Source organism: Methylobacterium sp. E-005 (genome assembly GCF_022829725.1).
Taxonomy (GTDB): Bacteria; Pseudomonadota; Alphaproteobacteria; order Rhizobiales; family Beijerinckiaceae; genus Methylobacterium.
The window spans coordinates 1-56,739 of record NZ_JAKSYG010000190.1; the positions used below are offsets into that span (position 1 = coordinate 1).

The window sequence follows — 56,739 nt, forward strand, 5'->3', positions numbered from 1 at the left end:
TCTGGAAGGCGCGGGCGAAGGCGGCACGGATGATGTCTCCGCATGTGACCTTGATGGTGGGCTTGATGCGCTCCATGGCGCGCTCCTCTGATGACGGGGTTGCTGGGGATGATGGGCGCCACTGCCGCCTGGCGCGCGACGCAGGCGTCAGGGTCGGGTCGCCCCGATGGGTCGCATCGGCCCCCGGAACTCGTCATCGGGCGCCTCGTAGAAGTCGTCCCACCAAGCGCCGGGCGGCACCTTCGCCACCTTCGTCGCCTCGGCCAGCTCCGCGATGGCGTCCCGGGCAGCCCGCCGCAGGATGGCTTGGGCCTCCGCGACGTGAACCTTCGCCCGGGTCTTGCTCTGTCCCCGGGCAGCCTCGGCGGCGACGCTGGCGGCCTCGAATGCCTCTGCCAGCAGCAGGCGAAGGTCGCCCGTCGTCAGGGTCCGCAGTTCGGATTCAGAGGGCACGCGTAGGGCGGCAGGCGAACCGCCGGCGTGCTCGGCGAGGAGGCGCCCGAACTTGCTCATCGCGCGATCCACCGGCGGATCGCGTCCCGCAGGCCGGGCAGGCAGGCCGCGAGGAGACGGGCATCCCCCAGGGCCGTGTGCCGGACGTCCCGGCCCCCGCGGTCGACACCGAGGCGCGTCGCGAGGGCGTCGAGAGAACCGCTCTCGCCCGGCCAGAGGAGCTTCGAGACGATGCGCGTGTCGACCACGTCGCTGGGCACGCCCGTGAAATACAGACCCTCGCGCTCGAACTCGGCGTCCAGGAATCCGACGTCGAAGGCGGCGTTGTGGGCGACGAGGGTGGCCTGCCGGCACACGTCTATGATCGCGCACGCGTGCGAGTAGCTGAACAGCGCGCGGTCGCGCAGGTCGGCCTCCGTCAGCCCCTGGACCGCCAGGGCGGTCGCGTCGGACGCCCGGCCCGGGTTCACGGTGATCTCCAGGGGCGTCTCGCTGACGGCGTCGGGATGGACGCGCAGGAACGCTGCGCTGATCAGGCGGTCGCCTTCCAGCACGTGGAGGCCGGTCGTCTCCGTGTCCGCCACCACGACCGGTCCCTGCAGCAGCAGCAGGACGCGCTGCAGGTCGGGGAGGCGCTCTACGTCGACGACATCCCGGCCACGCACACGAGTGACGACGGCGTGATGCAGCGCGCCGACCCGGGCCTCGCGATCCGCCACGAGGGCGGTCGTCAGGGCTTCCTCGCGCAGGGTCAGCAGCCGCTGGCGGGAGACGCAGGATGCCAGCTCATGGCGGACGTAGCCGAGCTCGTCGGCCGGGTGGAGGGCAGCATCAGCCATGGGCCTGCACCTCCGAGTACGTCGTCACGTCCTTCTGCAGGCCGAGGGACTTCAGGATACCCGGGCCCGGGGGGCGCCGCCGCGCAACGACGTCCCGCGTGTACTGCTCGGACACCGCATGGCGGCGCGCCCAAGCCGCGATGCCGCCCTCCTTGGTGATCCGCTCGCCAAGCAGGGCGAGCACCTCTTCCTTGTCCACTGCGACACCTCCGAATCGGCTAAGCTTGGAAGCTTCCCCGGTTCAATGTCGACCGATCTCACGCCACCGGAAGATGCCGTCCGCAGATTTCATACGTACAGATTGTCGCAGTTTTCTGACAATCCGTTACAGGAGCAAGCATGCACGCCGGTCGATGCTTGCTGCCCCGAGGCTGTCAGGGCTCAAAATGGCAGCTTGTGTGCGAAACACTTTCGGAAGGCCCCTTGTGGCGTGCATTCCCTGGGCGCAGTCTTTCCCTGGGCGCAAACGGGAGGGACCAATGCGCAAGTTCATGCTGATGGTGATGGCCGCGCTGGCGATGATGCCCGCATTGATTTGGGACGGCGTCCGGTGGACGTGGCGCGTCGCCAGGGCGGTCCTCGGCGCGCCGGCGCCGGACGTCTCGGAGGCCTTCGTGGAAGCCGACGCCGTGGAAATCCCGGCCGCCGAGCTCTCGGATGACGAGGAGACCGGGCTGGCTGCCCTCGCGCTGGTCGCCCCGTTCGCCGGCGAGGAGAGCACGAAGGCGCTGCCGGCGCACCAGGAGCACTACGTGCGGTCGCTGACGGTCGCGGAGCGCATGAAGATGGCCTCAAAGACCCCCGACCGCATCGGGCGCCACTTGCGCGGCGTCGACGCGATTGCGGGGCTGCCGGTCGTCCCGACAGCGGCCCAGCACAGCGCCCGGATACTGGACACCTATCTCGACATCCGGGACGGCGTCCGCCCCGAGGACATCGAGGAGAGCAACCGGAAATTCTCGCTCAACGTCATCCAAGAGCTGCTCGACGACCTCGACCAGAAGCTTGCCGCCTGACGCCGCCGACGGAACGACTAAGCCCGCCGCGGGGTGACCCGGGCGGGCTTTTTCATGTCTGGGGTCGACCCACGATTATTTTGGGGATGACTGCATTTTGGGGATTGTGGCTTTCCCTGTGCACATCTCTGCACACATGTGAGCATCAGTGATGCTCACGGGATGCTACCGCCCTCCGGCCGCGATGATCATCCTGCGGCGACGCTCCCCGTCCGCCCGCTGCCGGGCGATGGTGGCCTTCTGGGCGCGGCGCTGCAGGATGATCCGGGCGGCGAGCTCGTCCGTCATCCGGGCGGCGGTCGCAGCCCGCATGTCGATTGCGCGATCCGCGAGGATGCCAGCGATGCCGTAGCAGATGGCCTCCGCGCTGTTCCCGAAATCCTCTGGCCGCATGACCGCCTCCCCCTGCTGAGTCGCCCAGGGATCGGCATCTCGGGCCCAATGTCGAGAGGAACCAGCGGGGATGGTTGACGGTCCGTTACGGCCCTGTGGATGACCGGTACGAATCTGGGCCCCTGGAGGCGCGCTACAGGGGTCCCGTACGTAACCAGGGTGCCGCCCCGTTACATGCCGGTTATGTAACGAAATGTCAGGGGAACCGTAACGGAAGGTCATCAATACTGGATGATGGTCAGGTAGCCGTAGATGTCCGCCAAGGCGGTGTCCTGGGTGGTGGGCGCGAACACCTCCAGAAGGTCCCCTGGCGAAACGTTGACCGGCTGGGCGTTGACGGTCGCGAACCCGGCGAGGCTCGACCCTGCCGCGAAGGCGATGTACCCGACGGCCACCCCGTTGAGCTTCACGGTGAGCTGCGCGGCCGCCGCAGGCGCCGTCTTGGACTTCACGATGCTGTTCGGGCCCAGGCTGATGTTCGCCTGCAGTGCGCCCGTGAAATTCACGCCGATCTGGCAGTAGCGGTCCATCATCTCCCGCTGCACGAGTGCACCCGCCGCCGGCTTGCCGTCCGCCCGCACGCGCAGGGCACGATAGGCCGGGAGGCTCACGGGCCCCCAGGGGAACGTATACGTACCGTCGGCCTGCTGTAGGGGATTGTTCGGCTTCGAGCCGGCTGGCGTGCCTGCCAGGTACATCTGGTAGTACGTACCAGTAGGCGGGAAAAACACGACGTCCCCTGGTACGTACGTGGCCCCGTCGACGTACGTACCACGCTGCGTCTGCGCCGGCTTGCCGTCGTACGCGACAGCCACGAGCTTCCCGGCCGCGATGTCCTTGGCCGGGTCCGCGGCATCGCTGATGAAGTCCGCCGGCGCCAGGGCGGACAGGCCGCGCGGGACGGTCGTGGTTGCCTCGATGCGGACGAGGTCGCCCAGCTTGTACGCGGTCGCCGCCGCCCACCGGCCCGCCAAGCGGATGGGCCTGGGCGGCAGGGGGAAGGTGCCCATGACAGCGTTGTTCGTGTCCAGCAGCGTGACGATGCCGGTGTTGGGGTCGAACTCGGCGGTCGCGAGTGACGCGCCGACGCCGGTCGTGGCCACCTTCTGGATGGCGGCCACGAGAGCCTGGATGTTGCCGTCTTGCTCGTCCGAGGTCAGCGGAGACCCCTTCGTGGCGCGCAAAGTGACGGCGATGTTGAGAGGTGCGCCCATGTTCACACGAATCCGTTCGACCAGCCGTTGAAGGTACCGCTGAAACCGTCGGTCCCGATCTTCTTCGTCACGGTGTCCTCGGTGTAGGAGGACCCGCCGTTCGCGCGCCAGCCGGTCATGTAGCCGGACACGATCTCGATGACGTCGTAGCCCCCGTCGCCGGAAGCGTTGTACTTGTTGGTGTTCACCGACGGCGGCGACGGCGAGTAGCTGATGTTCGCGAAGCTCGCGAGGTCGACGTCCTTCCCGGGAACGCCGCCCGACTGGTCGGCGCTCGTGTCGAACTGCCCACCGGCCGGGCGGTTGGCGGAGTCCTTCGCCTGGGCCCGGTCGCCGCGCGCCACGACGGCCTGCACCGCCGCGTTGAACTCGGCGGCGTTCCGGAAGGTGATGCCCTGGCCCTGTCCGCTCATGGCTCACCGCCCTGCATGTTCACGCCACGGGGGGACACGGTCAGCACGGCGTGGCACTCGTACTGCCGCTCGATCATCGACGTCATCGGCAGGAAACGCATGCCGACCTGCAGGGTCGTCGGGTAGTCACGGACGACAGCGCGGGGGTCGCCACCGGACTGGAGCCGGCCCAGCGCGATGGCCATTTGCACGTCCGCCTGCGAATCGATGAAACAGTCGCCGACAGCGTACCAGGGGTCCTGCAGGCGGGTCGCGTCGACGGGCACGACGAGCGGCCCGGGGCGCAGCACGGCCTCGATGTCCCCGTGCACGCCGAAGCTGATGTCCTCGGCCTGCGCGCTGGCCGCCAGGTACACCGGCTGGGACACAGGGCTGTAGGTCGGGTCGACGTAGTCGGAAGAGCCGTACTCGTCCCCGCCGGCGACCGCGGCGACGTCGTTCCTGCCCGTACCCAGGTAGACGCCGACTTTCAGCCGCACCGTAGCGGGCCCGGCCTCGGGCAGGGACCTGGTGATGCCGATGACCTTGCCGACCATGGGCAACACGCCCGTGTCCCCGTTGCGGATTTCCAGGCGGACACGGTCATGCAGGGCGATGTCGCGGCACCGGTGCCACTCGTACGTCCTGGAGACGTGGACCATTTCCATGCGCCTCAGCGCACACGCCCGCATGCGCATGAGCGCGTGCTGCAGGCATCCCTGACGACGGCATGCGCGGCTCCTGAATGAAGGAGGGCCCCGGCGTGGGTGCGGCCGAGCCCAAGGTTGTTCGAGGATCAACCACCGTTCACCCTAGCACGCGGCCACGATTCGGGGCGTCAGGACCTGGGCGTGGCGGCGTGCGTCAGCCGGGCGATGACGCGGTCCATGGCATCGCGGGTCTCGATGTCGGCGGAGACCTTGAGGATGGCCATGGCGCCGACGACCACGGAATGCAGGTCCACGGACTCGGCCCGCGCCTTCATCCGCCCGTCCGGGGCGATGTACCCGGACACGGCTTCGACGAGACCACGAACGATGGCGTTGTCGGCCTCCGCCTCGGCCTTCCTGGCATCGCGCCACGCCTTCGTCTTCGCGGCGGCGAGAACCCGGGCTCGTGACCGCGAAGGTTCGGAGATGGGGGTCGGGATGTTCATGCCGGTAGGATGCCACCGGCCGCCGCGAGAAACCACGGGTCCGGAAACATCGAACCCCGCCTCCGGTGATAACCGAAAGCGGGGTTCCAAGATGTGCTGCATCCAGGCCAGTCGAGGCGGGGTGAATATACCCCCGCGGTACCGGTTCCTCAAGTGCCGACAGGGAGTTGCGAGGTCCACAGTACCCCGAAGATGTCTGCGAGGAACTCGGGGAGGAGCATGTCCCTGTCGTCCCGAACCGGTCCGGACGAGGGCCCAGGGGAGGCCGCCAGCAGGGTCCACGGAGAGGGCCCGGTATCCTCGCTCATCCCGAAACGGAGTGGCCTCAGCGGGCTTCCCTGGGCATCGGCCATGTCCGGATGGGTGTCTGATGGCGAGGGCGGCAGGTTCGAGGCGGTACGGTCGGGTGTCGATACCCCCGGAATGGCCGGCGTGACGGGGTCGAGACGGGTCGGACGGTCGGATGGGGCCCTAGGCCCCGGCTCCGCCACTATAGATACGGTCGGACCGTGAACGACATCGACGGACCCCTGATCCTGGTGCTCGATGGCGGGCTCGACGGCAACGCTGGTGGCGGTCTCGGCCTCGGCTTCCGCGATGGCCCGGTACAGGCTCGTACGACCACGGAGGCCCTCGAACGCGCGCTCGATCTCGACTATCGACCGACCCGCCTGTCGCATCGCCAACGCCTTGCGACCGTCCGCCAGCCGGGCCGAGACCGTCACGACCTGGGGGGTGCAGCCCGCATCCGTGCGACGTTGGGCCGACCTCTCCCTTTCGGTCTGGCGCACGCCACGGGGCAGCAGCGCCTCGGCACCCGGGATGTGCTCGACCTGTTCCTCGGTTAGGCCGAGGCGGGCGAGCATCGTGACCTTGGCGTAGGAATAGACCACGGTCCGTTCGACGCCGCCACGCTCGGACGTCTCACCGGCCTCGGACCGGCGCAGCGCGCGTTCCAGGGACCCGAGGTTCGCCCGCAGTTCCGTCTCCGGCAGGCCGGACGGTCCGGCGAGGCGCGCGGCCCATGTCTCGGCGGTGCCGCCCTCGGACTGCGCCATGGCACACGCGCTGAGGAACGCCCACCAGTCCCGGCGCCCCTCTGGCGGCTCGCCACCCCACGACAGGCGGATGGCGTCCAGCGCTTCGACGATGCCGGCCCAATGGTTGCCCTTGCGACGGCGCGGCTTCGGCTCGTTCACCGGGATGCCCGCGGCCTCGGCCTCGGCGCGCTTGGCCTGCCGGGCGGCCTCGCGCTGGTCGTACCCGGCCTGGCGCTCGGCGCGGATGGCCTGCATCTGGTCACGGCTGAACGGCAGGAACGCGGTCGCTAGGGTCTCGTAGTCATGGCGGACCACGTCGGTCCAGGATGCCGGCCACACCAACCTAGCGACCTGCTGGCTCTTGGGATTGTACGACCCTGCCAGCCGGAGGACGCGGGGGATGTCGGCGGCGTTGCGGTCGAGGCCGGTGCCGCGCCACAGGTCGGCCATCCGGGTCTCGTGCTCGACGACCTCGGGGTCCTGCAACCTCGTGCCGGACGCGGTCGTGACGGTCGTCTCCGGGCGACCATACTTCGGCCCGTGGAGGAATCGCTGGCACGCCCGCCAGCGCGACAGGAATTCCGCGGTGGCGTTATGCGGCTCGTGCAGCCACACGACGTGGTGTCCCCGGCCGGAGAACAGCACGTACGAGGGCAGCGGCAACCCGGCAATCTCGATGCGCTCGATGAGGACGCCCGCGATGTCCTCGGGTGTCATGCCATCGAAGATCCTCACGGTGTGCGTCTCGACGTCGGCGATGAAGGCCTGAACCTGCGCCACGCCGGTGGTGCGTCGGGAGCCGTGGAACCGCTGCATGCTGACGTGTGTGGCCCACAGCACCGGGTCGCTTTCGGCGAGACCGGCCAGCGGCAGGGCCTTGGTGGTCCAGCCCTCGGCACCGGCGTTCGGGTCGGTCTGGCGCATGAGCGTGACCTTACCTGTGTAGCCGGGCGAGTTCGGGTGCAGCACGCGGATGTGCGCGGCGCGGACGTTGCCGTTGACCCGGGTCCGGTACTCAACGGACAGGCGTGCGAGGTCGGCCTCGGGCATGAGGCGCTCGGCGAACGGGTTCAGGCGGGCTGAGGGGGTGTGGTACACGAGGTCCGTCGACTGGTAGGCATCGACGCGCAGGGCAGCACACCCGCGCGCGAATTCGATATCCTCCCCCTCGCGCGCGAATTCGACAAGCGTACGAACGGCTTACGAGGCGCACCCAACGCCCTGCGCAGTAGGCCTCGGACCTAGGCGGCTTCGTCCCCATGGCGAGGGCGATCTGGCCATCTGAATCACCGCGAGTCCGCGCACGGGATAGTCCCGAGACCCCGGACGCCCGTAAACCGCTACAGGGTGGCTCGCTGGCCGTTTCAGGGGGGCAGCAGTTTTCCGGCAGGGCCGTGTGGATGGCGCCTTCAGCCCCATGGAGCCCATGGGCGTTCCCATGGGGAAACGCATGGCGCCCATGGGACCCCATGGACCTCCCATGGCGCGGCGCATGGCTCGCGGGCGGGAGAAATACGGTCGGGCCGCGAGCGGGCCCGCATGAATAGCCGTTTAGGTCCTTCGGACCGTTCGCTCACCGGTTGAATGGTAATTACTGCGCAATCGTATCGTGCCACATGAATTCCTAGGCTGAGGCCCTTCACGAATCCGGGCGAAGTGGCAGCGTCGATTGCATGGAACTTCCCATGCCCAATTCTATAGGCAAAATTGATAGAAATATAAAATTGACGCTACTTACAATATACAATTGGTCATATGCTGTATTCTAAGTAATATATTTATTGACAGCAAGGCGCAGACGACTTCCATCAACTTCAGCCCATCAGCAAATGTCGGTACGCCGTACTGGGATACGGCGAACGGCGCAAGCGTCATAAATGCCGACGGCATCCGCAAAAAAACTCGCTCGACCATCACTCTCAATTTGCGGTTTGTAGCAGCGTGAGCGCAACTCGCGTTGGACCCATCGTGTCATGAATTGGTACGCAGCATCTTCTTCTGTATTCACCTTAACTATTTAGCCGTTCACTGGATATTTGCTTATCATGATTTCGGGTCTAAAATGAAAAAACCGCTCGTAATAATAGATATCTAATAAAATTCCAATATTTCGTTGCGAGCTGGTGAAAAAATAGCACAGCCATAACTTTGTTATGTCCCATATGTTCGAGCATGGGCTGGCCTGATTCGTGCTTGCAGTTCGCAAAGAAGTCAAATCACATTGAATAATACTGATATGCTACAATCTACGTGAGTTTATAATCTGAAATTGGAATTACGCTGTTGCTATATTGAGTTATTGAGCATTATTAATGATTCTGAGAATAAACGGCGTATTCATGATCGATGACTCAAAATTATGACATGTGATTGAAAACTTTAGTCTGAAATTACCTGAGTTTGGTCTGCGGTGCGATCTCGAGAGGATGTCTTCGCTTACGTTTACAAGTAGGTTTGTCCTCATACCCATCAAGCTGTTAGGCCAAGTTCGCGAACGATTGCGTCCAGTCCATCGATGAGGGCCGCTGGGCCGGGCTGTAGGATCAAGGTCGACTTGATCTCGAAGATCCGCCCCTCCACGACCGCCGGCATCGACGACCAGCCGGGCCGCTACGCGATGCGGGACGGCACCACCTTCTTCCCGCACCAGGAGGCCAGGACGACCTCCGGCCGGGTGGCCAACACCGCTTCCTGCGTGACGATGCGGTCCTTGGCGGCCGCCTGCCGGGCGAGTTCGGGGAACACGTCGTCACCGCCCGCGATGCGCACGAGCTCGGATACCCACCCGATGCCGGAGATCAGCGGCTCGTCCCATTCCTCGACGTACACCCGGGGCCGCGGGCGTCCGTGCGATTGTCCGGCGACCGTCGCCAGCCGTTCCTCGTAGCCGCGGGCCAGCGTCTCCGTGCGATCACCCGCGTCTACGTGGGCTGCCACCGTCCGGATCATGGCGAGGATGCCGGCCACGTCCCGCTGGTTGAAGAGGTGGACCGCGACCCCGGCCCGGGCGAGGTCGGCGACGATGCCGGCCTGCAAGTCCGAGAAGGCCAGGACCAAGTCCGGCGCGAGTGCCAGGACCTTGGGGATGTCGGCGCTGGTGAAGGCCGACACCCGGGGCTTCTCGCGACGGACCTGCGGTGGACGGACGGCGTAGCCGAACACGCCGACGATCCGGTCCTGCTCGCCCAGCAGGTAGAGGTTCGACCGTCTCCTCCGTGAGGCAGACGATCCGTTCAGGCGGGAAGCGACGCATACCCGACCATAGCGCAAGCCACCCTCGGGTGGGTCGGTCAAGAAGCCGTCGAGGGGCGGCGAGCATCATGACGCTGCTGGCTGGACGCCGTGTGCTGCTGGTCGAGGACGAGAGCCTCGTGGCCATGCTCGCGGAGGACATGCTGCTCGACCTTGGCTGCGAGGTGGCCATCGCGATGCGGCTAAACAAAGCGCTCGACCTGGTCCAGTCCGGGTCCTTCGACCTCGCCGTGCTGGACGTGAACCTGGGCGACGCGCACAGCTACCCGGTCGCCGACCTGCTCAACGAGCGCGGCACCCCTTTCCTGTTCGCGACCGGCTACGGCCAGCAAGGACTGGAGGGAAGCTATCGCAACGTGCCGGTTCTGCAGAAGCCCTATCAGGCCGAGCCCCTGGAACACCTGCTCGTCCGCCTGCTGACCAGCGAGGTGGCGCCCCTTCTTGACTGCAGCCGGGACCTGCCGCCGTCATGCCGGTGTCAGGACGCACAGGCCGGCGGCAATCGGTTTCGCGCCGATCAGGTCCGCTAGGCCGCACCATGCGGCAGCGCCCGACAGGTTGACCCCTTCGGACACTGCCGTGGGAGGGGATGACCGAGGTGTCGCGGGCTAGGTGCGGTCTTACCGAAGCGTCGGCGACTCGCTTGGCTGCAGGTGTCGGTCACCGCCGTCCGGACCGCCGGGCGAGACGTGGTCGTTCAGGGGGCCCAGGTGCTCGAAGACGTGCTCGAAGGCTGCGGTGACGGCCTTCTCGAAACTCCCGTTGCCCTTGTCCTGGGCATCCCGCAACGCGCCGAGCAACTCGCGGTGCTTCTCGGTATCCGTGGACATCGCATTCCTTTCCTCCCAGGCCTCTCCCGGGGTGGAGGGAAGCCCCGGCTGGCGGTGGTGGTTCCTGGCATCACGGTCGCCCGGTCGGCAGCGCCGGCGCTGCCGTACCAGGGGCTTTGAGGGTGACCTGAACCACGTCGTGTTGCTCGACGGGTCTTCCGGCTATCGGGGCCTATGCCCCCATGGTCATGACGGAGCCACCGTCGACCCGTAGGAACTCGCCGGTGATGAAGCTGGCGCGCTCGGAGCAGAGGAACGTCACTGCGGCCGCGACCTCCTCAGCCTTGCCGCGACGCTTTGCGACGATGCCGGGGCGCTCGTCGTCCAGCGTCAGCTTGATCGCCTCGTCGAACGAGATACCCTTCTCCTTCGATTTCTTCTCCATCTGTGCGTCGGTCATCGGCGTGGCGATGAAGGCCGGGCCGACCGCGTTCACGAGCACGCCGTCCGGGCCGTATGCCTTCGAAAGACCTTTCGCGAGGTTCAGGACCCCGGCCTTCGCGGCCGCATAGGGAAGTTCCTCGATGTAGGGCTGCACCGCATCCTCGGAGGAGAACAGCACGACCCGGCCCCAACCCGCCTTGCGCATGTGCGGGATGAAAGCTCTTGTCGCGCGGACGCCGGCCATGAGGTCGGTCTGGATCGCCTCGATCCAATCCTCGTCCGTGAGTTCGAGAAAGTCGCCGGACGCCCCGGTGATGCCTGCGGCGCAGACGAGGATAGTGGGCTTGTCGTCGTAGGCCATGTTGGCGAAGGCGGCGAGCACCTCGATGCCCTTGGCCGTGCTCAGGTCCGCCTCCACGGCACGGACCTGACCCAGCGCGGACAACTCCGCGGCGGTGGCCTCCAACTCGGGGCCCTCCTTGTCAGTGAGGACGACGTGGACGCCCTCACGCAGGAGATGTTCGGCGGTCGAGCGTCCCATGCCCGACTTGGCGCCCGTCACGACCGCGACCCGCCCTTTGATTCCGAGATCCATCTATTTCGTTCCATTGGCACCCAGGTCCCGCCAGATATGACGAGGACCCTGGATGCGTAAGTTGACGGGGATCGGCGCAGTCGCTCAGTTCGGGTGGAATACGACCTTTACGCAGCCATCCTTCTTGTCGCGAAACGTCTTGTAGAGGTCCGGACCGTCGGCGAGGTTGGTGGAGCGGTGGGTGATCATCGACGTCATGTCGATCTTGCCCTCCTGGATCAGCTTGGTCAGCGTCTCCAGGTAGCGCTTCACGTGGGTCTGCCCGCTCTTCATGGTCAGACCCTTCTGGACGATCATGCCCATGTTGACCGGGATCGGGCCGCCGTAGACGCCGGGCACCGAGACGATGCCGCAGGGGCGCACCGCCTTGATCGCCTCCATCAGGGCATAGGGACGCTCGGTCGAGGTCAGCTTCTCCTGAATCGTGTTGACGAGGCTAGCGACGCCGTGGCCGGCGCTGGCCTCCATGCCGACGCAGTCGATGACGCCGTCCGCGCCCTCGCCCTTGCTGATCTCCTTGATCCGCTCGAACACGTCCTCCCGGGCGTAGTCGATGATGTCGGTGGCGCCGTAGGTGCGGGCCAGCGCGAGGCGCTCCGGCACCGTGTCGATGGCGATGATGCGCTCGGCCCCCATGATCTTGGCCGACTGGATCGCGAACAGGCCGACCGGGCCCGCGCCCCAGACCGCGATGATTTCGCCGCCCTGGATCTCGCAATGCTCGGCGCCCTGCCACCCGGTGGGCAGGATGTCGGTGAGGAACAGCAGCGACTCGTCGTCGACGCCCTCGGGCGCCAGCATCGGCGCCACGTCGGCCATCGGCACGCGCACGTACTCGGCCTGCCCGCCGCCGTAGCCGCCGGTGAGGTGCGAGTAGCCGAACAGGCCGGCGGTGGTGTAGCCGAACTGGGCGGCGGCCATGGCGGCGTTGCGGTTTGAGCGCTGGCAGACGGAGTAGTTCCCGAGCCGGCACTGGCGGCATTCGCCGCAATTGATGTTGAACGGCACGACCACGCGGTCGCCCTTCCTGAACTTGGTGAAGCCCTGCCCGACCTCAACGACCTCGCCCATGAACTCGTGGCCGAGCACGTCGCCCGCCTCCATGGTCGGCATCTGGCCGTCCATCAGGTGGAGGTCGGAGCCGCAGATGGCGCAGGACGTCACCTTGATGATGATGTCGCGCGCATCCTCGATCCGCGGATCAGGGACCGTGTCGCAGCGGATGTCGCCCTTGCTGTGCCAGCACAGTGCCTTCATCGATGCCTCCTGCGAGGCTCGCGAATGACGGCCCCATGTAAGATTGCGGGTGTTTGCAGCCGGAAAGGCGGTCAACCTTTTTCAAACCCATTTTCGTTTGACCTGTTCCGGCACATCACACGGCTGTGCTTGGACCGTTGCCGGCGGACAGGAACCTGGCCTTGCGAGTTCGGGTTGGGCGTCGGAAACGGAGCGCTACATGCCCAGCGATACATCACGCCCCTTCGCCGTCATCACCGGTGGCTCCAACGGTATCGGCTTCGAACTCGCCCGGCAGTTCGCCGAGAACGGCCATGACGTGCTCATCGCCGCCCAGGACGAGGCGCACCTCGCGGAGGCGGCGCAACGCCTGTCCGGCAGCGGTGCCAAGGTACTGACCCACGCGTCCGACCTCTCGCGCGAGGACGGGGTGGACAGCCTGTTCGAGCAGGTGCGGTCCACCGGCCGACCCGTCGACGCGCTGTGCCTGAACGCCGGAGTGGGCCTGGGCGGCCCGTTCGTCGAGACCGATCTGCAGCGCGAGCTCAAGATGATCGACCTGAACGTCCGCGGGGCCGTCCAGCTGACCAAGCTGGTGCTGAAGGACATGGTCGTGCGCGGCAGTGGCAAGCTGCTGTTCACGTCCTCGGTCGAGGCGTCCATGCCCGACCCGTTCGAGGCCATCTACGGTTCGACGAAGGTGTTCCTGCGCTGGTTCGGCGAGTCACTGCGCAGCGAGCTCAAGGATACCGGCGTCAGCGTGACGATCCTGATGCCGGGGGTGACCGATACGAACTTCTTCAACCGCGCCGAGATGCTCGACACCAAGGCGGGCGCGATGGAAGGCAAGGACGATCCGGCCGTGGTGGCGAAGGCGGCCTTCGAGGCGCTCCAGGCCGGGAAGGACAAAATCGTCCCGACCGTGAAGAACAAGGTCATGAGCGCGGTGGCGGAGGCGCTGCCCGAGCCTCTCGTGGCGGCCGCGCACCGCGCCTTCTCCAAGCCCGGCTCTGCCGGCTGAGCCTCGACATCGAGGTATCCCCAACCCCGACCAACCAAGAAAAACGAAACGAGATTATGAGACTGGCAGCCCCCTTCATCCTCGCCGCCTGCATGGCAACCGCGGCTTCGGCGCAATCCGGCCCGACCAGCCACGGCCCCACGATTCTCCTTCACGGCAACTATTGCGGCCCGGGCAACAATGCCCCCGCCGCGCCCATCGACGCGCTCGACGCTGCCTGCGCCCGTCACGATGCCTGCACGCCGAGCGGCGGACTGTCGTCTCAGGCCTGCAATGCGCGTCTGCAGCGGGACGCCGATGCCGTCGCCCGCGATCCGAGGCAGCCCGAGGATCTACGGACTCTGGCCGGGTTGGTTTCGGTCGGTGCCGCCATCCTGCCGTCCGATCCCAGCCTAAACTCGGCTTCCGTCTCGGGGCCGGCGGTTCAGGGCGGCGAGCGCCACCGCTTCATGGCCCGCCACACGGGCGCCTCGTCGCTTCCGACGACCGACCTGGACGACTGACCGCTGCCTCATGGCAGGGTACCGGTCACCGCTTCCCGTATGGGGGGCACGTGAGGATTCGGGCCGTGCGATCCTTACGTGCCCTGCCTTAGGCTACGCATACTCTCGCTGCCGAGCGGTCCGGTCTGGTGCACCGCTCCTCATGGCGTTCCTCACGACAGCCGACGAGGATACCTGGGTCTATTCCATGGAGCCGAGGATGCCCCTGACGAGACCCTCGGCGTTCTCCTCCGGCACCCAGTGGTTCGCCCGCTCGACCGTCCGGAACGTCACGTCCTTTGCGACCTCACGCATCATCGCCTCGGTGAACGGGGCGAAGGCGCTCTGAACACCGGCCAGGGCGAGAACCGGCATCGTGAGCTTCCCGTCGCGCTTCACCTCGGCCCTGTTGTGCGCATCGTCGGCCGGAAAGGCTCGGTAGAGCTCGAACCCGGCCCGCATGGCTCCTGGCCGCGAGAAGGCCCGCACGTAGCGCTGGATCGCGTCCGGACCGATGGCCTCCGTGTCGTAGGCGAGATCTTGGTAGAAGCGCTCCAGGTAGAGCTGTTCGCGCCCGGCGGTGAGCAACTCGGGCACGTCCGGCGCGCGGTGGAACTGGAAGTGCCAAAGCCTGTCGGTGTCACCCAGCGCCGTCTGGTAGGCATCGGTGCCCGGGAGAGGCGCCTCCATCACGACGAGTCGCTCGGTCAGCTTCGCGTAGCGGCGGGCGAAGGCGTAGGCGACCATCATGCCGATGTCGTGCCCGATCATCGTCACTGGCTGCGTCAGTCCGAGATGGCCGTAGAGCAACGCGTGCAGGTCGCCGGCCATCGTGTGCTTGTCGTAGCCTCCCGGCGGCTTCGAGGAGCCGCCCGCGCCGCGGTAGTCCGGAAACACGACGCGCAGGCCGGCCCGAACCAACAGCGGAACGACACGACGCCAGGCGTAGGCCGTCTCCGGATAGCCGTGGACGAGCACGACCACGCGCTCGCCTTCGCCCGCGACGCCGTAATGCAGGCGCATGCCGGGTTCGACCTCGGTGGAATCCCACTCGACCTCCGTACCGTCCCAGACCTCACGCATCGCCACCTCCGCGCTCCAATGTTCAAGATCACCCAGTCGCTGTCGGGAACCGGAGGGTGAGCCTCCAAGCCCCGACCCATCATGCTGGGACCTACGGTCCGACCTGGGCGAGCAGGCCTGTGAGGTCTTTCGCGCGTATGCCCTCAAGCCCATCGACCGCCTCGGCAATCGCCCGCCTGAGCCCGGCGTCCGGGAGGTTCCCGGCCGTAAGCCGGTCGAACTTCCCTTGAACCTGATCCCAGCTCATCGGTCGGGTGTGGTAGCCGTCGTAGTCCCGCGCTTCCCCCGTCACGACCTGCCCATCCGCGAAGGTTATGGTGAGGCGCGCACATAGCTCTCCGGGGATGCGCTGGGTGAAATCTTCGCTGGGCTGCACGTCGACCTTGCGTAGCAGGGTCTGGACATCGTCCCGTGTTATCCGCTCGGGCGCGAACTGCGGCGGCCAGACCTCGCCGTCGAGGAGAGCCACGGCCACGAGGTAGAGCAGGTTGTGGTCGGCCTGTTCCTTGATCCGGCAATCGTGCTTGGGACCGTACTTGCCGCCGCCCAGGACGTCGTAAGCCCCCTGTGCGACCTCGACGGAGACCCGATTGATGGCACGCGCTTCGAACCCGTGCTCGGCGCGCAGCCGAATGGCCAGGTCGACGGCAGTCTGCGATTGGAACTCGGCGTTGTGCTTCTTGATCGAGGTCCGCAGCGGCGCATCCAACCGCTCCGTTTCCCAGTCGACTTCGAGGATACCGTCGACAAGCTGAAATAGGCCGAGCGGTCCGTCGAACACGCCGAGATCGCCCGTGATGCCTGCGCGAGCCAGGTAAGTGTTGTGAACGGCACGGCTGGCGGCCTCCCCGGAGGCGAGCCCCTTCCATTGCGAAACGGGCTCTGCCTGGATCACGGCCAACGAGACCGCGCCGACGCCCGCGAGTGCAAGGGCGTTGGCGGTTCGATCCGCATCCATCCCGAGGAGTCGGCTACCGCCGGCCGCGACCGAGAAAGCCAGCGGCGTGGTGTAGTTCACGCCCGCCCGCATCGTGGGCAGATCGAGGAGCCGGCATTGCACCTGATAGGAGACGGCGAGCGAGGTGAGGAAGTCGCTCCCGTCCGCCCCAACGGCCTCGGCCACCGCGAGGATCGCGGCGGTGTTGTCGGCCGGGTGGCAGACCTCGCCTTGACGATTGTAGCTGTCCAGGAAGTCGAGGTAGCGCACGAGGCTGCCGTTGTAGAGTGCCGCGCGGTCCGGGGAGCTTCGACCGCCGCCGATCAGTGTGCAGGCGGGCTCTCCGCCGAGCGCGTCGACGACGTTACGCACGGCCACAACAGGGCCCGCACCGAGGGCACCGATGGCGCAACCCAGCGTATCCAGCAGGATTCGCTTCAGGCGGTCGGCAGCTTCGTCCGATAGGGTGGCGCGGTCGACCCGGGTCGCGAAGCGGGCGATGCGTTCGACGGTTGTGGTCGCGTCTTGGGTCAAGCCAGACTCCTCTGCTTTGCCCCGCGCCGGCTGGCGCGCGGCGTTGTCTTTTTCGCGATCATCGACCGCATCGGTCCGGAACGGGTCCCGCTACGGTCGTGGCGGGGGGCACGGCAGGTGTGGTTGCCTACCGACGCATCGAGTTCGCCGGGTAAGACGATCAGGTCGAGGCCCGGAAGTGCCGGAGAAGTGCTTCCGAGACAGCGTCCGGAGCCTCTCGCGGGGCGAAGTGGCCTACCCCGTCCAGGGTGATGAACTCGGAGGGTCCGGAGAACTTCAACGGTACGTCTTTGCTCGCCTCCGGCGGGTTTACCCCATCAAGGGCGCCCTGGATGTACAGGGTCGGCGTCGACAAGGTCTTGGTCGCCTTCACCTTCGCCTCAAGCTCGGCCGAGCGTAGGTCCGGTTCGGCCTCGTCCCAGCGCGCCTGGTAGGAGTGCAACGTGACGTCGACGAAGTCCGGATTATCCCAGGACGCTGAGACCTCGTCGAACGTGGCATCGTCGTACCAGCCGGGCGGGCTCCAGTTGTCCCACATGATGCGACCGAACCCCTTGGGATCGGCCCGCACGGCGTCCTGGCCGCGCCTGGTCGCCTGGAACCAGTGGTACCACTGGCGCTGGCACTGCGGGAACGGCGGCGTCGGCATGCCGCCGAGACGCGACGGGGTCGAGAGCATCGCCATGCGGGTCACGCGCCCGGGCCAGCCGACCGCCATGGCCTCGGCGGCGTTCGAGCCCCAGTCGTGGCCGGCGACCATGAAGGTCGCGATGCCCATCGCATCCATCAGGTCGATGGCGTCGTGGGCCAGGATGCCGGAGTTGCCGGTGCGCGGCGTGTCGACCGAGCGGAACCGCGTACGACCGAAGCCCCTCAGTTCCGGCGCAACCGTCCGGAAGCCCGCCTCGTTCAGATCCCCCGCCACGGTCGCCCAGGTCGTGGCGTCATCCGGCCAGCCGTGGAGCAGGAGGACGGCAGGGCCGTCCGCCGGACCCGCCACGTGGACGTTCACGTTCAGGAGTGTGGTCTCGACCTGTCGCTCGCTCACGCGAAGCCTCCTTTGGCAGGACTATGCACGCCGGTGCCCGAAACGCCGGTCCTAGGCCGGAATGCGGTCGATGCTCGCGGTATCCTCCTCCGCGACGCCGTTCTCGCGATGGCGGAAGGCGCTCAGGGCTTGGTAGACCTGAAGCCGCGCGCGCATCACCGAACCGAGCGGCCGGTGCACTGCGAGGCTGTGGGCAGGCCGGAAGGTCATCACCTCGTCGAAGTACCGTACCCGGTCCGGCGCGTAGGCATCCTGACGCGGCAGGCGCAGCGTCGCCACCGTGCGGTAGGGGCTGATCGAGACCGGCCAGTCCACCGAGGCGTCCTCGATGGGCTGCCGCTCGGCATCGGCCCAGAGCTGGGCCTTCAACTCGAAGACCACCTCGTGGTCCCGGAAGAAGGCGACCGTGGCATGGCGGAAGCCGTCCTCGTCCTGGTGCGGGTCGAGGCGCCACTCGGACAGGGCGCGCTGGCTTTCCGTCGACGGCACGGCCCCGAGCTTGGCGACGTAGTCGCCGTAGCGGACCGGCGCCTGGCTGAAGTAGCTGTCGGCCAGGGGATGGCTGTATGGATGGCCGAAGAAGTCGGCCATCGCGCTCTCGGTGCCGAAGGCATGCAGCACCCGGTTGAGGTTGCGCGCGGTGGACGAGACGGCGCTCTTGACCCCTTCCGGCAGCCCAGTCGATTTGCCGATGACCGTGCCGTCGCGCAGGAAGCCGGCCGCCGTACCCGACGGGAAGGTGGTGCCGGTCGCGAGCACGAAGTCCTGTGTATCGACAGCGTGGCCGGGCAGCTTCTCGCCGGGGACGTCGAACACCTTGATCGACATGCCTCGATGGGTCGAGACGCGGTCGCCGAGGGTCTCGCCTGGCCCCTGCGCGAAGCGCACCGCGACGGGGTGGGTGCCGGAGGTAGCGAAGAGCCCTTGCGCCAGTTCGGCGGGTAAGCCCGCTGCAATCGTCAGCTCGCCGGTGGCACAGGCCGAACTCTTGGCGTGGCTGGCGCGCACGGCATGGTGCTCGCGGGCCTCGACCGTCTCGGATTGCTGCGTCATGCCCTTGATGATGCCGTCGATGGTCTCCTGCTCGCCCGCGGCGGGATTCTCGATATCGGGGGCGTATCGAAGGTAGGTCATGGTCACCTCGGGGAATTGATGAGGGGCAACGCGGGCCGGCCGCAGACCGTGCGACCGACCCCTGGAAGGACGGACCTCAGACGCTGCGGGCCTGGTCGGGATGGCGGCCCTCTGCGAACTCCTCGACGATCTTGGCGCAGAAGGCCGGCAGGTCCTTCGGGTTGCGGCTGGTGACGAGTCCCTTGTCCGTGACGAACTCCTGGTCGACCCAGGTGCCGCCGGCGTTCCGGATGTCGGTCTGAAGCGTCGGGAACGAGGTCAGCGTACGGCCCTTCACGACGTCCGCCTCCACCAGCGTCCACGGCCCGTGGCAGATCACGCCGACCGGCTTGCCCTGGGCGAAGAAGTCCCGGACGAACGCGACCACCGCCTTGCTCGCCCGGAGCTTGTCGGCGCCGACGCAGCCACCCGGGATGACGAGCCCGTCGTAATCGGAGGCCGAGGCGCCCTCGATGGTCGCGTCGACGGCGTAGCGGCCAGCCGGGTCCAGATCGTTGTTGACTGTCTCGGCCTCGCCGGCCTCCAGCCCGATCACGGTGACGCTCGCGCCGGCCTTCGTCACCGCATCGCGCGGCTGGACGAACTCGGGCTCCTCGGTCCCGCGCGGGGCGATCAGGATGGCAATCTTCTTTCCTTGCAAGGTCATGTCGTCTTCCTCGTTATGGGGGTGGGGGGAAGTTCGGTGCGGCTGCGGCGCCCTTCAGGCCCTGCGGAGGGCATCGCCGAGCAGGCGGGCCAACTCCTCGGTCGCCGCCAGGCAGCGCCGGGAATGCGCGGTCATCTGGATGAAGCCGTGCGGCAGGTCCGGATGGTGGACGTAGGTCAGATCGTTGCCAGCCGCCGCGAGCTTCCTGGCATAGGTGTGGCCGACGTCCCGCAGCATGTCGAAGCCGCAGGTCACCAACAGCGCCGGCGGCAGATCCGCGTGGCTCTCCGCGTTCATCGGCGTGACGTAGGGCTGCGTGTAGTCGACGTCGTGCGGGAGCAGGTGCCAGAGGAACTGGTGCACGCCCGCCGTATCGACGTAGGCGCCCGTGCGGTTCTCGATCCCGGCCTTGGTGTCGAAGGGGAGCGCCGTCTCCGGGTAGAGCGGCACCTGCAGGGCGAGACGCGGGCCACCGGTGTCGCGCAGGCGCAAGGAGATCGTGCAGGTCATGTTGCCGCCGGCCGAGTCGCCGCCGAGCGCGATCCGCGCCGGGTCGACCCCGCGTTCGGCGGCATGCTCGAACAGCCAGCGGACGACGAACTCGTTCTCGTCGATCTGGACCGGCCACTGGTACTCGGGCGCGAGCTTGTAATCGACGCAGTAGACCTGCGCGCCGCTGCCCTCGGACAGGCGCCTCATGGCGGTCTCGAACTGGTCGAGCGATCCGACGACGAAGCCGCCGCCGTGCAGGTAGACCAGAGCGGCACCTTCGGCCGGACCGGGCTTGGAGGGGTGGTAGACGCGTACGGGCACGGTGCCGTGCGGACCGCGCAGGCCGAGATGCTCGATCTTGCCGATGGGTGGCTTGTCGGCATCGATGAAGGCGTCGTGGGCGCGCCGCTGCTTGTAGAACGGCTCCGGCCCTCCAAGCACGGGTCCGGTCTTCAGCCATTCCGCGATCTCGGGATCCATGGTGGTGCGGGCCACCGTCTCCGGTAGGTCGTTCGCGGGGTAGACGGGCATGGGTACGCATCCTCCGGTGCGACCGGATCGGGTCTCGGTCGGCTTCATGCGGGCTGGGACGGGAACGGCCGCGAGCTACGGGGCCGGCTCGACCTGCTGCTCCGGCACGGGCACGTCGAAGCCGTTCAGCGTGATGCAGACCATCGCGTAGAGGCCGACGAGGTGGATCAGTTCGGACACGCCGGGGGCGCCGAACGCGGCGACAACCCGTTCGTAGACGGGGCGCGGAAGGACGCCGCCGGCATTCAGGGAGCTGGCAGCATCGAAGACGGCAGCCTCCTCGGTTGTGAAGTCGGACGGACGCTGACCGGACACGATGATCGCCACCTTGCCTTCCGGCAGACCCTTCTCCCGTGCGACCTGGACGTGGGCGTAGAGCTCGTAGGCCGACTTGAACCGCGAGCCCGTCACCAAGATCGCGACCTGCCGTGCCGCATCCGAGAGGGCACCGCGCTTCGATACCGCCTCGGTGAGGTCCCAGACCGCCTTGCCGATCTCCGGCTCGTGCAGCCACGGATTGAACGGACCGAGCAGCGCGCCGTCCGCCCTTTCCGTCTGGAACCCCTGGAACTGCTTCGCGATGCCGGCCCGGAGCGTGTCGTAGAGGCGGCGCTGCTCGGTGCTGAGGTCCTGCGGTGGAATAGGCGGGAGACGCAACGGAGAACTCCGCGAGGGGGGGACGGGGCAGTCGTATCGACCTACCCGCGACAAACCCCCCCTGGCCTCGGCGTTCCAAAAATTTGTTCACGTCTGAGTGAAATGAGCCTGAACGAGGAACGGATGGGCCTAGGCGAGGTTCATCGTCGGATTTAAAAATGATGGAGTTGAGAGCCTTGCCAGCGCCTGTCCGTTACAGCCCCGATGTCGAGGTCGTGAAGCCTGACGAGGGTAAGACCATCGAGGGACTGAACGAGACCTTCGACACGATCCTGCAGACGGTCGCGGACGACTCCGGTCATGCTGTCCGCTCCGTCCACGCCAAGGCGCACGGCATCCTGGAGGGCGTCCTCAGGATCGAACCCAACCTACCGCCGGAACTGGCGCAGGGGCTGTTCGCCAAGCCCGGCGAGCACAAGGTCTACATGCGGCTGTCGACGAACGCGGGCGACATCCTGCCGGACGCCGTCTCGCTGCCGCGCGGCCTCGCCCTGAAGGTCCTCGACGTCGAAGGCGAGCGCCTGCCCGAAGCCGAGGGTACCACCCAGAACTTCATCATGGTCAACGGCAAGGTCTTCCAGGCGCCGAACGCCGAGAAATTCCTGGGCAGCCTGAAGATGCTTGCCGGCACGACCGACCGGGTCGAGGGGCTCAAGGTCGCCGCATCCACCGTGCTGCGCGGGGTCAACAAGGCCCTGACGGCCGTGGGCATTGAAAGCCCGACCATCGGCTCGCTCGGCGGCGCGCCGAACGTCGATCCGCTCGGCGAGACCTACTACAGCGTCACGCCGTTCCGGTACGGCGACCACATCGCGAAGTTCTCGGTCGCCCCCGTAGCCCCGGGCCTGACCGCGCTCACCGGCACCGAGATCGATGCCTCCGGCCGGCCGAACGCGATCCGCGAGACGGTGCAGTCCGAGATGGAGGCCATCGAGGGCGTCTGGGAGTTCCGGGTCCAGCTTTGCCGCGACCTCGAACGCCAGCCCGTCGAGGACCCCACCGTCGAGTGGAACGAGGAGGAGGCGCCGTTCCAGCGTGTCGGCCTGATCACCGCCCGTCCCCAGGACAGTTGGGACGAGGCACGCATGCAGGCCGTGAATGAGGAGATGCGCTTCTCGATCTGGACCGGACTTGCCGCACACCGGCCGCTGGGCAACATCAACCGCGCCCGCAATGCCCCCTACAAACACTCGGCCGAGTTCCGCCAGCGCTTCAACGGCTGCCCGATCCACGAGCCGGGCGCCGGGCGTTGAGGGGGACTGACATGCACAAATTCATCGTGGCAGCCGCGGCTGCCTTTGTTCTCCTCGGTGCGAACCAGGTTCGGGCGGACGGAATGGCGAAGACGGAACTCAAGCCGTACAACGTCACCATCCGCGTGTTCGACCCGACCAAGGGACTGGAAAGCGGCCAGGACTACGTGCTGCCGGTCGACAGCCCGGACGTCGAGCACGCCATCGCCTCGACCACCGCCAACGCCGCCTCGTTTACGCGGAAGGCGGAGGGCGGCAAGGCCCTGCCGGTCGCCTTCACCTGCATCAGGGTCGAGGCGCACTGAGGCGACGATGGGCGGGGAGAAAACGATGTCGACGGAATCGAACAAGGATCTCGTGCGGGCGTACTTCGTCGCGTTCCGCGACCGCGATGAGGCGTGGTGGGACCGCTTCATCGCCCCGGACTTCGTCCGACACGACCCCGGCCTCGACTACGAGGTCCGCGGGCCGGCCGGCGTCGCCAAGCTCGGCGAGGTGCTGCATGGCGGCCTCTCGAACATCGAGATGCCCATCGACGAGGTCATCGCCGAGGGGGACCGCGTGCTTGCCCGTCTGCGCTTCCAGGGCCGGCACACCGGTGAGTTCCAGGGCGTGCCGGCGACCGGCAAGGCGGTCGACATCGTGGTGATGGACTACTTCCGCGTCGCGGACGGCAGGCTGGCCGAGCACTGGGCGCTCATGGACAACCTGACGATGCTCAAACAGATCGGCGCGGTCGCCGCCTGAGGCCGCCTGCCCCACGAGACCACGAACCGTTACGAGGGAACGACGCATGATCAAGGCCCTGGGTTACGCCACCAAGCATTCCTTCACCGGGCTGAAGCCGCTGGGGTTCGAGCGTGAGGAGGCGGGGCCGAGCGAGGTCGAGATCGAGGTCCTGTACTGCGGCGTCTGCCACTCCGACATCCACCAGGCCGAGAACGACTGGGGCAACACCGTCTACCCGTGCATGCCCGGTCACGAGGTCGTCGGGCGGGTCACGAAGGCAGGGTCGAGCGTCACGCGACACAAGGTCGGCGACCTCGTCGGCGTCGGCTGCATGATCGACAGCTGCCGCAAGTGCGAGCCGTGCACGGAGGGCGAGGAGCACTACTGCCAGGGACCGAACAGCTGGCTCGCGACCTACAACGGTCCGATGAAGCCCGCCGCCCAGGCCCCGGACGGGAAGAACTCGTACGGTCGCGACAACACCTTCGGCGGCTACTCCAACGTCGTCGTGGTGAAGGAGGATTTCGTCCTCAGGATCCCGGCGGCGCTCCCCGTCGAGGCGGCGGCGCCGATCCTGTGCGCGGGTGTCACGACCTACTCGCCGCTCAAGCACTGGGGGGTGAAGGCCGGCAGCGTCGTCGGCGTCGTCGGGTTCGGCGGCCTCGGCGACATGGCCGTGAAGCTGGCCAAGGCGATGGGTGCGGAGGTGACCGTGTTCACGACCTCCACGGAGAAGGTCGCGGACGCCGAGAAGCTTGGCGCCAAGGGCGTCGTCGAAGGCGACAAGGACGCCTACGCCGCGCTGGCCAACACCTTCGACTTCGTCCTCTCGACCATCCCCGAGAAGCACAAGGTCGACCCCTTCGTGCCGCTCCTGAAGCGCGACGCCACCTACTGCGCCGTCGGGGCGCTCACGCAGATCCCCGGCTACAACAACATGCAGTTGGTCATGCAGCGTAAGAGCCTCGCCGGCTCTCTGATCGGCTCCATCGCCGAGACGCAGGAAGTGCTCGACTTCTGCGCCGAGCACGGCATCGCCCCGGACATCCAGGTGATCCCGATCCAGGAGATCAACCAGGCCTACAAGCAGGTGAAGGAAGGTGACGTACGCTTCCGCTACGTCATCGACATGGCCAGCCTGAAGCAAGAGATGGAAGTCGCCTGAGGCTGCCGGACAACGAAATCCACGCCCGTCCCGCGGGCGGGGAACGGCCATCGTTCCGGCTTTCGACGTCGTTTCCCATCCAGACCTGGGTCTGGGTAACGGCTGGCAATAGAGGTGGGTGGTGCGGTGGGGGATCCAGCGACGATCCAAATCCATCCGATTCGAGCCAAGGAATTTTCATGCAGGTACGCACCAAGACGCATCGCATCGCCGCGCCCCTCGCGGGCACCACCCTCCTGACAGGGACCTCGGCCTGGGCGCAGGAAACGCCGACGATGAAGGACCGTCTCGACGGCGCCGTCTCGACGGTGACCGGGTCGCCGATGGCGGACCTCGACCTTGACATGAAGCGCGTGCTCGACGCGATGAAGACGCTCGATCCGAAGCCGATCCCGAAGCTGTCGCCCCAGGAGGCCCGCCAGCAGCCGAGCGCAGCCGACGGCGTCAAGGCGCTTCTCAAGGAGCAGGGCAAGAGCACCGCCCCCGAGGCTGGCGTGAGCACGAAGGAACTGGCCTACGAGACCGCGGGCGGATCGCAGAAGGTCCGGATCTACATGCCCGAAGGTGCCTCCGGTCCGATGCCGGTGGTGGTCTACTACCATGGCGGCGGCTTCGTGATCGCCGATATCGACACCTACGACGCGACGCCCCGCGCCATCGCCAAGGGCACGAAGGCCGTGGTCGTCTCGGTCGAGTATCGCCACGCGCCCGAGGCCAAGTTCCCCGCCCAGCAGGAGGATGCCTTCGCCGCCTACAAATGGGCGTTGGCGAATGCCAAGAGCTTCGGCGGCGACCCCTCGAAGGTCGCGTTGCTAGGCGAATCCGCCGGCGGCAACCTCGTGACCAACGTCGCCATCGCGGCCCGCGACGGAAACGTCGAGAAGCCGCTCCGGGTCGTGGCGGTCTATCCGATGGCCGGGACCAACCTCGACACCCCATCCTACAGGGCCAACGCGTCCGCCAAGCCCCTCGACAAGCCGATGATGGGCTGGTTCTACGACCAGACGGTCCGCAACGACACCGACCGCTCGGACCCCCGCCTCGACATCGTCGGCAAGGCCGATCTCAAGGGGCTGCCGCCGTTCACCGTCGTGACCGCGCAGATCGACCCGCTCCACGACGACGGCAAGATGCTCGCCGACAAGATCAAGGCGGCCGGTGGGCAGGTGACCTACCGCGACTATCCGGGCGTCACGCACGAGTTCTTCGGGATGGGCAACGTCGTCGCAAAGGCCAAGCAGGCCGAGGACGCCGTGATCGGCGACCTCAAGGCGGCCTTCGCCGGAACCGCCACGGGTACGACGGCGCCTCGCTAGGTCGCTGCGGCAGGAAGCCAACCGGCAAGGCAGGACGTGACATCGGAACCCGCTCGGATGATGTCCGGGCGGGTGTCCTTCCGGCCCTCTTGAGGGGATGCCGGACCGAAGGTGAACCGACCGACACCGACGGTTGGGGGAATACCCCCATCGCGAGCCATCACGAAGCCGTGCCTACGGTGGCCCTTGGGTGGCACCCTCGAAACGTCGTATGATATCTGGCGGCCATGGCCGCCAAACATGCCCATCACGTCGCGCTGACAGCGGCGCATTCCGCCTACGTCACGGATCAGGTTGCCAAGGGGCACTACGCCTCCGTGAGCGAGGTCGTGCGCGCGGGATTGCGTCTCTTGATCGAGCGCGAAGACCCTCGGACCGACCCTCCCGCGGCCGCGTCCCACGGCAAGCGTCGGGAAGCGTGATCCGGCCATGAGTTCAACCGTGTCCGTGGCCTTCGATCCGGCCGGCTTTTTCGATGCCTCGCCCAACCCCTATCTCGTGCTCGACCGCCGCCTCCACATCGTCGGTGCGAACAAGGCATATCTTGCGAGTGTGAAGCGAGACTTGGCCGACATCGTCGGGCGCTGGGCCTGGGACGCGTTCCCGACCGACCCGGAGACCCTGAGGCAGGCCATCGCCTCGTTCGAGCGCGTGATCCGCACGGGGCAGCCCGACACCATGCCGCTGTTGCGGTTCGACGTGCCCAGGCCCGAAGCCGAGGGCGGCGGCATGGAGGAGCGCTACTGGAGCATCACGCACAGTCCCGTCCTGGACGCGGCCGGCGAGGTGGGGACGGTGCTCCAGCACCCCATCGACGTCACCGAGCTCCAGCGCCTGCGGGACGCGGTCGGGAACGTCGAGGGTGCGACCGCCACCGAACTCCGGCCGGCCCAGGCCGGCATCTTCAAGCGGGCGCAAAGCGTCCACGAGGCCAACCTCGCGCTCAAGGCGGAGAGCGACCGTCTCCACGAGATGTTCCGGCAGGCGCCGAGCTTCATGGCGGTGTTGCGTGAGCCCGACCACCGGTTCGAGCTGACCAACGACGCCTACCGGCGCCTGATCGGCGGTCGCGACGTCATCGGCCTGACCGTGCGCGAGGCGCTCGGCGAGATCGAGGGCCAGCCGTTCTTCGACCTGCTCGACCTCGTCTACACCACCGGGCAACCGTTCATCGGGCGCGGCGTCGAGATCCTGCTGGAACACCGCAAGGGCGAGCCGCGGGAGCGACGCTACCTCGACTTCATCTTCCAGCCGATCCGAAATGGTTCTGACAACGTCTCCGGCGTCTTCGTCGAGGGCAACGACGTCACCGAGATGAAGGCGGCCACAGACGAGCTCCGCGAGCGTGAGCAAAGGCTGAGGCTCATCGTCGAGGCAGCCACCGACTACGCGATCTTCACCCTCGATGCTAACCACGTCGTCACGACCTGGTCGGCGGGGGCGGCGGGAATCTTCGGCTATTCCGCCGAGGAGATCGTCGGGCTGAGCGCGGACGTCCTGTTCACGCCCGAGGACCGGGAGGCGGGGCAGCCCGCACGGGAAGTGGAAGGCGCCCGCGAGGACGGTGGCGCCCCGGACGTGAGGTGGCACCTGCGCAAGGACGGCGGGCGCGTCTTCCTCAACGGCTCGATGCGCGTCATGCGGGACGCCTCCGGCCGGGAGATCGGCTTCCTCAAGATCGCCCGTGACGAGACGGAGCGGAAGCGCGTCGACGAGAGCCTGCGCCGGAGCGAGGAACGCTTCCGGACCATCCTCGACACGGTCGAGGCCGCGTTCGCCATCGTGCAGGTCCGGTTCGACGGCGACGTGCCGGTGGACTACCGGTTCGTCGAGGCCAATCCCGCCTTCGAACGCGAGGCGGGCGTCAACCTGCGCGGCAAGTGGGTGACCGAGTTCGCCCCGGACCTTGAGCGCTTCTGGTTCGAGACCTACGGGCGCGTGGCGAGGACCCGGGAGCCCACGAACTTCGAGAGCTACGCCAAGGCGTTCGGGCGTTGGTTCGACGTCCGGGCCGTCCCGGTCGGGGACGCCGACGACCGGCAGATCGCGATCATCTTCAACGACGTGACGGAACGGCGTGGTGCCGAGGAACGACTGCGCACCAGCGAGGCGCTCGCCCGCGAGAACGCCGAGCGCGTGCAACTCGCCCTGGCCGCCGGCGCGATCATCGGGACGTGGCACTGGGACATCCCCACCGACCGGTTCGTCGTTGACGAGGCGTTCGCCCGGGCCTTCGGCCTCGACCCGACCCTCGGGCACGAGGGCATCCCGCTCGCCGACATCGTCGCCACCGTCCATCCCGACGACCGGGCGGGGCTGGCGCAGGCCATGAGGGAGGCGATGACGCGAGGCGGTGCCTACGCCCACCAGTACCGTACCCGGCGCGCGGACGGGAACTACTACTGGCTTGAGGCGAACGGCCGTGTCGAGCACGCACCGGACGGCACGCCGCTGAGCTTCCCCGGCGTCCTCATGGACGTGGAGGAGCGTCGTGCCGTGGAGGCGGAGCGCGACTGTGCCACTGCCGACCTGCGTGCGCTCAACGAGACGCTGGAGCAGCGCGTCTCCGAGCGCACCGACGAGTTGATGAGGGCCGAGGACGCTCTGCGCCAGTCCCAGAAAATGGAGGCGGTCGGACAGCTCACCGGGGGCGTCGCGCATGATTTCAACAACCTGCTGACCATCATTCGCTCGTCGGTGGACTTCCTGAGGCGTCCGGACCTCGCCCCGGAACGCAAGCAGCGTTACCTCGACGCGGTGTCCGAGACCGTGGACAGGGCCGCCAAGCTGACGGGACAACTGCTGGCGTTCGCGCGCCGTCAGGCGCTCAAGCCCGAGATCTTCGACGTCGGTCAGAAGCTCAGGGGCGTCGGCGAGATGCTCGACACCGTGACCGGCGCGCGCATCCGCGTGGTCACGGACATGCCGGACGAACCGTGCTTCATCCTGGCCGACCTGAGCCAGTTCGAGACCGCGCTGGTCAACATGGCCGTCAACGCCCGCGACGCCATGGACGGTGAGGGTACCCTGACCCTGCGCCTCCGGTGCGGGGCGGCGCTACCCGCGATCCGTGGCCACGCCGCCAACACCATGCCGTTCACGGCGGTGTCGCTCACCGACACCGGCTCGGGCATCCCGGCCGACGCCCTTGCCCGGATCTTCGAGCCGTTCTTCACGACCAAGGCCGTCGGCAAGGGGACCGGCCTCGGCCTCTCACAGGTGTTCGGGTTCGCCAAGCAGTCCGGGGGCGACGTCGACGTCGAGAGCACGCCTGGGCAGGGCACCACCTTCACCCTCTACCTGCCGGAGATCGAGCCGGAGAACTGCCCGGACGGCGAGGCGGAGCGCGTCGAGGGGCCGCCACCGCTCGGGAGCGGCCAATGCGTGTTGGTGGTGGAGGACAACATCGAGGTCGGACGCTTCGCGACCCAGATCCTGGAGGATCTCGGGTACCGGACGACCTGGGCCGCCAACGCCGAGGAGGCGCTCGACAGGCTCGGCAGGGACGGCGCCGGGTTCGACGCGGTATTCTCCGACGTCGTCATGCCGGGGATGGGTGGCGTCGCGCTCGCGAAGGAGTTGCGCCAACGACTTCCCTCCCTGCCGGTGGTGCTGGCCTCGGGATACAGCCACGTCCTGGCTCAGGAGGGGTCCCACGGATTCGAGTTGCTGCACAAGCCGTACTCGGCCGACCAGCTGTCCCGCATCCTGCGCAAGGTCACCGCGGCCTCGACCCGGCCGCGCTGACCTTGCGACCGTCGGAGCCCCGGCTGGTGACGGTCCCCGGGGCCGTTCGGGGCGCCGGGGATCACGGCCCGGCGATGAGGTCCCTGATACGGGTTGCCAGCGCCTCCATCACGAACGGCTTGGTCAGGACGGCCATGCCCGGTTCGAGGTGGCCGTTGCCGACGACCGCGTTCTCGGCGTAGCCGGTGATGAACAAAACCTTCAGGTCGGGGCGCGACACGCGGCCGGCGTCTGCCATTTGGCGACCGTTCATGCCGCCCGGCAGGCCGACATCGGTGACCAGCAGGTCAATGCGCACGTCCGATTGCAGGACCTTGAGGCCGGCTTGGCTGTCCGCGGCCTCGATGGCGGTGTAGCCGAGATCCTCCAGTACCTCGGTGACCAGCATGCGCACGGTGGGCTCGTCGTCCACGATGAGCACGGTCTGGTCCTGCTCCGCCCGGGGTGCATCGCCGAGCGAGGCCATCACGTCGGCCTGCTCGGTCTCGCCGTAGTGCCGGGGTAGGTAAAGGCATATCGTCGTGCCGTCGCCGACCTCGGAGTAGATCCGCACCTGTCCACCCGATTGGCGGACGAACCCATAGATCATCGACAGCCCGAGGCCTGTGCCCTGACCGATGGGCTTGGTGGTGAAGAAGGGGTCGAAGGCTCGCTCGACGACCTCGGGCGGCATCCCGGTTCCGGTGTCGCTGACGCAGAGCGAGAGATACTGGCCGGGCGGCAGGTCGCGCTCCTTCGCGCCACGCTCGTCGAGCCACTTGTTGGCGGTCTCGATGGTGATCCGGCCTCCGTCCGGCATGGCGTCGCGGGCGTTGATGCACAAGTTCAGCAGGGCGTTCTCAAGCTGCGGCGGGTCGACCAGCGCCGGCCACAGGCCCGACGCGCCGACCACCTCGATGTGGACCGACGGACCCACGGTACGGCGGATGAGTTCCTCCATGCCGCCGATCAGCCTGTTCACGTCGGTGGGCATGGGATCGAGGGTCTGGCGACGCGAGAAGGCCAGGAGGCGGTGCGTCAGGGCGGCGGCGCGCTTCGAGGCGCCCTGGGCGGCGTTGACGTAGCGGTCGATCTCCGTGAGCCGGCCCTGGCTCATCCGTGTCTGCAGCAGTTCGAGGCTGCCGGAGATGCCGGCGAGCAGGTTGTTGAAATCATGCGCCAAGCCCCCGGTGAGCTGCCCGACGGCTTCCATCTTCTGGGATTGCCGAAGCTGCTCCTCGGCCCGGCGCAGGGCCTCGGCCTGCTCCCGCTCCGCCGTGACGTCGCGACCGACCGCGTTGATCAGGCGGTCGTCGGGACGGGTCGACCACGAGATCCAGCGGTAGCTCCCGTCCCGGTGGCGGTAGCGGTTCTCGAAGCGGGCAAACGACGTACCCTCCGCGGAGCTGCTCGCCCCTTCGAGCGTCTTCTCGACGTCGTCGGGATGGAGAAAGTCGAACAGCGACGTGCCGACGAGCTCGTCCTCGCGCCAGCCGAGCATCGACAGCCAGGCCGGGTTGACCGCGACGATGCGGCCGTCGAAGCCGCAGCGGAGCATGATGTCGCTCGACAGCTGCCACAGGGCGTTGCGGTCGGTGGTGCGTTCGGCGACCTGCCTTTCAAGGGTGGCGTTCAGCTCGGCGAGGTCGGCCGCCTGCCGTCGCCGGTCGTCGATGTCCGTATTCGTGCCCACCCAGTGCGTGATGCCGCCGTCGGAAGCCCGAACGGGTTCGGCCCGGACAAGGAACCAACGGTAGGCGCCGTCGGCGCGACGGATGCGGAACTCGGTCTCGTAGACCTCGCCGGTTGCCAGGGACCGGCTCCAGGCCTCGCCGGCCGAGGCGAGATCGTCCGGATGGACGATGCGCCCCCATTCCGTCGGGCCTTCGATGGATCCGGGAGCGCTCCCGCTGTAGGCTTAGGCCTGTTCGTTGAACCAGTAGAGGTACCCGTCCGGCCGAGCCGCCCAGACCTGGTTGGGGACGGCCTGGGCAAAGACGCGGAACTGCTCCTCGCTCTCGCGAAGGGCCCGTTCCGAGCGGAGCCGCTCGGTCGCGCCTCGCACACGCTCGGCGACCTCCCGCATCAACGCGACCTCGCCCGCGCTCCAGGACCGGGCTGCTGCGTGATTGACGTAGAACAGCGCCACGGACGAGCCTTGCTCGACCACGGGCATGTTCACGAAAGCCCGCGCGCTGATGCCCTCCAGGGCGGCCGCATTGTCCCGGGTGCGCGGGTCCAGCGCCGCGTCCGCGACGATGGCGGTTTCGCCGCGCTTCAGGTCATCGATGTACGACCCGTAATCGCGAAAATGCAGCACGCCGGCCAGGCTCTCGATGCCGGGGGCGTTCCAGTCCCGCTCGATGGTGATGGTCTCGGCGGCCTTGTCGATGATGCCGTAACCGACCCGGCTCACCTCCAGGGCGGTCCCCAGCACTTGGCAGGCGGCGTGGCTCAGGTCACCCGGCTCGCGGATGTCGCGTAGCGTGTCGGTCAGCTCCAGCAGGGTGGCGCGCCGCATCTCGGCTTCGCGCAACGCTTCCCCGGCCTCGCGCGCCCCGGTCCTGTCGCGCAGGATCTTCAGGAATCCGACGTGCCCGCCGGAGGCGTCCCGGAGCGGCATCATCTCGCCGCTCGCCCAGAACCTGCTGCCGTCCTTTCGGAGATGCCAACGCTCGTCGGCGGCACGGCCCTCCGCCAGGGAAAGGCGCATCTCGGCTGCCGGGCGCTCCCCGGCGCGGTCCTCGGGCGTGAAGATCCGGTCCACCGGTTCCCCGGTCATCTCCGACGCGGACCAGCCGAGCACGCGCTCGGCCCCGACGTTCCAGGCGACGACCCGGCCGTCGAGGCCGGTGGCGATCATCGCGAAGTCGACGGCGCTCTCGAAGATGGACCGGTGGAGCACGTCCGGCGCGAGACCGCTGGCGTCAGGGTACGGCTGCGGAGCCTGACCCGTGGCTTGTCCGGACATCACGCCTCGCCTCTCGACACCGTAGATCCCACGATCCCACTTCCGCTTCCGATTTGTCTTTACGCACCGATGTGCTCGGCTTGGCCCCATGTCGCCTTACCCACCCAGGATGCGCTTTCGGCGCTGCCAGGTGGCGACCTTGCGCAGCAGGCGCGAAAGCTGCTCGATGGAGTACGGCTTGTGCAGGAGTTCGAATCCCGAGGTTCCGTTCTCGGCCAGCACGTGGCTGTAGCCCGAGGCCAGCAGCACCGGCAGGTCGTGGTGTCGCTCGCGGATGCGATGCGCGAGATCGATGCCGTTCATGCCGGGCATCACGACGTCCGAGAACACCACGTCGAAGCGGTCGGCATCGCTTGCGAGTTCGGCAAGGGCCTCCGCGGCGTTCGTTGCCAGCACGGTGACGTAGCCGAGGTCGGTCAGCGTCTGCACCGCGAAGGTCCCGACCTCGGCGTTGTCCTCGACGACGAGCACGCAGGTGCCGTGTCCGTCCATGAGCGGCTCCGGTTCGCCAGCGTCCACCGCCCTGTCTTCGCCGGCGACGCGGGGAAGGTAGAGTGTGAAGGTGGTGCCGCGTCCGACCTCGCTCTCGACCGCCACCTCACCGCCCGACTGCTTGGCGAACCCGAACACCTGTGAGAGGCCGAGCCCCGTGCCCTGGCCGACGGCCTTGGTCGTGAAGAACGGCTCGAAGATCCGCTCCAGGCCGTCTGCGGGTATCCCGACTCCGGTGTCGCTGATCGACACCGCGACGAACGCCCCGGTGACGGCGGCGTGACCCCGCATCTCCGGCATCGCCTCGACCGGCCTGACGCGGATTAGGAGCCGGCCCTCGCCGTCCATGGCATCGCGTGCGTTGACCGCCATGTTGACGAGCGCCGTGTCGAACTGGCTCGGGTCGGCGTGCACGAAGCACGTCTCCTCGGGTAGTTCCGTGACGATCTCGATGCGCGAGCCGGTGAGCGTGCCCATCATGTCGCCGATGGCCCGCACGCTGTCGCAGGCTGCGAACACCTCGGGCCTCAGAGCCTGGCGGCGTGCGAACGCAAGGAGTTGGCCGGTGAGCTTCGCGGCGCGATCCACGGTATCGGAGATCGCCCCGATATACCGGACACGCCGGTCCTCCGGCAGGTCCGGACGCTTCAGCAGGTCGGTGGACGACTTGATGACGGTGAGCAGGTTGTTGAAGTCGTGCGCCACGCCTCCGGTGAGCTGCCCGACCGCCTCCATCTTCTGCGACTGGCGCAGGTTCTGCTCCATCCGCTCCCGCTCGGCCGCCTCGGTCAGCAGGCGCGCGTTCGCGTCGGCGAGCTCCGCCGTCCGCGCGGCGACTTGGCTCTCAAGGAGGGTGCCGGCCTCGCGCAGGAGCGTGGCCTGGGCCTCCAGCTCGGCGTGGAGGGCCACCACGCCCCTGTTCGTCTCGGCAAGCTCCCGGTTCAGGCGCTGGGCCTCCTCCTGGCGCTCCGCGAGCTCGGCCAGGCTGCTCAGGAGCTCGCGGTTCTGCTCGCGCAGGGCGACCAGCGGCTCGGCGGTCCTGGCACGGGCGACGTCGTCGGCCAGGCTGACCAGCCCGGGACCCGTGAAGTCCTCGACGCCGGGCGGGAGGCGCTTGCCGAACGTCACGACCGTGCCGTCGCCGGGCGCGGTGTCGATCTCGAAGCGGTCCATCAGGCGGCGCGAGCCGGTGATGCCGATGCCGAGCCCGGTGGTCGAGCGGAAGCGACCCGCCAGGATCGCATCGAGCTCGACGATGCCGGGGCCCTTGTCGCTGACCCTGATCACCAGGAACTGCCCGTCCCGTCCCTGATCGAGGCCGTACTCGATGCGGCCGCCGCCGGCGTAGCCGTAGGCGTTGCGCGCGATCTCGGACACGGCCGTGGCGATGCGGGTCTGGTCCTGGACCTCGAAGCCGAGGCGCTCGGCCAGCCGGCGAACGCGCTGGCGCACCGTGACGATGTCGTCCTCGTGCTCGACGGCGCTGGTGAGGAGCGGCCACCTCATCGGACCTGTCCCCGCACGACGAGCACGGTGGCGTCGTCGCGGGCGCGGGCGAAGTCGCGGAAGATCACGCCGGCGACCAGCGTCGGATGCGCCCTCGCCAGGCCGGGGTAGCCATCGATGGAAAAGCCGGTCGCGATCCCGTCCGAGCACAGGACGAACAAATCGTCCGGCCGCATCGGATACTCGAATTCCTGGATGCGGCGAGCCGCGTGTCCGGCGGTCCCGGCGAGGCTGACCGTGCGCTTCGTCCCCGTGCCGGAGACGACCGCTCCCAGGACGTTCCCTATGCCCGTGAACGTGAGGGTGGAGGCGTCCCGGCCGTAGCGTGCGACGGATATCGCGCCGCCCCGCGTATGGGACAGGCCCGCATGGATGTCCGACAGGATCGCGGCCGGCGGCTTGTCCTGGTTGCGTCGGAACAGTCGAAGGGCCTCCTCGGACGCCTTCGCCGCATCCGGCCCATGCCCGAGGCCGTCCGCCACGATGGCCGTCCACCCGTCCGCGCGCTCATGGATGCCGTAGGCGTCGCCGTTCGCGGTCTCCCCCTTCAGGGGAACCGTCACGGAACCGAAGGTCGCCTCGGCTCCCGGGGCGGTGGAACGAACGCCGGACATACGGGCCAGCACCGCCGTTCCCGAGCCCGGCCGAGACACGATGTCGAACGCGTCGGCGAGGCGGCGTACCGCCCCCAAGCCCTCGCCGGCGCTGCCACCGGTGGAATGGCCGTCGCGCAGCGCCGATCCGAGATCCGAGACACCGGGTCCCTGGTCGAGGGCGAGGATCTCGATGCCCGAGCCGGTCCCGTCCTCGTAGGTGCCTACCAGGACCTCGCCCGGCACGCCGTACTTGACGATGTTGGTGGCGAGCTCGGTGACGACCAGGGCCACGCGTCCGGCCGCGGTCTCGTCGAAGCCGATGCCCTGCGCCACGGCGACGGCGCGCCGCCGCGCCTCGGCCACCTGGCTCGCTTCCGTCACGGTGATCCGGTGCATGCTCACTTCCACCGCGCGATGGTCACGCGCGTGCCTGCCCCGGGTGTCGATTCGATGTGGAACTCGTTCGAGAGCCGCTTGGCTCCGCCGAGACCGAGGCCGAGCCCCCCGCCGGAGGTGTAGTGGTCGGTCATCGCCTGATCGATGTCGGCGATGCCGGGGCCCTGATCCTCGAAGGTCAGGCGCAGGCCTTTTCGCATCCCGGCCTGCACGATCTCGGCCCGCATGTCGCCACCGCCACCGTAATCGAGGGTGTTCCGGGCGAGCTCGCTCGCGGCGGTGACGATCTTGGTCTGGTCGACGAGCCCGAGGCCGATCTCGATGGCGAGCGCGCGGACCCGCTGACGCACGCGCACCACGTCGTCGCCGGATCGGACGGGCAGGGTCTCAGCCTTCGTGACGGTCACGGTCGCCTCCGCGACCGTCCTCCTCCTCGGCGAGCCGTGCCTGGATCAGCGCCATGCCTCGCTCGACGTTCAGGGCGGTCTTGATGCCGGTCAGCTCCAGGCCGAGCTCGACCAGGGTGATGGCGACCGCAGGCCGCATGCCGGCCACGACCGTCTCCGCGTCGAGGACGCGCGAGACGGCGGCGATGCTCACCAGCATGCGCCCGATGAAGGAATCGACGATCTCCAGCGCCGAGATCTCCAGCAGGACCCCGCGCGCGCCGGTGCGCGCGATCATCGCGGTGAGGTCCTCCTCCAGCGCGAGGGCGAGGCGGTCGTGCATGTCGACCTGGATGGTGACGATCAGCGCGCCACCGAGCTTGAGGATCGGGATGCGGTCCATGGCGTCAGCGGCGCTCCTCGGTTGACGTTTGCTGGCGCACCACCTTGCGGCCGGTCCGCTTCAACGCCACCGCGAACGCGTCGGCGAGCGTCGCCTTCGAGACGACGTTCAGCTCGACGCCGAGATGGACCATGGTCTGGGCGATCTGGGGCCGGATGCCGGAGACGATGCAGTCGGCGCCCATCAGCCGCGCCGCCGCGACGGTCTTCAGCAGGTGCTGCGCCACCAGGGTGTCGACGGTCGGCACGCCGGTGATGTCGATGATGGCGATCTCGGCCTCCTCGTCGACGATGGCCTGGAGCAGGTTCTCCATCACGACGCCGGTCCGGGCGCTGTCGAGGGTGCCGATGAGCGGCAGCGCGAGGATGCCGTCCCAGAGCCGGACCACCGGGGTCGAGAGCTCGGCGATCTCCTGGCCCTGGCGCCCGATCACCTCCTCGCGGCTGGCCAGGAACACCTCCATGGTGTGCAGGCCGAGCCGGTCGAGCACCTTGCCTCCGGCCCACACTCCGGCCGCCAGGGCCGAGGCGTCCGCGGCGGACGTCCGCCGGAGCGCCTCGAAGACGGGCTCCTTGAGCGAGAACACGAAGTTGGCCGTGTCGGTCGGGGTGAACCCCTGGATCGCCCGGGAGCGGGAGATGTCGGCGAGCGTTTCCCGCAACGACGCGTAGCCCTCACTGTCGGCGTCGAGGCCGCCGGCGGCGAGGGCGTCGCGGAACTGACCGAGGACGGCCTTGGCCTGCGTCTGGAGCTCGGCTTCGCGGATGCGGCCGCTCTGGAGGGACCCGCTGTCCCTCAGTGCCGCGGTCCAGCCGACGAGGATCGCGGCTTCGTCCTCCGTCACGGTCCTCTTGAGGACCTCCGTGCCGTCCATGGTCATCCCGTCATCCCTCGTCGTCGTTTAGCGTCTAGCCTGCTCGGCTTGTGGTCGATAGGCGTCATCGCCGCGGTGGGCATTGCCACGCCAAGTTGTTCCTGGCCTTCGGGATGCCGGTGCAGCTCAACCGGCCCGCAGAAGCAAGGCTACGGCGGCCACCGCGATGACGCCCAAGGTGGCGAGGATGCCGCCGCCGCGGCAGGCGAACTGCACAGGCGAGTTCTTGGCGGCGAACATCCCGAAGGGATGCAGGACGCGGCCGACAAGCAGCACGATCAGGAGCGTCCGCACCAGCGTCAGCCCGCCGCCACCCCCTTCGAGCAGGGCGACGAGGACAAGGGCGAGCGGAACGTACTCGCCGAAGTTGCCCTGGGTGCGGATGCGCTTTTCCAGGGCCTCGTTGCCGCCGTCGCCATGCAGTGTGTCCGAGGAGACCCGGCTTGCCATGACCCAGGCCGAGAGGCCGACGTAGATGAGCGCGAACAGGCCGGCGAAGAAGGCGGTGAGGGTGGGATAGGCCATCGGGTGTCCTAGTTGGGGTCGTGACTGATGAGGGCGTGTCGGCGATCGACTGCCTCACTCGGCCTTGCGGCTCGGGTCGTCGGCCGGGTTGACGTAGTTGAGCCCGAAGGGTCCGGAGCCGTTGACCTGGAGCTCGACCGGCTCGTCGGTGGTCCAGAGGGAGTGCGGCATGTCCTGCGGCAGGTAGACGAAGCCGCCGGCCCTGAGGATCTTGCCGGCCGCCTTGTCGATGGTCTCGCCGTGCTGGTGATGGATCGAGCCGGACAGGATGGTCAGCGTCTCGGGCAGGGAGTGGGTGTGGGGCGCGATCACGGTATTGGCCGGGAGCCTGATGCGCAGCACGAATGGACCGGGCTTGGCCGGATCGCCTGCGAGCTTGCTCAGCTGCGTGCCTTTGGGGAGGTTCGCCGGACCGGCGCCGTAGACGACGGCAGAGGCGTCCTCGATGGCGATCATTCCCTTCGCATCATGGCCGTCCTCCGCCGCGGCGCAGCCGATGCCGGCGATCAGGACCGCGACCGCGAGGATCGGGTTTCGTACGAGATGTCTCATGGGGGCTCCTTCCTCGATCGCTTCGCCCCGCCCGCGACGGCAGCCACCACGGGCGGGAACGCGGTGCTACCTGGCCTTGTCGAAGATGCCCTTGAGGCCACCCTCGTAGATGCCGCCGACGACCTCCTCGGCCTTGGCGTCGGGCGCGCCCTTGGCCTTGAAGCTGCCGGTCCAGGTCAGCTTGGAACCCTTGCCGTCGGGTGCGACCGAGAAAGTCGACTTGTAGCCCTCGACCGGCAGCGGGCTCTCCAGGATGGCGTAGGTGTAGGCCATCGTCTTCTCGTCGCGGGCGACTTGCTCCTCGACGATGGTGCCGCCGCCCTTCAGGGACAGCGTGCGGACCTTCTTGCCGCCCTTCTCGGACAGGACGCACTTCTCGACGGCCTGGTGCCAGTCGCCGATGCCGCAGAACTCGCCGATGGTATTCCAGACGGTGGCCGGTGGCGCCGCCACCGTCGCGGTCTTGGTCACGTCGAGGGCGAGCGAGGGCGTGGCGGACAGGACCGCGACAACGACGGCCGACGTCAGGATCTTCCTCATGGCGTTTCTCCTCGTTGGCGGACCCTTGATCCGGGTCTCGCCTGGCCAGGCGGGCTCACGGTCCGGGTCACCGCCGCTTGACAGCTTCGTTCATGCGTGGATCATCCAGACCTGAATGGAATTTGAGCGATGGGTTCGAAGAAGTCCAGACTCCGGTTGGACGATCAGCTCTGCTTCGCGCTCTACGCCGCGACCAACGCGGTGGTACGCGCCTACCGACCAATGCTCGCCGAGCTTGGACTGACCTATCCGCAGTACCTTGTCATGCTCGCCTTGTGGCAGGATGGGGCCGCTCCGGTTCATGCCTTAGCCGGGCGGCTGCGGCTCGGTTCCAACGCCGTCACCCCGCTGGTCGACAAGCTGGAGTTGGCTGGGTTCGTGACCCGCGCCCGCGGCACCGACCGTCGCGTCGTGTTCATCGCGCTGACGCAAGCCGGCATCGAATTGGAGGGGACCGTCTCGGCCGCCCAGCAATCTGTTGTCTGCCGCACCGGGTTGGGCGACCGCCACCTCGCCGAACTGCGCCAGGAACTTAAGGATCTGACTGACCGCATCGCCACCTCGGGCATCGTGCCCGAGGACGAGACCGCCTGAGGGCTTGCCTCTCGTTTCATGCCCCTACGAGACCCAGGGGTGTTTCACTCGAGGTCGGGGCGGCGATGGGTAACTGGAAGGTGCGGGCGGGCTTATGCCTCCGGGGCATGCGGCACCTGATCCGGCGCCAGGAAGGGGTGATATCCACCCGCGTCGAATTTACCGGCGGACTCGTGTCGAACGAGATCCACCCCAACCACAGCAAGTTTAGTCCGAGATGTCAGGAAACCGTTCCTGCATGAGCGATTGCCCCAAGTCGGATGCGTTCCAGTGACATCGCCTCGGCGGTAACCAGCGGAAATTTTATGGTCCATACCGGCTACGACCCCGTCCTCGTCGCGCTTTCCATCGCCATCGCGGTGTTCGCCTCCTACACGGCGCTCGACCTCGGCGGCCGCGTTTGAGGAGCCTCCGAGGGGCTGAGGTGGACGTGGGTCGGCCTCGCGTCGCTCGCGATGGGTGGCGGCATCTGGGCGATGCACTTCGTCGGGATGCTCGCGTTCGAGATGGGCATGCCCGCCGCCTACGACCTTGGCGTCACGGTCCTGTCGCTGCTGATCGCCATAGCTGCCACGGGGGCGGCCTTCACCTGGGTGAGCCGGAGGGGCGCGGCACCGCGTGACGTCCTGGTCAGCGGCCCCTTGATGGGCATCGGCGTCGCCGGCATGCATTACACCGGCATGGCCGCCATGCGGGTGTCGGGCAACCTCGCCTACAGCGTCCCGGTCGTGGCGGCGTCCGTCGGCATCGCCGTCACCGCCGCGACCGCCGCGCTTTGGCTGACCTTCAGGGAGAACAGCGTCTGGCAAAAGCTCGCCGCCGCCGCGATCATTGGCCTGGCGGTCGCCGGGATGCACTACACCGGCATGGCCGCGGCGACCTTCACCGCCGAGGATGCCGGTGCCAACGCGGCTCACGCAACCGCCGTCGGCCTGAGCCAGCATCACCTCGCGCTCTACGTCGCCGGGGCGACGTTCCTGATCCTGTTCATGGCGATTCTCGCCTCCTCGTTCGACCAGCAGCGCGTGCAGCGGCATCTGTATGCCAGCGAGGGGCGCTTCAGGGCAGCGGCGGAGGCGGTCGGCGACATCATCTGGACCGCCGACCCGCAGGGCGCGATGGTGGGGCCGCAGCCTTACTGGCAAGCCTTCACCGGGCAGACCGAGGCGGAATGCCAGGGCGTCGGTTGGGCGGAGGCCGTGCATCCCGACGACGTCGAACCGACGAAGGGGGCTTGGCGGGATGCCGTCGCCGCCGACCAGGGCTACAATCTCCAGCACCGGGTCAGGAACCGGGACGGCGAGTATCGCCTGTTCGCGGTCAAGGGACGGCCGGTGCGCAACCCCGACGGGACGATCCGCGAGTGGGTCGGCGTGCACGAGGACATCACCGAGCGCGACGCGTTCGAGCTCGCCCTAAGGGAAGCACGGGACGCCGCGGAAGAGCACAGCCGGGCCAAGAGCCGCTTCCTCGCCAACATGAGCCATGAGCTCCGGACGCCGCTGTCCGCGGTGATCGGCTACTCCGAGATGCTGGAGGAGGAGGCCGAGGAGCTCGGCCAGGAGAGCCTGCTGAAGGACCTGGGCAGGATCAAGTCGAACGCGCAGCACCTGCTCGGACTGATCAACGACGTGCTCGACCTCTCTAAGGTCGAGGCCGAGAAAATGGACCTCGACCCCGAGGACATCGACGTCGCCAACTTCGCCACGGATGCCGCCGGCACCGTCGACGCCCTGGTCGGGAACAGAGGGAACGTCCTCGTCCTCGATATCGCCGGGGACGTCGGCCGTGCCCGGACGGACGCGATCAAGCTGCGCCAGTGCCTGTTCAACCTGCTCTCGAACGCCGCCAAGTTCACCGAGGGCGGCACCATCACCCTCCGGGTCGGCCGCGAGACGGGTATCGAAGGCGACCGGCTCCGGTTCACGGTGCAGGACACCGGGATCGGGATGAGCCCGGAACAGGTCGGCCGCCTGTTCGAGCGCTTCACCCAGGCCGACGAGACCACCACGCGCAGGTTCGGCGGGACCGGCCTTGGGCTCGCCCTGAGCCGTGCGTTCGCCCAACTCATGGGCGGCGACATCACGGTCGAGAGCGTCGAGGGCCGGGGCACCAGCTTCACCCTCCGCGTCCCGGCCTCGGCGCCGAACCTGGCCATCGATGAGACGCCGACCGCGGGTCACGGGAACGAAGCGCCCTCGGGTGATCTGGTGCTGGTCATCGACGACGAGGCGTCCCAGCGCGATCTGATGACCCGTTTCCTCGAACGGCAACGCTTCGCGGTGCGAACGGCGGGCGACGGGCGCACCGGCCTCGACTTGGCGCGGGCGCTCAGGCCACGGGCCATCCTCCTCGACGTGATGATGCCGGAGATGGACGGCTGGTCGGTGCTGGCCGCCCTCAAGTCCGACCCCGACCTCGCCTGCATTCCCGTGGTCATGGTGAGCTTCGTCGCCGACACGGCGCTGAGCGCCTCCCTGGGGGCTGTCGAGGCCGTTCCCAAGCCCGTCGACTGGACGAGGCTGAAGTCGATCATGGAGCAGTTCCGGGCCGCGGACGGCGACGTGCTCGTGGTCGACGACGACCCGGACATGCGCGACCGCCTCCGAGCGGTGCTGGAGCGCAACGGATGGTCCGTCCGCGAGGCCGGGAACGGCTGCGAGGCTCTTGATCAGGTGAAGCACGGCGTTCCGCGCCTCGTCCTGCTGGACCTCACTATGCCGGTGATGGACGGGTTCTCGTTCCTCGACCGCTTGCGGGTCCTGCCCGGCTGCGCCGAGGTGCCCGTGGTGGTCCTCAGCGCCCGGGACGTCACTGCCGAGGAACGCGAACGCCTATCCGAGGCCGACCGCGTCCTGCGCAAGGGCGACTCCAGCCTGCAGGACATCGCCAAGGAGCTGCGCAAGATCGACAATCGACATGTCGATGATGGAGAGGTCGGTACGGCCAGAGAAACACTCGACGTCCGGAGATAATCCGGAATCTCCGGTCCGGTCGCCGGGACATCCCATGGTCGTGCGCCCCTTTCGGAGGTGGTCGAGATGCTTCCGGGGCGCAGCCGAGGACGTGGGCCTCCGAAGGGTTGGGAAGCCTATCGCAGGGTGGAAGACTCACCATCCCGAAGGGGGCGATCCTCGCCATCGCGTCCCCCGACCGAGACGTGGGAGTTCAGGCGGTCCAGGTGCTCAAAGACATGCTCGAAGGCGCTCGTGACGGCCTGCTCGAAGGAGTTGTCGTTCTTGCCCATGGCCGACTTGAGCCCGCTCAGGAGCGCTCGGTGCTTCTCGGTATCGTTTGACATGGCGTTCCTCGTTGCCGGTCGGACGCCGGCGCCGATAGGCAAGCCCCGCTCCCGCCGAGGGTTCCGATTTGCATCCCCACCGCCTCCTTCGTCGGCGGAGGGGACGTTTTTTCTATCATCCTGACGTGATCGTGTCGCAACCTGCGAATTGTAGAATTGTGGGCGGAGGAAACCCATGGCAGGGATAGTCCCGTCGACGATCCGCCGTCGGCCGGATTTCCCCTCCCATGTCCAGCGACCCCGGTCACCCGTTCGCGGGCAACCTGCTTCTCGCCGCGCTCGCGGCGCCCGACGTGGCCCTGCTCGCGCCGCATCTCGCCCGACGGGAGCATGCCCGGGGTGACGTGCTGTTCCGCGTCGGCGAGGACGTCTCGCACGTCACCTTCCCCCTGGACCAGACCGTCGCGACCCTGCTGGTGCCGATGGGCGGCGACCGAACCGTCGAGACCGCCACGGTCGGTTACGAGGGCGCGATGGGCGGCGTCGTCAGCCATGGGTACCTGCCCGCCTTCACCCGGTGCGTGATCCAGGTCGAGGGCGCGGTCCTGCGCATGGATGCGGAAAGGCTGCGCGAGGCCAAGCGCGCCTCCCCGACGCTGAACGACCTGTTCGTGCGCTACGCCGATTGCCTGCTCGCCCAGGTGCTGCAGTCGGTCGCCTGCAACGCCGCCCATCCCATCGAGCAGCGGGTGCTGCGCTGGCTGCTCGGCCTTCAGGACAGGGTCGGCACCGACGCCCTGCCGATCACCCAGGTCGTGCTCGCCGGGATGCTCGGCATCGGTCGGACCTACGTCACCACGGTGCTGACCAAGCTTCAGGACCAGGGACTCATCCATGTCGGGCGCGGCCGCATCCACATGCTCGACCGGGCCCGGACCGAGGCCGCCTGCTGCGACTGCCACGCCCGGGTCCGCGGGCACTTCCGCAGCGTCCTCGGGGCGATGTACGCGCCGGGGGGCGGGATCGTCGCCGTCGAGGCGACCGAGCCCGGGACGCCGCCGCCGCCCCGGCCCGATGCCCTTCTCCCGGCGCTTCGGGAGGCTGGTCGATGACCACACCGACAGCCATCCCGTTCGAGGTCCACCTGCCGCCCAGGCTGGCGGCGCTCGACGCCTACGGCATCCTCGACACCCCGCCCGAGAAGGGTTTCGACGACATCGTCGACCTGGCCCGGAAAGCCTGCGGCACGCCCGTGGCGCTCGTGAGCCTGGTCGCCGGCGACCGGCAATGGTTCAAGGCTCGCGTCGGGTTCGGGCCGTGCGAGACCACGCTCGACAAATCGGTCTGCGCGCACGTCCTCGGGCAACCCGACCTCCTCGTCGTCCCCGACCTGAGGGAGGACCCCCGCACCCGCGCCAATCCCTTGGTCACCGGCGACCCGTTCATACGGTTCTATGCCGGCGCCCCGTTGCAGGCGGCCGACGGCGCGTGCATCGGTTCCCTGTGCGTGATCGACGTCGAACCGCGCCCCGACGGCCTGACCGCGGACCAGGCCGACGCCCTCCGGGCCCTGGCCCGCCAGGTCATGGTGCAACTGGAACTGCGGCGGTCGCTCGCCGAACGCGACGGCCTGCTCGCCGCCCAGCGCGCGGCGGTGACCCAGCACGAAGCCTTGCTCGACGCCCAGGCCGCCGTCGCGGGATCGGGCGGGCGGTTCGACGACGTGCTCGACGCGGTCGTGGCCGGGGCGATGAGGGCGCTGCCCCAGGCCGAGGGCGGCGTCGTGGAGATGCGGGAGGGCGACGAGCTCGTCTACCGGTGCGGAGCCGGGAACCTCGCCCGCCATGCCGGCCTGCGTCTTCCGCTACGCGGCAGCCTAGCGGGGGCGTGCCTGCTGTCCCTGCAGGCGCAGGCGGTGGCGGACGTCCTCGACGACCCCGACGTGAAGCTCGACCTGATCGAGGATCTCGGTTTGCGGTCATGCGTCGTGGTCCCGATCACCCGCGACGGCGAGGGCATTGGCGTCCTCAAGCTCCAGTCCGGCCTGACCGGCGCATTCTCGCAGCGCGACGTCGAGGTCGCGGGACTGTTCGCCGGCACCGTCGCCGCCGGCCTCTATCGGGTCGGCGAGGCCGAGGCCCGGCGCAGGGCCAAGGCCACCGAGGACCGCTACGAGGCTGTCTTCAACAGCGCCATCGACTACGCGATCATCGTCATGGGCCTCGACGGGCGCGTCGACGACTGGAACGAGGGCGCGACCCGCATCCTCGGGTGGTCGCCGGCGGAGATGGTCGAGCGACCGGCCGACGTGTTCTTCACACCTGAGGACCGGGCGAACGGCATCGCCGAAAAGGAAATGCAGGCCGCGCTCGACCACGGGCGCGGCGTCGACGAGCGCTGGCACATCCGCAAGGACGGCACCCGGTTCTGGGCCAACGGCGAGATGATGGCGCTGCGCGACGAGGTGGGGACGGCCATCGGCTTCCTGAAGATCCTGCGCGACCGCACCGAGCAGCGCGACGCCGCCGCGCGGCTCCATGAGAGCGAGGGATTCCTGCGCAGCGTGCTCGATGCCTCCGCCGATTGCATCAAGGTGCTCGACCTCGACGCCCGCCTCGAATTCATGAGCGCGGGCGGCCGGACGGTCATGGAGGTCGACGACTTCGACGGCATCGCCGGGGCGGACTGGACCGGGTTCTGGGACGCGGCCGGCAAGGCCGAGGCCCGGGCGGCCGTCGATGCCGCCTCGGCGGGCGGCGTCGGGCGCTTCACCGGGCCGGCCTGCACGATGAAGGGCAACCGGAAGTGGTGGGACGTCCAGGTCACGCCGATCCGGGGCGGCGATGGCGCGGTCACCAAGCTGCTGGCCGTCTCGCGCGACGTCAGCGCGAACCGGAAGGCCGAGGAGGCGCTGCTCGCCAGCGAGATGCGCTACCGCGACCTGTACGAGAGCATCGACGCCGGCTTCTGCGTGATCGAGGTCAAGCTCGACGCGACCGAGCGTCCGCTCGACTACCGCTTCCTGGAGGTGAACCCGGCGTTCGAGCGGCAATCGGGGCTCAAGGGCGTCCTCGGCCAATGGATGCGCGACTTGGCGGAGGGCCACGAGGAGCACTGGTTCGAGATCTACGACCGCATCGCCCGCGGCGGCGCGCCGGAACGGTTCGAGCATATGGCGAACGCCCTCGGGGACCGCTGGTTCGAGGTCTACGCCTATCCGTTCGGCGAGCCGGGCTCCCGCCAGGTCGCGGTGCTGTTCAACGACATCACGGCACGCAAGCGCACCGAGGACGCGCTCCGGGCGAGCGAGGCGAGCCAGCGCTCGATCATGGCGACCGTACCGGTGGGCATCGTGTTCGTCGAGGCGCCGTCCGGGCGCGTGATCGGCGGCAACGCCTTCATGGAGACGGTGATCGGCCGTCCGACCATCGAATCCCGCGACGTCGAGAGCTACGGCGAGTGGGTCGCCTACCACGCCGACGGGCGCCGGGTCGTCCCGACCGAGTTCCCGGTGGCCCGGGTCATCCGCGAGGGGCTGGACCGCTCCGAGCTTGAGGTCGAGTTCGAACGGCCGGACGGCAGCCGTGTCTGGTCGCAGGTCGTCGCCACGCCGATGCGCGACGCGGCCGGGACCGTCAACGGGGTGGTCGCGGCCATCTCCGACATCGACGCGCGCAGGCGGGTCGAGGAGCAACGCGACCTGCTGAGCGCCGAACTCAGCCATCGCATGAAGAACCTCCTGGCGATGGTTCAGGCCATCGCCTCGAACACCCTGCGCGGCGCCACCGACGTCGAGGTCGCCAAGGAGGTCCTCGCCGACCGGCTGATCACCCTGGGCAAGGCGCACGACCTGCTTCTCGGCGGCGCCGCCGAGCACGCCCCCATCGAACCTGTCATCCGCGGCGGCGTCGGCCTCCAGGACGACGGCTCGGATCGCGTGCGCTACCGCGGCCCTTCGGTCGAGATCGGCGGCAAGGCGGCGCTCGCCCTTGCACTGATGACGCACGAGCTCGCCACCAACGCCGCCAAGTACGGCGCCCTTTCGACCTCCGAGGGCCGCGTCGAGATCGACTGGAGGCTGCGCGAGGAAGCCCCCGGGCCGGTCCTGACGATATCCTGGCGCGAGCGCGGCGGTCCGACGGTGGCCCCCCCGTCGCGGAAGGGGTTCGGATCCCGCCTGATCGAGCGCGGCCTCGTCGGCGCGGTCGACGGCAGGATCGCGCTGACGTACCCGTCCGAGGGGGTGTGCTGTGTCGTCGAGGCACCACTTCGTAATTTCCAAGACGTCCTGTGAGGCCGCGCCGCAACATGGGACGCGTCCCGCGGTTGTCGCTCCGGCCCCATTTTCCAGGACGGCCAAGAACCCTTCCGCATGCTCGCTGAACCGACGTCACGGACCGATGCCTTCCCGCGCGCCGGCGGCGAGACGGGCGCGCTCATGCGGGCCCACGACTGGGAGCGCACCGCCCTGGGCGCGCCGTCGGGATGGCCCGCCGCGCTGAAGGTTGCCGTCAACTTGGTCCTGGGCTCGCCCGAGAGCATGTTCCTGGCGTGGGGGCCCGACCTCGCATGCCTGTATAACGATACCTACCGTCCGATCCTCGGCCCGAGGCTGCCGCATGCCCTCGGTGCGCCGTTGCGCGTCCTGTGGTCGGACGTCTGGGACCAGGTCCGACCGATCATCGAGATGGCCCTGGCGGGCACGGCGAGCCGGTACGACGACCTGCCCCTGACCATGGCACGGCACGGGGTCGAGGAGCAGACCTGGTGGTCGTTCTCGTACTCGCCGTTGTTCGACGAGGACGGCGCGGTCGTGGGGGTGTTCTGCGTCAGCAATGAGACCACGCAACGCGTGCTGTCCGAACGTGCCCTGCGGGCGCGCGAGGCAGAGCTTCTGCTCATCACCGATACCCTGCCGCTGCTGATCGCCTTCATCGACCGCGATCTCGTCTATCGGTTCGCCAACAAGGCCTATGAGGACTGGTTCGACAGAAGCCCCGAGGAGGTGGTCGGGCGCCATGTCCGCGACCTGCTGGACGACGAGGGCCTCGCGGCGCGCCGGGCGGCCTTCGACACCGCCCTGGCAGGGGACCAGGTACGGCTCGAACTCGACTGGCCGCACCGGGACGGGCGTCCCAGGGTCGCCGACATCCGCTACCTCCCGCGCCGGGCGGAGGACGGTGCCGTCGACGGCTTCTACGTCTACGTCCTCGACGTGACAGACCGCAAGCAGGTGGAGCATCTGCTGCGGGAGACCAACGAGACTCTCGAACGGCGGGTCGCGGAACGGACCTCGGACCGCAACGCCCTGTGGCAGCTCTCGTCCGACATCATGCTCCGCTGCGGCTTCGACGGCATCATCGTCGCCGTGAACCCGGCCTGGACGAGCGTGCTCGGATGGTCGGAGGGGGAGCTCGTCGGCCGCAACCTGTTCGAGCTGATTCATCCCGACGACGTCGAGCATACCGTCGAGGGGGCGCAATCGTCCTCGGAGGGCCACTCGTTCGCACGCTTCGACAACCGTTACCGCCATAAGGACGGCGGCTACCGCTGGATCTCATGGTCGACCCGGCCGGACGCCGGGGTGATCAACGCCGTCGGCCGGGACTTCACCGTCGAGCGCGAGCGTGCGGAAGCGCTTGTGGTAGCCGAGGAGGCGTTGCGCCAGGCCCAGAAGATGGAGGCCATCGGACAGCTCACCGGAGGCGTCGCGCATGACTTCAACAACCTGCTGACTGTGATCAAGTCCTCGACTGACCTGCTCAAGCGACCGGACCTGCCAGACGCGCGCCGGCTCCGTTACGTCGGCGCGATCTCGGACACGGTCGAGCGGGCAGCGAAGCTGACGGGGCAGCTGCTGGCCTTCGCCCGCCGGCAGGCGCTCAAGCCGGAGGTGTTCGAGGTCGGGCAGAGCCTCACCTCGGTCGGCGACATGGTGGGAACGCTCACCGGCTCGCGCATCGCCGTCGACGTCCGCGTGCCGAATGCCGCCGGCTTCGTGAACGCCGACCCGAGCCAGTTCGACACGGCGGTCGTCAACATGGTGATCAACGCCCGCGACGCGATGGGCGGCGAAGGCCGCCTGGTCATCGAAATGCGGGAAGCGGCCGAGATTCCCGGCCTCCGCGAGCATGACGCCATTCGAGGTGCGTTCGTGGCCGTCGCCATCAGCGATACCGGGGCCGGCATCGCGGAGGGCGACATCGAGCGGATCTTCGAGCCGTTCTTCACCACGAAGGGCGTCGGGCACGGCACGGGGCTGGGCCTCAGCCAGGTGTTCGGCTTCGCCAAGCAATCGGGTGGGGACGTCGCGGTCGAGAGCGAGGTCGGACGCGGCACCACCTTCACCCTGTACCTGCCCCGCGTGCCCGACCCGGTGACGCCCGCCGCCGCGGACGCGGAGCCGGAGCCGCTGGTCGATGGCCATGGCACCTGCGTCCTGGTGGTCGAGGACAACGTCGACGTCGGCGCCTTCGCCACCCAATCCCTGGCCGAGCTCGGCTACGCGACGGTCTGGGCCGAGAACGCCGACCAGGCACTCGCCGAGCTTGCGAGGGACGCGGGCCGCTTCGACGTGGTCTTCTCCGACGTGGTCATGCCGGGCATGAACGGGATCGACCTCGGCCACGAGATCCGCCGGCGCCACCACGACCTGCCGGTGGTGCTGACCTCGGGCTACAGCCACGTGCTGGCCAAGAACGGCACCTACGGGTTCGAACTCCTGCACAAGCCGTATTCCGTCGAGGAACTCTCCCGCATCCTGCGCAAGGCCGGGATATGGCGGCGGCGCAAGGGTCTGCTCGGCGCCTGACCCCGGCATTCCCCTTCGACCCAAGGCACCCGATAGGACGAGGATGGATCGCCATGCGACGCCGTCGGAATCGACGGATCGATGGGCGTCCTGAACCGGGCACCGTCCTATTCCGCCGCCTCCCTCCGGCGGCGGCGCTTCGAGGCGGCCCTGCGGAGGATGCGCGACAGGGCCTCAACCGAGTATGGCTTGTGAAGGAGTTCGAACCCGTGGTCGCTCTCCTGGGCGAGGACGTGGCTGTACCCGCTGGTCAGGACCACCGGTAGGCCGGGATAGAGGCGTACGACCTCGCGCCCGAGTTCGACCCCGTTCATGCCCGGCATCACGACGTCCGAGAACATGACGTCGTAGGTGTCCGGCTTGGCGGCCAGCGCCGCCAGGGCCTCGTCGGCGTTCGCGACCCAATGGGTGCTGTAGCCGAGCTCCTGCAGGGTCTGGGTCGAGAAGGTGCCGACCTCCCGGTTGTCTTCGACCACCAGCACGCAGATGCCGGTCCCGTCGACGACGGTGGGCTCCGCCCCACCCTCCTCGACCCGACCGGCGCCCGCGTCCGCGCGTGGCAGGTAGAGCGCGAAGGTGGTGCCGCGCCCGACCTCGCTCTCGACCAGGACCTCGCCGCCCGATTGCTTGGCGAACCCGAACACCTGGGAGAGCCCGAGGCCCGTGCCCTGGCCGACGCCCTTGGTCTTGAAGAACGGCTCGAAGATCCGGTCGACTTGGTCGGCCGGAATGCCGGAACCGGTGTCGGACAGCGCGATCCGGACGTAGTCGCCATGCTGTGCGGGATGGGACCGCATCGCCGGCACGATGCCCACGGCCTCGACCGAGATGTCGAGCCGACCCTCGCCGTCCATCGCGTCGCGGGCGTTGACCGCCATGTTCACCAGGGCCGTGTCGAACTGGCTCGGGTCGGCGCGGATGTGGCACGGCTCGTCGCCGACGCGGATGGCCACCGCGATGCGGGCGCCGGTGAGCGTTCCGACCATCTCGCCGATGGCCCTCACGCTCCTGCCGGCGTCGAACACCTCCGGTCGCAACGCCTGCCGCCGGGCGAAGGCCAGGAGCTGGCCCGTAAGCTTGGCGGCCCGGTCGACGGTGTCGGAGATCGCCCCGATGTAGCGGGCGCGCCGGTCCTCGGAGAGGTCAGGTTGCTTGAGCAGGTCGGTGGACGACTTGATCACCGTCAGCAGGTTGTTGAAGTCGTGCGCGACGCCCCCGGTCAGCTGACCGACGGCCTCCAGCTTCTGCGATTGCCGGAGGGCCTCCTCGGCCTGGAGCAGGCTGGCGGCGCGCTCCTTCTCCTGGGTGACGTCGCGGGAGACGCAGTACAGCAGCCCCTCAACCGGGACGGCCGTCCACGACAGCGTGCGGTAGCCGCCGTCGCGCGCCCGGAACCGGTTCTCGAACGCTAGGGTCAGGCCACCGGCGGCGAGGCGGGCAACCTCGGCCCGGGTCCGTTCCCGGTCGTCGGGGTGTTCGAGCCACTCCGAGGTCTTGCCGATGATGTCCCGGTAGTCCCACCCCAGGATGCGCTGCCAGGCCGGGTTGATGCTGACCCAGACGCCGTTGGCGTTGGCCACCCCGAGCATGTCCTGGCTCACCTGCCAGATCCGGTCGCGCTCCTTCGTGCGCTCGGCGACCTGGGCCGCCAGGGTCTCGTTCAACGCCCTAAGCGCCCCCTGCGCCCGCACGCGCTCGACCGCGTCCCAGATCCGGGCCGAGACCTCGCCGACCAGCGAGACCTCGTCCGCCGTCCAGGCCCGCGGCTCGAAGTGGTTGACGTAGACGACCGAGCGCAGGCGTCCCTCGTGGACCTGGGGCACGGCGACGATGGCGGCGATGCCGAAGGCGCCCATCCCCAGGCCGGCCGTGTCCGGATCGGCCTCGACGTCCGCGTAGACCGACGTCCGCCCCTTCCTGAGGTTGGCGATGTTGCCGGGGCCGAACGCGTCGAGCGGGTAGGTGCCGGCCAGCGTCGCCACGCCATCGACGTACTCGGTGCCGAGGGCGACGGACAAGCCGTCCTCCTCGACGAAGCCGTATCCGACGCGGCTGACCCCCAGGTAGCGCCCGAGGGCGTCCACCACCGTCTGCATCCGGCCGCGCAGGCCGCCCTGCTCGCGCAGCGTATCGGTCAGGTCGAGCAGGAATCGTTGGCGCGCCTCGGCGGCTTGCCGTTCGGCGACGCGCCGCTCCAGCTCGGCGTTCATCTCCCGGAGGCGACGCTCGTCCAGCCGGCGGTCGGTGACGTCGGAGACCTTGAGCACGGCCCCCACGAGCTCGCCGCCCCCGAACGCGGGCGCGTTCGAGCAGACCACCTCGATGGGTCTGCCGTCACGGCGGAAGAAGGTGCCGTCGCGCCGGCGGAGGGTCTCCCCGTTCCGGATGGCGTGCACGAAGTCGCATTCCGAGGATGGGAACGGGCGCCCGTCCGGATGGCGGTGGTGGGCGGCCTCGTGCAGGTCCTGTCCGACCAGGGTTCCCTCCTCCCATCCCAGCAGGGCATGTGCCGTCAGGTCGGCGAAGGTGACGACCCCATCGAGGTCGAGCTGGAACACCGCCTCGCTGACGTGGTCCGTGACGGTCCGGAGCAGGTCGGTCTGGCGCTGCAACGCCTCCGCCGCCATTCGCTGGCCGGTCCGGTCCCGCAGGATCTTGAGGTAGCCGACGTGGCTGCCGTCATCGGCGTGCAGCGGCATCGTCTCGCCCAGCGCGAAGAACCGCGAGCCGTCCTTGCGCTGGTGCCAGCGCTCGTCGTTGCCGCGGCCTTCCTCGCGGGCACTTTTCATCTCGCGCTCGGGAATGCCGGCGGCGACGTCCTCCTCGGTGAAGAACACCCGGGCCGGCTTGCCGCACATCTCGGCCTCGGACCAACCGAGGATGATCTCGGCACCCGCGTTCCAGCCGGTGACGAGGCCATCGAGGTCCAGGGTCAGCATGGCGTAGTCGACGGCGCTGTCGAGGATCTGGCGGTGTCGGGTGTCCGCCTCGCGCACCCGGCGGAGTGCGTCGTCGCGGGCGGACATCGAGCGGCGCAGTTCCATTTGGGCCATCACCTGACGGGCCAACGCCTCCAGGGCCCCGGCCTGTTCGGGGGTGAGTCCCTCGGGCCGGGGCTTGCCGTCGATCACGCACAGCGTTCCTAGCGCGACGCCCTCGGGGTTCTCCAGGCGGGCGCCGGCATAAAACCGCAGGTGGGGCTCCCCGGTTACCAGGGTGTTGCCGCGGGTGCGCGGGTCGGTTGTCAGGTCAGGGATCACCAGCAGGCCCGGCCGCGCGAGGGCATGCGTGCAGACCGACTGCGACAGCGGGGGTCTGGCAGGGATCGAACCCGACCCGTGCCTTGAACCACTGCCGATCCCCGGCGGCGAGGCTGACCAGGGCGACCGGCGTCGCGCAGATCCGCGAGGCGAGCAGGACGATGTCGTCGAACCCCCGCTCGGCCTGGGTGTCGAGGATGCCGTAGCCGTCGAGGGCCGCGATACGTTCCGGACCGCGGACAGCGTCCTCAGGCGCGGTCACGGACGACCTACGCGTTGGCGGTCGCGCGGGGGTTCGACGCCGCCTCCCGCTCCATCAACAGACGGAGCGCCGTCCTGACGACCTCGCTGATCGAGGTGTACTCGCCCTTGGCGACCTGGGCCTCGACGTACGCGATCAGCAGTTCGGTCAGGGCGATGTGTCGGGAATGCTTCGCGGCCATCCGGAGCCCCTAGAAGCTCCGAGAACCGGTGTCGCAGCCGCGACACCTCGTGCCCCGACGATTTCACATGCCTATGCGGTCGCAGGCATCGGCCCGCGGGCGGGCGACGATGCCCGTCGTCCGCCCGGAAAGGCTGGGACCACGGTCGTCTCGCGTCCCGCGCGATGCCTGCAGGGTGCTTCCCGTTGTCCGCTTTTCCCGTACGCGCGAATCCCCCACTTCGGACCCAGGGTCCGGAACCCGGGGGACGCCCCCGGCGATGTGTCCCGGATGCCTCGGACCCGAACCGCCAACAGCATGTCGATACGCGCGGCGTTACCCCTCGATCCAAGCCAACTGACCAGGGAGGAACTTGAGGCCGAGGTCGTCCGCCTGCGTGCCCGGGCCGATGCCGCCACGCCCGACCGGCGTCGGAGGGCGGTACTCGACAGCACCACCTTCTTCGCCATCATCCTGACCGACCAAGAGGGACTGGTCACCGACTGGAACGTGGGGGCCGAGCGCATCCTGGGCTGGTCGGCCGCGGAGATGTGCGGACGCAAACTGGATCGCATCTTCACGGCCGGGGACATCGCCATCGACCGCGCCGGAACTGAGATGCTCCTGTCGCTGGAACACGGTCGCGCCGACGACGAGCGCTGGCACCTGCGCAAGGACGGCTCGCGCTTCTTGGCCTCGGGCGAGATGATGCCGCTGCGGGGCGACGGGGGCGAGGACTTGGGCTTCGTGAAGGTCCTGCGCGACCGCACCGCCGAGCACCGGGCCGGCGAGGAACTGCGCCACACCGCGATCCGCGTTTGCGAGAGCGAGGACCACTACCGCCATACCGTCGAGCTCAACCCGCAGGTCCCGTGGATCGCGGACCCCCAGGGCAACATCACCTCGTACTCGAACCGGTGGCTGGAGCTCACCGGCCAGGCCCCGGGCGAGCCGCTCGGGGCCGGCTGGGCCAAGGCGATCCATCCGGACGACGTCCCGCACACCATGGCGGCGTTCGGGGCGAGCCTCGCCAGCGGCGAGCCGGTCGACGTCGATTACCGCATTTACGTCGCGGCCATCGGCGAGCATCGCTGGATGCGGGCGCGCGCCTATCCGCGCCGGGATGACCGGGGCGAGATCGTCCAGTGGTACGGCATCGTCGAGGACATCCACGACCGCAGGCTGGCCGAGGCCGCGCTCAAGGGCAGCGAGGCGCGCTACCGCAGCCTGTTCGAGAGCATTGAGGTCGGCTTCTGCATCGTCGAGATGCGGTTCGAGGGCACGGTCGCCGTCGACTACCAGGTCGTGGAGGCCAACCCCGCCTTCGTGCGGCAGACCGGGGCGGACGTCACGGGAAGGTGGGTGAGCGAGTTCGCGCCGAACCTGGAGCGGCACTGGTTCGAGACCTACGGCCGCGTCGCCCTGACCGGGGAGCCGTCCCATCTCGAGCACTACGCCGAGGTGTTCGGGCGCTGGTTCGACGTGCGCGCCTTGCGGACGGGCGATCCGGCCGCGCATCGCGTCGCGATCTTCTTCTCGGACATCACCGAGCGCCGGCGGGTCGAGCGGCGCGCCGAGGCCGGCGAGCGCGAGCTGCGCCTCATCACCGATGCGCTCCCGGTCCTGATTTCCTTCATCGGCGCCGACTACGTCTACCGCTTCGCCAACCGGGCCTACGACGCGTGGTTCTCAGTGACCGCGGAGGAGGTCGTCGGCCGTGATGTCCGCGACCTGCTCGGTCCGGAGGGTTACGCCGTTCGAAAACCCTTCATGGACCGGGCCCTGGGGGGCGAGCCCGTCACCTTCGAGCTCGACTGGCCGCATCGGGACGGTCGCCCCCGCGTCGCCGAGATCCGCTACCTGCCCCGCCGGGGCGCTGACGGCGCCCTCGACGGGTTCCACGAGTTCGTGCAGGACGTCACCGACCGCAGGCGCACGGAGGCCGACCTCGCGCGCCAGGTCGCCGCCCGCACGGCCGAGCGCGACCAGGTTTGGCAGGCGTCGTCGGACCTGCTCTGCGTCGCCAATCTCGACGGCTACTTCATCAGCCTCAACCCGGCCTGGCCGGCCAGGCTGGGCTGGTCGGAGGACGAGCTCAAGGCCCGCCCCTTCCTCGACTTCGTCCATCCCGACGACGTCGCGGCGACCGTGGCGGCCGCGGGCGGGCTCGCGCGCGGCGAGGCCCAGCTCACCTTCGAGAACCGCTACCGGCACAGGGACGGGAGCTATCGCTGGCTATCCTGGAACGCGGTGCCGCGCGACGGCCTGATCTACGCCTCCGTGCGCGACGTCACCGGGATCAAGGCCCAGGCCGAGGCGCTCGCCAGGACCGAGGAGGCGCTGCGCCAGTCCCAGAAGATGGAGGCCGTGGGCCAACTCACCGGCGGCCTCGCCCATGACTTCAACAACCTGCTCGCGGGCATCTCCCGGTCGCTGGAGTTGATGCAGACCCGGATGTCGCAGGGACGGATGGGCGACCTCGACCGGTACATGAGCGTGGCCCAGGGCGCGGCCAAGCGCGCCGCGGCGCTGACCCATCGCCTGCTCGCCTTCTCGCGGCGCCAGACGCTGGATCCGAAGCCCACCAACGTGAACCGCCTCGTCGCCGACATGGAGGAGCTGATCCGGCGCACGGTCGGCCCCTCCGTCCACCTGGAGGTCGTCGGCCTCGCCGGGCTGTGGCCGGCGCTGATCGATCCGGGGCAGTTGGAGAACGCCCTGCTCAACCTGTGCATCAACGGCCGCGACGCGATGCCGGAGGGCGGGCGCATCACCATCGAGACCGCCAACCGGTGGATCGACGAGGTCGGCGGCCGGCAGCACGACCTGCCGCCGGGGCAGTATCTCAGCGTCTGCGTGAGCGACACCGGCACCGGCATGACGCCGGACCTGATCGACAAGGTATTCGAGCCGTTCTTCACCACCAAGCCCACCGGCGAGGGCACGGGCCTCGGCCTGTCAATGGTCTACGGCTTCGCCCGCCAGTCGGGCGGGCAGGTGCGGATCTATTCCGAGGTCGGCGAGGGCACGATGGTGTGCCTCTACCTGCCCCGCCATTACGGCGAGGCCGACGAGGCCGAGGTCGCGCGCCGGCTCGCCGAGGTGGAGCTGGCGGGCCAGGGCGAGACCGTGCTGATCGTCGACGACGAGCCCTCCGTGCGCATGCTGGTCACGGAGGTGCTGGAAGACCTCGGCTACACCGCCATCGAGGCCGCCGACAGCGTCGCCGGCCTGAAGGTGCTGCAACCGGACGTGCGCATCGACCTGCTCGTCACCGATGTCGGCCTGCCGGGCGGCATGAACGGGCGGCAGATGGCCGATGCCGGCCGCGAGCGGCGCCCCGACCTCAAGGTGCTATTCATCACGGGCTATGCCGAGAACGCGGTGCTCGGGAACGGCTACCTTCGCCCCGCCGTGCAGGTGCTGACCAAGCCGTTCGTGCTGGAGACGCTGGCCACCCGCATCAAGGACCTCATCGCGGAGCCCTAGGGCTTCTGCGGAGCACCCGTCGCCCGCGTGGCCGACATCCACGGCCTTCCCACGAAAACCTCGGGCCCGGGATGAACAGGTGCGTGGGCGGCGCCCGACCCAAGGCCGGTACGCCGCTTCTATCGTA

Annotated in this window: 48 protein-coding genes and 3 pseudogenes; 17 read left to right on the plus strand and 34 right to left on the minus strand. The window is 68.4% G+C overall.

Annotated features, from left to right (window positions below; translation table 11 throughout):
- Positions 1–147: 147 nt before the first annotated feature.
- From MKK88_RS21190 to MKK88_RS21200, 3 genes are read right to left on the minus strand one after another with little or no spacing between them, the layout of a single operon-like run.
- Positions 148–513: a hypothetical protein gene (locus MKK88_RS21190; protein WP_244003195.1), complete on the minus strand. Its 366-nt coding sequence runs from the start codon at positions 511–513 to the stop codon at positions 148–150.
- Positions 510–1,292, minus strand: a complete 783-nt coding sequence (locus MKK88_RS21195; RefSeq protein WP_244003197.1) for an exonuclease domain-containing protein — start codon at positions 1,290–1,292, stop codon at positions 510–512. Before MKK88_RS21195 ends, MKK88_RS21190 begins: the two co-directional genes overlap by 4 nt.
- Positions 1,285–1,491 carry a hypothetical protein gene (locus tag MKK88_RS21200; protein ID WP_244003199.1) on the minus strand — a complete coding sequence of 69 codons (207 nt, stop codon included), beginning with the start codon at positions 1,489–1,491 and terminating at the stop codon, positions 1,285–1,287. Before MKK88_RS21200 ends, MKK88_RS21195 begins: the two co-directional genes overlap by 8 nt.
- Positions 1,492–1,771: 280 nt before the next feature.
- Between MKK88_RS21200 and MKK88_RS21205 the strand changes: the two genes are divergently transcribed.
- Positions 1,772–2,308 (plus strand): hypothetical protein, encoded by a 537-nt coding sequence (locus tag MKK88_RS21205; RefSeq protein WP_244003201.1) that lies wholly within the window; start codon positions 1,772–1,774, stop codon positions 2,306–2,308.
- Between the two features lie 165 nt (positions 2,309–2,473).
- On the opposite strand, the gene MKK88_RS21210 is transcribed toward MKK88_RS21205, so the two are convergent.
- The 7 genes and pseudogenes from MKK88_RS21210 to MKK88_RS21240 all read right to left on the minus strand — a co-directional run bounded on the left by MKK88_RS21210 (position 2,474) and on the right by MKK88_RS21240 (position 9,756).
- On the minus strand, positions 2,474–2,701 hold the full coding sequence (locus tag MKK88_RS21210; protein WP_244003203.1) for a hypothetical protein: 228 nt from the start codon (positions 2,699–2,701) through the stop codon (positions 2,474–2,476).
- A 221-nt stretch (positions 2,702–2,922) separates the two neighbouring features.
- Positions 2,923–3,915 carry a hypothetical protein gene (locus tag MKK88_RS21215; RefSeq protein WP_244003205.1) on the minus strand — a complete coding sequence of 331 codons (993 nt, stop codon included), beginning with the start codon at positions 3,913–3,915 and terminating at the stop codon, positions 2,923–2,925.
- Positions 3,916–3,917: 2 nt separating this feature from the next.
- Positions 3,918–4,328: a hypothetical protein gene (locus MKK88_RS21220; protein WP_244003207.1), complete on the minus strand. Its 411-nt coding sequence runs from the start codon at positions 4,326–4,328 to the stop codon at positions 3,918–3,920.
- Positions 4,325–4,975, minus strand: a complete 651-nt coding sequence (locus MKK88_RS21225) for a hypothetical protein (protein ID WP_244003209.1) — start codon at positions 4,973–4,975, stop codon at positions 4,325–4,327. The genes MKK88_RS21220 and MKK88_RS21225 overlap by 4 nt, the downstream gene beginning before the upstream one ends.
- Positions 4,976–5,145: 170 nt before the next feature.
- Positions 5,146–5,463, minus strand: coding sequence for a hypothetical protein (locus MKK88_RS21230; protein ID WP_244003212.1), 318 nt, complete (start codon positions 5,461–5,463; stop codon positions 5,146–5,148).
- 149 nt (positions 5,464–5,612) lie between these two features.
- Positions 5,613–7,601: a hypothetical protein gene (locus MKK88_RS21235; RefSeq protein ID WP_244003214.1), complete on the minus strand. Its 1,989-nt coding sequence runs from the start codon at positions 7,599–7,601 to the stop codon at positions 5,613–5,615.
- Positions 7,602–8,972: 1,371 nt separating this feature from the next.
- Positions 8,973–9,756: pseudogene (locus MKK88_RS21240) on the minus strand (cobalamin-binding protein).
- 67 nt (positions 9,757–9,823) lie between these two features.
- On the opposite strand from MKK88_RS21240, the gene MKK88_RS21245 reads away from it, so the two are divergent.
- Entirely contained in the window at positions 9,824–10,285 is a 462-nt protein-coding gene (locus MKK88_RS21245) for a response regulator (protein ID WP_244003216.1), read from the plus strand.
- Between the two features lie 90 nt (positions 10,286–10,375).
- On the opposite strand, the gene MKK88_RS21250 is transcribed toward MKK88_RS21245, so the two are convergent.
- The 3 genes from MKK88_RS21250 to MKK88_RS21260 form a co-directional block, all read right to left on the minus strand.
- On the minus strand, positions 10,376–10,585 hold the full coding sequence (locus MKK88_RS21250) for a hypothetical protein (protein ID WP_244003218.1): 210 nt from the start codon (positions 10,583–10,585) through the stop codon (positions 10,376–10,378).
- Positions 10,586–10,757: 172 nt separating this feature from the next.
- Positions 10,758–11,564: an SDR family NAD(P)-dependent oxidoreductase gene (locus MKK88_RS21255; RefSeq protein WP_244003220.1), complete on the minus strand. Its 807-nt coding sequence runs from the start codon at positions 11,562–11,564 to the stop codon at positions 10,758–10,760.
- Positions 11,565–11,648: 84 nt separating this feature from the next.
- Complete coding sequence (locus tag MKK88_RS21260; protein ID WP_244003221.1) at positions 11,649–12,821, minus strand: zinc-dependent alcohol dehydrogenase; 1,173 nt, start codon at positions 12,819–12,821, stop codon at positions 11,649–11,651.
- A 199-nt stretch (positions 12,822–13,020) separates the two neighbouring features.
- Here MKK88_RS21260 and MKK88_RS21265 point away from each other — a divergent pair, with 199 nt between their 5' ends.
- Entirely contained in the window at positions 13,021–13,821 is an 801-nt protein-coding gene (locus MKK88_RS21265) for an SDR family NAD(P)-dependent oxidoreductase (RefSeq protein WP_244003223.1), read from the plus strand.
- Between the two features lie 56 nt (positions 13,822–13,877).
- Positions 13,878–14,324 (plus strand): hypothetical protein, encoded by a 447-nt coding sequence (locus MKK88_RS21270; protein WP_244003225.1) that lies wholly within the window; start codon positions 13,878–13,880, stop codon positions 14,322–14,324.
- Between the two features lie 180 nt (positions 14,325–14,504).
- Here the strand turns inward: MKK88_RS21270 and MKK88_RS21275 are convergent, their stop codons facing one another.
- From MKK88_RS21275 to MKK88_RS21305, 7 genes are all read right to left on the minus strand, one after another.
- The gene (locus MKK88_RS21275; RefSeq protein ID WP_244003227.1) at positions 14,505–15,386 is read right to left on the minus strand and encodes an alpha/beta fold hydrolase; all 882 of its coding nucleotides are present in this window, start codon (positions 15,384–15,386) and stop codon (positions 14,505–14,507) included.
- A 91-nt stretch (positions 15,387–15,477) separates the two neighbouring features.
- A complete protein-coding gene (locus tag MKK88_RS21280) occupies positions 15,478–16,857 on the minus strand; it encodes an MmgE/PrpD family protein (RefSeq protein ID WP_244003229.1) in 1,380 nt (459 codons plus the stop codon).
- 160 nt (positions 16,858–17,017) lie between these two features.
- Positions 17,018–17,905, minus strand: a complete 888-nt coding sequence (locus MKK88_RS21285) for an alpha/beta fold hydrolase (protein WP_244003230.1) — start codon at positions 17,903–17,905, stop codon at positions 17,018–17,020.
- A gap of 51 nt (positions 17,906–17,956) precedes the next feature.
- Entirely contained in the window at positions 17,957–19,039 is a 1,083-nt protein-coding gene (locus tag MKK88_RS21290) for a catalase family protein (RefSeq protein WP_244003231.1), read from the minus strand.
- A gap of 76 nt (positions 19,040–19,115) precedes the next feature.
- Positions 19,116–19,685, minus strand: a complete 570-nt coding sequence (locus MKK88_RS21295; RefSeq protein ID WP_244003232.1) for a type 1 glutamine amidotransferase domain-containing protein — start codon at positions 19,683–19,685, stop codon at positions 19,116–19,118.
- 54 nt (positions 19,686–19,739) lie between these two features.
- The gene (locus tag MKK88_RS21300) at positions 19,740–20,708 is read right to left on the minus strand and encodes an alpha/beta hydrolase (protein ID WP_244003234.1); all 969 of its coding nucleotides are present in this window, start codon (positions 20,706–20,708) and stop codon (positions 19,740–19,742) included.
- A 75-nt stretch (positions 20,709–20,783) separates the two neighbouring features.
- Positions 20,784–21,365, minus strand: a complete 582-nt coding sequence (locus MKK88_RS21305) for a carboxymuconolactone decarboxylase family protein (protein ID WP_244003236.1) — start codon at positions 21,363–21,365, stop codon at positions 20,784–20,786.
- Between the two features lie 161 nt (positions 21,366–21,526).
- Between MKK88_RS21305 and MKK88_RS21310 the strand changes: the two genes are divergently transcribed.
- The 7 genes from MKK88_RS21310 (at position 21,527) to MKK88_RS21340 (ending at position 29,575) form a co-directional block, all read left to right on the plus strand.
- Positions 21,527–22,618 (plus strand): catalase family protein, encoded by a 1,092-nt coding sequence (locus tag MKK88_RS21310; protein ID WP_409566690.1) that lies wholly within the window; start codon positions 21,527–21,529, stop codon positions 22,616–22,618.
- 83 nt (positions 22,619–22,701) lie between these two features.
- On the plus strand, positions 22,702–22,923 hold the full coding sequence (locus tag MKK88_RS21315) for a hypothetical protein (protein WP_244003240.1): 222 nt from the start codon (positions 22,702–22,704) through the stop codon (positions 22,921–22,923).
- Between the two features lie 25 nt (positions 22,924–22,948).
- Complete coding sequence (locus MKK88_RS21320; RefSeq protein WP_244003241.1) at positions 22,949–23,365, plus strand: ester cyclase; 417 nt, start codon at positions 22,949–22,951, stop codon at positions 23,363–23,365.
- 46 nt (positions 23,366–23,411) lie between these two features.
- A complete protein-coding gene (locus MKK88_RS21325; RefSeq protein WP_244003243.1) occupies positions 23,412–24,512 on the plus strand; it encodes an NAD(P)-dependent alcohol dehydrogenase in 1,101 nt (366 codons plus the stop codon).
- 179 nt (positions 24,513–24,691) lie between these two features.
- A complete protein-coding gene (locus MKK88_RS21330) occupies positions 24,692–25,828 on the plus strand; it encodes an alpha/beta hydrolase (protein WP_244003245.1) in 1,137 nt (378 codons plus the stop codon).
- A gap of 227 nt (positions 25,829–26,055) precedes the next feature.
- Positions 26,056–26,250, plus strand: a complete 195-nt coding sequence (locus MKK88_RS21335; protein WP_244003247.1) for a type II toxin-antitoxin system ParD family antitoxin — start codon at positions 26,056–26,058, stop codon at positions 26,248–26,250.
- Positions 26,251–26,257: 7 nt separating this feature from the next.
- Positions 26,258–29,575 carry a PAS domain S-box protein gene (locus MKK88_RS21340; RefSeq protein ID WP_244003249.1) on the plus strand — a complete coding sequence of 1,106 codons (3,318 nt, stop codon included), beginning with the start codon at positions 26,258–26,260 and terminating at the stop codon, positions 29,573–29,575.
- 61 nt (positions 29,576–29,636) lie between these two features.
- On the opposite strand, the pseudogene MKK88_RS21345 reads toward MKK88_RS21340, so the two are convergent.
- From MKK88_RS21345 to MKK88_RS21400, 10 genes and pseudogenes are all read right to left on the minus strand, one after another.
- Positions 29,637–31,451 (minus strand): annotated as a pseudogene (locus MKK88_RS21345) (PAS domain-containing protein); the annotation flags it as partial.
- A gap of 21 nt (positions 31,452–31,472) precedes the next feature.
- Positions 31,473–32,525, minus strand: a complete 1,053-nt coding sequence (locus MKK88_RS21360; RefSeq protein ID WP_244003251.1) for a PAS domain S-box protein — start codon at positions 32,523–32,525, stop codon at positions 31,473–31,475.
- A 96-nt stretch (positions 32,526–32,621) separates the two neighbouring features.
- The gene (locus MKK88_RS21365; protein WP_244003253.1) at positions 32,622–34,523 is read right to left on the minus strand and encodes an ATP-binding protein; all 1,902 of its coding nucleotides are present in this window, start codon (positions 34,521–34,523) and stop codon (positions 32,622–32,624) included.
- Positions 34,520–35,515 carry an ATP-binding SpoIIE family protein phosphatase gene (locus MKK88_RS21370; RefSeq protein WP_244003254.1) on the minus strand — a complete coding sequence of 332 codons (996 nt, stop codon included), beginning with the start codon at positions 35,513–35,515 and terminating at the stop codon, positions 34,520–34,522. The genes MKK88_RS21365 and MKK88_RS21370 overlap by 4 nt, the downstream gene beginning before the upstream one ends.
- Before the next feature lie 2 nt (positions 35,516–35,517).
- Positions 35,518–35,922, minus strand: coding sequence for an anti-sigma regulatory factor (locus MKK88_RS21375; protein WP_244003256.1), 405 nt, complete (start codon positions 35,920–35,922; stop codon positions 35,518–35,520).
- Entirely contained in the window at positions 35,903–36,304 is a 402-nt protein-coding gene (locus MKK88_RS21380) for an STAS domain-containing protein (RefSeq protein WP_243947336.1), read from the minus strand. Before MKK88_RS21380 ends, MKK88_RS21375 begins: the two co-directional genes overlap by 20 nt.
- Before the next feature lie 4 nt (positions 36,305–36,308).
- Positions 36,309–37,184 carry an STAS domain-containing protein gene (locus tag MKK88_RS21385; RefSeq protein WP_244003258.1) on the minus strand — a complete coding sequence of 292 codons (876 nt, stop codon included), beginning with the start codon at positions 37,182–37,184 and terminating at the stop codon, positions 36,309–36,311.
- A gap of 120 nt (positions 37,185–37,304) precedes the next feature.
- The gene (locus tag MKK88_RS21390; protein ID WP_244003260.1) at positions 37,305–37,703 is read right to left on the minus strand and encodes an MAPEG family protein; all 399 of its coding nucleotides are present in this window, start codon (positions 37,701–37,703) and stop codon (positions 37,305–37,307) included.
- Between the two features lie 54 nt (positions 37,704–37,757).
- Positions 37,758–38,255 carry a cupin domain-containing protein gene (locus MKK88_RS21395; RefSeq protein WP_244003262.1) on the minus strand — a complete coding sequence of 166 codons (498 nt, stop codon included), beginning with the start codon at positions 38,253–38,255 and terminating at the stop codon, positions 37,758–37,760.
- A 66-nt stretch (positions 38,256–38,321) separates the two neighbouring features.
- On the minus strand, positions 38,322–38,795 hold the full coding sequence (locus MKK88_RS21400) for an SRPBCC family protein (RefSeq protein WP_244003264.1): 474 nt from the start codon (positions 38,793–38,795) through the stop codon (positions 38,322–38,324).
- 129 nt (positions 38,796–38,924) lie between these two features.
- On the opposite strand from MKK88_RS21400, the gene MKK88_RS21405 reads away from it, so the two are divergent.
- Together MKK88_RS21405 and MKK88_RS21415 are read left to right on the plus strand one after the other, a co-directional pair.
- Positions 38,925–39,389 (plus strand): MarR family winged helix-turn-helix transcriptional regulator, encoded by a 465-nt coding sequence (locus MKK88_RS21405; RefSeq protein ID WP_244003266.1) that lies wholly within the window; start codon positions 38,925–38,927, stop codon positions 39,387–39,389.
- Between the two features lie 305 nt (positions 39,390–39,694).
- Positions 39,695–42,364 (plus strand): annotated as a pseudogene (locus MKK88_RS21415) (MHYT domain-containing protein).
- Between the two features lie 116 nt (positions 42,365–42,480).
- Here the strand turns inward: MKK88_RS21415 and MKK88_RS21420 are convergent.
- Positions 42,481–42,690 (minus strand): hypothetical protein, encoded by a 210-nt coding sequence (locus MKK88_RS21420; protein WP_244003269.1) that lies wholly within the window; start codon positions 42,688–42,690, stop codon positions 42,481–42,483.
- A gap of 227 nt (positions 42,691–42,917) precedes the next feature.
- Between MKK88_RS21420 and MKK88_RS21425 the strand changes: the two genes are divergently transcribed.
- The 3 genes from MKK88_RS21425 (at position 42,918) to MKK88_RS21435 (ending at position 49,441) form a co-directional block, all read left to right on the plus strand.
- Positions 42,918–43,742, plus strand: a complete 825-nt coding sequence (locus MKK88_RS21425; protein ID WP_244003271.1) for a Crp/Fnr family transcriptional regulator — start codon at positions 42,918–42,920, stop codon at positions 43,740–43,742.
- Positions 43,739–46,924, plus strand: coding sequence for a PAS domain S-box protein (locus tag MKK88_RS21430; RefSeq protein WP_244003273.1), 3,186 nt, complete (start codon positions 43,739–43,741; stop codon positions 46,922–46,924). The genes MKK88_RS21425 and MKK88_RS21430 overlap by 4 nt, the downstream gene beginning before the upstream one ends.
- A 78-nt stretch (positions 46,925–47,002) precedes the next feature.
- Entirely contained in the window at positions 47,003–49,441 is a 2,439-nt protein-coding gene (locus tag MKK88_RS21435; protein WP_244003275.1) for a PAS domain-containing protein, read from the plus strand.
- 107 nt (positions 49,442–49,548) lie between these two features.
- Here MKK88_RS21435 and MKK88_RS21440 read toward each other — a convergent pair whose 3' ends face one another.
- From MKK88_RS21440 to MKK88_RS21450, 3 genes are read right to left on the minus strand one after another with little or no spacing between them, the layout of a single operon-like run.
- Complete coding sequence (locus MKK88_RS21440; protein WP_313902339.1) at positions 49,549–52,800, minus strand: PAS domain S-box protein; 3,252 nt, start codon at positions 52,798–52,800, stop codon at positions 49,549–49,551.
- Positions 52,691–52,963, minus strand: a complete 273-nt coding sequence (locus tag MKK88_RS21445; RefSeq protein ID WP_244003277.1) for a hypothetical protein — start codon at positions 52,961–52,963, stop codon at positions 52,691–52,693. The genes MKK88_RS21440 and MKK88_RS21445 overlap by 110 nt, the downstream gene beginning before the upstream one ends.
- Before the next feature lie 7 nt (positions 52,964–52,970).
- Positions 52,971–53,144, minus strand: a complete 174-nt coding sequence (locus MKK88_RS21450; RefSeq protein WP_244003279.1) for a type II toxin-antitoxin system ParD family antitoxin — start codon at positions 53,142–53,144, stop codon at positions 52,971–52,973.
- Positions 53,145–53,441: 297 nt separating this feature from the next.
- Between MKK88_RS21450 and MKK88_RS21455 the strand changes: the two genes are divergently transcribed.
- Complete coding sequence (locus MKK88_RS21455; RefSeq protein ID WP_244003281.1) at positions 53,442–56,612, plus strand: PAS domain-containing sensor histidine kinase; 3,171 nt, start codon at positions 53,442–53,444, stop codon at positions 56,610–56,612.
- Positions 56,613–56,739: the final 127 nt, after the last annotated feature.

Excerpts from the sequence above, each read along its gene's own strand:
- MKK88_RS21190 (WP_244003195.1), bottom strand. The coding sequence starts at position 513 with ATGAGCAAGTTCGGGCGCCTCCTCGCCGAGCACGCCGGCGGTTCGCCT.
- MKK88_RS21195 (WP_244003197.1), bottom strand. The coding sequence starts at position 1,292 with ATGGCTGATGCTGCCCTCCACCCGGCCGACGAGCTCGGCTACGTCCGC.
- MKK88_RS21205 (WP_244003201.1), top strand. The coding sequence starts at position 1,772 with ATGCGCAAGTTCATGCTGATGGTGATGGCCGCGCTGGCGATGATGCCC.
- MKK88_RS21210 (WP_244003203.1), bottom strand. The coding sequence starts at position 2,701 with ATGCGGCCAGAGGATTTCGGGAACAGCGCGGAGGCCATCTGCTACGGC.
- MKK88_RS21215 (WP_244003205.1), bottom strand. The coding sequence starts at position 3,915 with ATGGGCGCACCTCTCAACATCGCCGTCACTTTGCGCGCCACGAAGGGG.
- MKK88_RS21220 (WP_244003207.1), bottom strand. The coding sequence starts at position 4,328 with ATGAGCGGACAGGGCCAGGGCATCACCTTCCGGAACGCCGCCGAGTTC.
- MKK88_RS21225 (WP_244003209.1), bottom strand. The coding sequence starts at position 4,975 with ATGGAAATGGTCCACGTCTCCAGGACGTACGAGTGGCACCGGTGCCGC.
- MKK88_RS21230 (WP_244003212.1), bottom strand. The coding sequence starts at position 5,463 with ATGAACATCCCGACCCCCATCTCCGAACCTTCGCGGTCACGAGCCCGG.
- MKK88_RS21245 (WP_244003216.1), top strand. The coding sequence starts at position 9,824 with ATGACGCTGCTGGCTGGACGCCGTGTGCTGCTGGTCGAGGACGAGAGC.
- MKK88_RS21250 (WP_244003218.1), bottom strand. The coding sequence starts at position 10,585 with ATGTCCACGGATACCGAGAAGCACCGCGAGTTGCTCGGCGCGTTGCGG.
- MKK88_RS21255 (WP_244003220.1), bottom strand. The coding sequence starts at position 11,564 with ATGGATCTCGGAATCAAAGGGCGGGTCGCGGTCGTGACGGGCGCCAAG.
- MKK88_RS21260 (WP_244003221.1), bottom strand. The coding sequence starts at position 12,821 with ATGAAGGCACTGTGCTGGCACAGCAAGGGCGACATCCGCTGCGACACG.
- MKK88_RS21265 (WP_244003223.1), top strand. The coding sequence starts at position 13,021 with ATGCCCAGCGATACATCACGCCCCTTCGCCGTCATCACCGGTGGCTCC.
- MKK88_RS21270 (WP_244003225.1), top strand. The coding sequence starts at position 13,878 with ATGAGACTGGCAGCCCCCTTCATCCTCGCCGCCTGCATGGCAACCGCG.
- MKK88_RS21275 (WP_244003227.1), bottom strand. The coding sequence starts at position 15,386 with ATGCGTGAGGTCTGGGACGGTACGGAGGTCGAGTGGGATTCCACCGAG.
- MKK88_RS21290 (WP_244003231.1), bottom strand. The coding sequence starts at position 19,039 with ATGACCTACCTTCGATACGCCCCCGATATCGAGAATCCCGCCGCGGGC.
- MKK88_RS21295 (WP_244003232.1), bottom strand. The coding sequence starts at position 19,685 with ATGACCTTGCAAGGAAAGAAGATTGCCATCCTGATCGCCCCGCGCGGG.
- MKK88_RS21300 (WP_244003234.1), bottom strand. The coding sequence starts at position 20,708 with ATGCCCGTCTACCCCGCGAACGACCTACCGGAGACGGTGGCCCGCACC.
- MKK88_RS21310 (WP_409566690.1), top strand. The coding sequence starts at position 21,527 with ATGGAGTTGAGAGCCTTGCCAGCGCCTGTCCGTTACAGCCCCGATGTC.
- MKK88_RS21315 (WP_244003240.1), top strand. The coding sequence starts at position 22,702 with ATGGCGAAGACGGAACTCAAGCCGTACAACGTCACCATCCGCGTGTTC.
- MKK88_RS21320 (WP_244003241.1), top strand. The coding sequence starts at position 22,949 with ATGTCGACGGAATCGAACAAGGATCTCGTGCGGGCGTACTTCGTCGCG.
- MKK88_RS21325 (WP_244003243.1), top strand. The coding sequence starts at position 23,412 with ATGATCAAGGCCCTGGGTTACGCCACCAAGCATTCCTTCACCGGGCTG.
- MKK88_RS21330 (WP_244003245.1), top strand. The coding sequence starts at position 24,692 with ATGCAGGTACGCACCAAGACGCATCGCATCGCCGCGCCCCTCGCGGGC.
- MKK88_RS21335 (WP_244003247.1), top strand. The coding sequence starts at position 26,056 with ATGGCCGCCAAACATGCCCATCACGTCGCGCTGACAGCGGCGCATTCC.
- MKK88_RS21340 (WP_244003249.1), top strand. The coding sequence starts at position 26,258 with ATGAGTTCAACCGTGTCCGTGGCCTTCGATCCGGCCGGCTTTTTCGAT.
- MKK88_RS21360 (WP_244003251.1), bottom strand. The coding sequence starts at position 32,525 with ATGTCCGGACAAGCCACGGGTCAGGCTCCGCAGCCGTACCCTGACGCC.
- MKK88_RS21365 (WP_244003253.1), bottom strand. The coding sequence starts at position 34,523 with ATGAGGTGGCCGCTCCTCACCAGCGCCGTCGAGCACGAGGACGACATC.
- MKK88_RS21370 (WP_244003254.1), bottom strand. The coding sequence starts at position 35,515 with ATGCACCGGATCACCGTGACGGAAGCGAGCCAGGTGGCCGAGGCGCGG.
- MKK88_RS21380 (WP_243947336.1), bottom strand. The coding sequence starts at position 36,304 with ATGGACCGCATCCCGATCCTCAAGCTCGGTGGCGCGCTGATCGTCACC.
- MKK88_RS21385 (WP_244003258.1), bottom strand. The coding sequence starts at position 37,184 with ATGACCATGGACGGCACGGAGGTCCTCAAGAGGACCGTGACGGAGGAC.
- MKK88_RS21390 (WP_244003260.1), bottom strand. The coding sequence starts at position 37,703 with ATGGCCTATCCCACCCTCACCGCCTTCTTCGCCGGCCTGTTCGCGCTC.
- MKK88_RS21395 (WP_244003262.1), bottom strand. The coding sequence starts at position 38,255 with ATGAGACATCTCGTACGAAACCCGATCCTCGCGGTCGCGGTCCTGATC.
- MKK88_RS21400 (WP_244003264.1), bottom strand. The coding sequence starts at position 38,795 with ATGAGGAAGATCCTGACGTCGGCCGTCGTTGTCGCGGTCCTGTCCGCC.
- MKK88_RS21405 (WP_244003266.1), top strand. The coding sequence starts at position 38,925 with ATGGGTTCGAAGAAGTCCAGACTCCGGTTGGACGATCAGCTCTGCTTC.
- MKK88_RS21420 (WP_244003269.1), bottom strand. The coding sequence starts at position 42,690 with ATGTCAAACGATACCGAGAAGCACCGAGCGCTCCTGAGCGGGCTCAAG.
- MKK88_RS21425 (WP_244003271.1), top strand. The coding sequence starts at position 42,918 with ATGTCCAGCGACCCCGGTCACCCGTTCGCGGGCAACCTGCTTCTCGCC.
- MKK88_RS21430 (WP_244003273.1), top strand. The coding sequence starts at position 43,739 with ATGACCACACCGACAGCCATCCCGTTCGAGGTCCACCTGCCGCCCAGG.
- MKK88_RS21435 (WP_244003275.1), top strand. The coding sequence starts at position 47,003 with ATGCTCGCTGAACCGACGTCACGGACCGATGCCTTCCCGCGCGCCGGC.
- MKK88_RS21450 (WP_244003279.1), bottom strand. The coding sequence starts at position 53,144 with ATGGCCGCGAAGCATTCCCGACACATCGCCCTGACCGAACTGCTGATC.
- MKK88_RS21455 (WP_244003281.1), top strand. The coding sequence starts at position 53,442 with ATGTCGATACGCGCGGCGTTACCCCTCGATCCAAGCCAACTGACCAGG.